55 protein-coding genes, 1 pseudogene, 1 riboswitch and 1 other annotated feature (2 of these 58 running past the window's edge) are annotated in these 57671 nt (G+C 48.9%); of the genes and pseudogenes, 6 read left to right on the forward strand and 50 right to left on the reverse strand.

Features of this window, described 5'->3' with window-relative positions; translation table 11 throughout:
• From rpsP to smc, 5 genes are all read right to left on the reverse strand, one after another.
• Positions 1-171, reverse strand: the 5' portion of a protein-coding gene (gene rpsP, locus Q7C19_RS06770) for a 30S ribosomal protein S16 (RefSeq protein ID WP_023468741.1). It extends 105 nt beyond the left edge of the window; the window shows 171 of its 276 coding nt (coding positions 1-171); it begins with the start codon at positions 169-171; its stop codon lies beyond the left edge, outside the window.
• Positions 172-264: 93 nt separating this feature from the next.
• Positions 265-1614, reverse strand: a complete 1350-nt coding sequence (ffh, locus tag Q7C19_RS06775; protein WP_023468742.1) for a signal recognition particle protein — start codon at positions 1612-1614, stop codon at positions 265-267.
• 12 nt (positions 1615-1626) lie between these two features.
• Positions 1627-1947 carry a putative DNA-binding protein gene (locus tag Q7C19_RS06780; protein WP_023468743.1) on the reverse strand — a complete coding sequence of 107 codons (321 nt, stop codon included), beginning with the start codon at positions 1945-1947 and terminating at the stop codon, positions 1627-1629.
• 99 nt (positions 1948-2046) lie between these two features.
• Complete coding sequence (gene ftsY, locus Q7C19_RS06785; RefSeq protein WP_035406938.1) at positions 2047-3051, reverse strand: signal recognition particle-docking protein FtsY; 1005 nt, start codon at positions 3049-3051, stop codon at positions 2047-2049.
• Positions 3048-6611 carry a chromosome segregation protein SMC gene (gene smc, locus Q7C19_RS06790; protein WP_375092149.1) on the reverse strand — a complete coding sequence of 1188 codons (3564 nt, stop codon included), beginning with the start codon at positions 6609-6611 and terminating at the stop codon, positions 3048-3050. The genes ftsY and smc overlap by 4 nt, the downstream gene beginning before the upstream one ends.
• A gap of 126 nt (positions 6612-6737) precedes the next feature.
• Between smc and Q7C19_RS06795 the strand changes: the two genes are divergently transcribed.
• Complete coding sequence (locus Q7C19_RS06795; protein ID WP_023468746.1) at positions 6738-6938, forward strand: DUF1128 family protein; 201 nt, start codon at positions 6738-6740, stop codon at positions 6936-6938.
• A 70-nt stretch (positions 6939-7008) separates the two neighbouring features.
• Here the strand turns inward: Q7C19_RS06795 and rnc are convergent, their stop codons facing one another.
• The 11 genes from rnc to Q7C19_RS06850 form a co-directional block, all read right to left on the reverse strand.
• The gene (gene rnc, locus Q7C19_RS06800; protein ID WP_035406932.1) at positions 7009-7779 is read right to left on the reverse strand and encodes a ribonuclease III; all 771 of its coding nucleotides are present in this window, start codon (positions 7777-7779) and stop codon (positions 7009-7011) included.
• A gap of 56 nt (positions 7780-7835) precedes the next feature.
• A complete protein-coding gene (acpP, locus tag Q7C19_RS06805; RefSeq protein ID WP_029342095.1) occupies positions 7836-8075 on the reverse strand; it encodes an acyl carrier protein in 240 nt (79 codons plus the stop codon).
• Positions 8076-8145: 70 nt separating this feature from the next.
• On the reverse strand, positions 8146-8877 hold the full coding sequence (gene fabG / locus Q7C19_RS06810) for a 3-oxoacyl-[acyl-carrier-protein] reductase (protein ID WP_056062260.1): 732 nt from the start codon (positions 8875-8877) through the stop codon (positions 8146-8148).
• Positions 8874-9794, reverse strand: coding sequence for an ACP S-malonyltransferase (fabD, locus tag Q7C19_RS06815; RefSeq protein ID WP_214854551.1), 921 nt, complete (start codon positions 9792-9794; stop codon positions 8874-8876). The genes fabG and fabD overlap by 4 nt, the downstream gene beginning before the upstream one ends.
• A 16-nt stretch (positions 9795-9810) precedes the next feature.
• Positions 9811-10806 carry a phosphate acyltransferase PlsX gene (gene plsX, locus Q7C19_RS06820; protein WP_035406922.1) on the reverse strand — a complete coding sequence of 332 codons (996 nt, stop codon included), beginning with the start codon at positions 10804-10806 and terminating at the stop codon, positions 9811-9813.
• On the reverse strand, positions 10803-11372 hold the full coding sequence (fapR, locus tag Q7C19_RS06825) for a transcription factor FapR (RefSeq protein ID WP_035406919.1): 570 nt from the start codon (positions 11370-11372) through the stop codon (positions 10803-10805). The genes plsX and fapR overlap by 4 nt, the downstream gene beginning before the upstream one ends.
• 85 nt (positions 11373-11457) lie before the next feature.
• A complete protein-coding gene (gene recG / locus Q7C19_RS06830) occupies positions 11458-13488 on the reverse strand; it encodes an ATP-dependent DNA helicase RecG (protein ID WP_290775257.1) in 2031 nt (676 codons plus the stop codon).
• Positions 13472-14368: an L-serine ammonia-lyase, iron-sulfur-dependent, subunit alpha gene (gene sdaAA, locus Q7C19_RS06835; protein ID WP_035406913.1), complete on the reverse strand. Its 897-nt coding sequence runs from the start codon at positions 14366-14368 to the stop codon at positions 13472-13474. The genes recG and sdaAA overlap by 17 nt, the downstream gene beginning before the upstream one ends.
• Positions 14369-14372: 4 nt before the next feature.
• On the reverse strand, positions 14373-15035 hold the full coding sequence (sdaAB, locus tag Q7C19_RS06840; protein WP_023468755.1) for an L-serine ammonia-lyase, iron-sulfur-dependent subunit beta: 663 nt from the start codon (positions 15033-15035) through the stop codon (positions 14373-14375).
• 100 nt (positions 15036-15135) lie between these two features.
• Complete coding sequence (locus tag Q7C19_RS06845) at positions 15136-16809, reverse strand: DAK2 domain-containing protein (protein ID WP_375091899.1); 1674 nt, start codon at positions 16807-16809, stop codon at positions 15136-15138.
• A 25-nt stretch (positions 16810-16834) separates the two neighbouring features.
• Positions 16835-17197: an Asp23/Gls24 family envelope stress response protein gene (locus Q7C19_RS06850; RefSeq protein WP_023468757.1), complete on the reverse strand. Its 363-nt coding sequence runs from the start codon at positions 17195-17197 to the stop codon at positions 16835-16837.
• A 283-nt stretch (positions 17198-17480) separates the two neighbouring features.
• Between Q7C19_RS06850 and rpmB the strand changes: the two genes are divergently transcribed.
• Positions 17481-17669, forward strand: coding sequence for a 50S ribosomal protein L28 (rpmB, locus tag Q7C19_RS06855; protein WP_023468758.1), 189 nt, complete (start codon positions 17481-17483; stop codon positions 17667-17669).
• A gap of 140 nt (positions 17670-17809) precedes the next feature.
• The gene (locus tag Q7C19_RS06860; protein ID WP_223040565.1) at positions 17810-19213 is read left to right on the forward strand and encodes an amino acid permease; all 1404 of its coding nucleotides are present in this window, start codon (positions 17810-17812) and stop codon (positions 19211-19213) included.
• A 54-nt stretch (positions 19214-19267) separates the two neighbouring features.
• Here Q7C19_RS06860 and Q7C19_RS06865 read toward each other — a convergent pair whose 3' ends face one another.
• The 12 genes from Q7C19_RS06865 to gmk all read right to left on the reverse strand — a co-directional run bounded on the left by Q7C19_RS06865 (position 19268) and on the right by gmk (position 32015).
• Complete coding sequence (locus Q7C19_RS06865; RefSeq protein WP_290775259.1) at positions 19268-19870, reverse strand: thiamine diphosphokinase; 603 nt, start codon at positions 19868-19870, stop codon at positions 19268-19270.
• A 1-nt stretch (position 19871) separates the two neighbouring features.
• Complete coding sequence (thiT, locus tag Q7C19_RS06870) at positions 19872-20432, reverse strand: energy-coupled thiamine transporter ThiT (RefSeq protein WP_023468761.1); 561 nt, start codon at positions 20430-20432, stop codon at positions 19872-19874.
• A 60-nt stretch (positions 20433-20492) separates the two neighbouring features.
• A riboswitch (TPP riboswitch) is annotated at positions 20493-20602 on the reverse strand.
• 22 nt (positions 20603-20624) lie between these two features.
• Positions 20625-21281 (reverse strand): ribulose-phosphate 3-epimerase, encoded by a 657-nt coding sequence (gene rpe, locus Q7C19_RS06875; RefSeq protein WP_290751464.1) that lies wholly within the window; start codon positions 21279-21281, stop codon positions 20625-20627.
• A gap of 2 nt (positions 21282-21283) precedes the next feature.
• Positions 21284-22189 (reverse strand): ribosome small subunit-dependent GTPase A, encoded by a 906-nt coding sequence (rsgA, locus tag Q7C19_RS06880; RefSeq protein ID WP_290751467.1) that lies wholly within the window; start codon positions 22187-22189, stop codon positions 21284-21286.
• Between the two features lie 25 nt (positions 22190-22214).
• On the reverse strand, positions 22215-24149 hold the full coding sequence (gene pknB, locus Q7C19_RS06885) for a Stk1 family PASTA domain-containing Ser/Thr kinase (RefSeq protein ID WP_214854573.1): 1935 nt from the start codon (positions 24147-24149) through the stop codon (positions 22215-22217).
• A gap of 2 nt (positions 24150-24151) precedes the next feature.
• Positions 24152-24886, reverse strand: coding sequence for a Stp1/IreP family PP2C-type Ser/Thr phosphatase (locus Q7C19_RS06890; protein ID WP_290751472.1), 735 nt, complete (start codon positions 24884-24886; stop codon positions 24152-24154).
• Between the two features lie 18 nt (positions 24887-24904).
• On the reverse strand, positions 24905-26236 hold the full coding sequence (rsmB, locus tag Q7C19_RS06895) for a 16S rRNA (cytosine(967)-C(5))-methyltransferase RsmB (RefSeq protein WP_035406883.1): 1332 nt from the start codon (positions 26234-26236) through the stop codon (positions 24905-24907).
• Positions 26233-27615, reverse strand: coding sequence for a methionyl-tRNA formyltransferase (fmt, locus tag Q7C19_RS06900; protein WP_375091900.1), 1383 nt, complete (start codon positions 27613-27615; stop codon positions 26233-26235). The genes rsmB and fmt overlap by 4 nt, the downstream gene beginning before the upstream one ends.
• 9 nt (positions 27616-27624) lie before the next feature.
• The gene (gene priA / locus Q7C19_RS06905; protein ID WP_375091901.1) at positions 27625-29949 is read right to left on the reverse strand and encodes a primosomal protein N'; all 2325 of its coding nucleotides are present in this window, start codon (positions 29947-29949) and stop codon (positions 27625-27627) included.
• Positions 29946-31136, reverse strand: coding sequence for a bifunctional phosphopantothenoylcysteine decarboxylase/phosphopantothenate--cysteine ligase CoaBC (gene coaBC, locus Q7C19_RS06910; RefSeq protein ID WP_035406877.1), 1191 nt, complete (start codon positions 31134-31136; stop codon positions 29946-29948). The genes priA and coaBC overlap by 4 nt, the downstream gene beginning before the upstream one ends.
• A 56-nt stretch (positions 31137-31192) precedes the next feature.
• Positions 31193-31396, reverse strand: coding sequence for a DNA-directed RNA polymerase subunit omega (gene rpoZ, locus Q7C19_RS06915; RefSeq protein WP_029342114.1), 204 nt, complete (start codon positions 31394-31396; stop codon positions 31193-31195).
• A gap of 1 nt (position 31397) precedes the next feature.
• Positions 31398-32015 (reverse strand): guanylate kinase, encoded by a 618-nt coding sequence (gmk, locus tag Q7C19_RS06920; RefSeq protein WP_174316772.1) that lies wholly within the window; start codon positions 32013-32015, stop codon positions 31398-31400.
• A gap of 169 nt (positions 32016-32184) precedes the next feature.
• Here gmk and Q7C19_RS06925 point away from each other — a divergent pair, with 169 nt between their 5' ends.
• Positions 32185-33876 carry an Rqc2 family fibronectin-binding protein gene (locus Q7C19_RS06925; RefSeq protein WP_035406875.1) on the forward strand — a complete coding sequence of 564 codons (1692 nt, stop codon included), beginning with the start codon at positions 32185-32187 and terminating at the stop codon, positions 33874-33876.
• A 63-nt stretch (positions 33877-33939) separates the two neighbouring features.
• Here Q7C19_RS06925 and Q7C19_RS06930 read toward each other — a convergent pair whose 3' ends face one another.
• The 4 genes from Q7C19_RS06930 to Q7C19_RS06945 all read right to left on the reverse strand — a co-directional run bounded on the left by Q7C19_RS06930 (position 33940) and on the right by Q7C19_RS06945 (position 36834).
• Positions 33940-34851 carry an FUSC family protein gene (locus Q7C19_RS06930; RefSeq protein ID WP_375091902.1) on the reverse strand — a complete coding sequence of 304 codons (912 nt, stop codon included), beginning with the start codon at positions 34849-34851 and terminating at the stop codon, positions 33940-33942.
• Positions 34848-35750, reverse strand: a complete 903-nt coding sequence (locus tag Q7C19_RS06935) for a DUF4097 family beta strand repeat-containing protein (RefSeq protein ID WP_035406868.1) — start codon at positions 35748-35750, stop codon at positions 34848-34850. Before Q7C19_RS06935 ends, Q7C19_RS06930 begins: the two co-directional genes overlap by 4 nt.
• 204 nt (positions 35751-35954) lie before the next feature.
• Positions 35955-36644, reverse strand: a complete 690-nt coding sequence (locus tag Q7C19_RS06940) for a metal-dependent hydrolase (RefSeq protein WP_035406865.1) — start codon at positions 36642-36644, stop codon at positions 35955-35957.
• Positions 36645-36663: 19 nt separating this feature from the next.
• Positions 36664-36834: a winged helix-turn-helix transcriptional regulator gene (locus Q7C19_RS06945; protein WP_329468785.1), complete on the reverse strand. Its 171-nt coding sequence runs from the start codon at positions 36832-36834 to the stop codon at positions 36664-36666.
• A gap of 246 nt (positions 36835-37080) precedes the next feature.
• Here Q7C19_RS06945 and Q7C19_RS06950 point away from each other — a divergent pair.
• Both Q7C19_RS06950 and Q7C19_RS06955 read left to right on the forward strand, forming a co-directional pair.
• Positions 37081-37543, forward strand: a pseudogene (locus Q7C19_RS06950) (VOC family protein).
• Between the two features lie 29 nt (positions 37544-37572).
• On the forward strand, positions 37573-38544 hold the full coding sequence (locus Q7C19_RS06955; RefSeq protein WP_035406862.1) for a zinc-binding dehydrogenase: 972 nt from the start codon (positions 37573-37575) through the stop codon (positions 38542-38544).
• A 111-nt stretch (positions 38545-38655) separates the two neighbouring features.
• Here the strand turns inward: Q7C19_RS06955 and Q7C19_RS06960 are convergent, their stop codons facing one another.
• From Q7C19_RS06960 to Q7C19_RS07045, 18 genes are all read right to left on the reverse strand, one after another.
• Positions 38656-39465, reverse strand: coding sequence for a GNAT family N-acetyltransferase (locus Q7C19_RS06960; protein ID WP_035406859.1), 810 nt, complete (start codon positions 39463-39465; stop codon positions 38656-38658).
• A gap of 81 nt (positions 39466-39546) precedes the next feature.
• Complete coding sequence (gene pyrE, locus Q7C19_RS06965) at positions 39547-40188, reverse strand: orotate phosphoribosyltransferase (RefSeq protein ID WP_369792029.1); 642 nt, start codon at positions 40186-40188, stop codon at positions 39547-39549.
• Positions 40176-40877 (reverse strand): orotidine-5'-phosphate decarboxylase, encoded by a 702-nt coding sequence (gene pyrF, locus Q7C19_RS06970; protein ID WP_375091903.1) that lies wholly within the window; start codon positions 40875-40877, stop codon positions 40176-40178. The genes pyrE and pyrF overlap by 13 nt, the downstream gene beginning before the upstream one ends.
• On the reverse strand, positions 40852-41781 hold the full coding sequence (locus tag Q7C19_RS06975; protein ID WP_056062795.1) for a dihydroorotate dehydrogenase: 930 nt from the start codon (positions 41779-41781) through the stop codon (positions 40852-40854). Before Q7C19_RS06975 ends, pyrF begins: the two co-directional genes overlap by 26 nt.
• A complete protein-coding gene (locus Q7C19_RS06980; protein WP_290775278.1) occupies positions 41781-42512 on the reverse strand; it encodes an iron-sulfur cluster-binding protein in 732 nt (243 codons plus the stop codon). Before Q7C19_RS06980 ends, Q7C19_RS06975 begins: the two co-directional genes overlap by 1 nt.
• The gene (carB, locus tag Q7C19_RS06985) at positions 42509-45718 is read right to left on the reverse strand and encodes a carbamoyl-phosphate synthase large subunit (RefSeq protein WP_375091904.1); all 3210 of its coding nucleotides are present in this window, start codon (positions 45716-45718) and stop codon (positions 42509-42511) included. The genes Q7C19_RS06980 and carB overlap by 4 nt, the downstream gene beginning before the upstream one ends.
• On the reverse strand, positions 45711-46799 hold the full coding sequence (locus Q7C19_RS06990) for a carbamoyl phosphate synthase small subunit (protein ID WP_056062324.1): 1089 nt from the start codon (positions 46797-46799) through the stop codon (positions 45711-45713). Before Q7C19_RS06990 ends, carB begins: the two co-directional genes overlap by 8 nt.
• Positions 46792-48063: a dihydroorotase gene (locus Q7C19_RS06995; RefSeq protein ID WP_375091905.1), complete on the reverse strand. Its 1272-nt coding sequence runs from the start codon at positions 48061-48063 to the stop codon at positions 46792-46794. Before Q7C19_RS06995 ends, Q7C19_RS06990 begins: the two co-directional genes overlap by 8 nt.
• Entirely contained in the window at positions 48047-48982 is a 936-nt protein-coding gene (locus Q7C19_RS07000) for an aspartate carbamoyltransferase catalytic subunit (RefSeq protein ID WP_290775280.1), read from the reverse strand. The genes Q7C19_RS06995 and Q7C19_RS07000 overlap by 17 nt, the downstream gene beginning before the upstream one ends.
• A gap of 120 nt (positions 48983-49102) precedes the next feature.
• The gene (locus Q7C19_RS07005; RefSeq protein WP_290785182.1) at positions 49103-50425 is read right to left on the reverse strand and encodes a uracil-xanthine permease family protein; all 1323 of its coding nucleotides are present in this window, start codon (positions 50423-50425) and stop codon (positions 49103-49105) included.
• 51 nt (positions 50426-50476) lie between these two features.
• Complete coding sequence (gene pyrR, locus Q7C19_RS07010; RefSeq protein WP_375092150.1) at positions 50477-51007, reverse strand: bifunctional pyr operon transcriptional regulator/uracil phosphoribosyltransferase PyrR; 531 nt, start codon at positions 51005-51007, stop codon at positions 50477-50479.
• A 248-nt stretch (positions 51008-51255) separates the two neighbouring features.
• Positions 51256-52179 (reverse strand): RluA family pseudouridine synthase, encoded by a 924-nt coding sequence (locus tag Q7C19_RS07015; protein ID WP_053453841.1) that lies wholly within the window; start codon positions 52177-52179, stop codon positions 51256-51258.
• On the reverse strand, positions 52176-52652 hold the full coding sequence (gene lspA, locus Q7C19_RS07020) for a signal peptidase II (protein ID WP_056062334.1): 477 nt from the start codon (positions 52650-52652) through the stop codon (positions 52176-52178). The genes Q7C19_RS07015 and lspA overlap by 4 nt, the downstream gene beginning before the upstream one ends.
• A 72-nt stretch (positions 52653-52724) precedes the next feature.
• Entirely contained in the window at positions 52725-55460 is a 2736-nt protein-coding gene (gene ileS / locus Q7C19_RS07025) for an isoleucine--tRNA ligase (protein WP_035406825.1), read from the reverse strand.
• Between the two features lie 57 nt (positions 55461-55517).
• Positions 55518-55758: a binding site (T-box leader), on the reverse strand.
• Positions 55759-56280, reverse strand: a complete 522-nt coding sequence (locus tag Q7C19_RS07030; RefSeq protein WP_023468794.1) for a DivIVA domain-containing protein — start codon at positions 56278-56280, stop codon at positions 55759-55761.
• 24 nt (positions 56281-56304) lie between these two features.
• Positions 56305-57075: a YlmH family RNA-binding protein gene (locus Q7C19_RS07035; protein WP_035406822.1), complete on the reverse strand. Its 771-nt coding sequence runs from the start codon at positions 57073-57075 to the stop codon at positions 56305-56307.
• Entirely contained in the window at positions 57072-57347 is a 276-nt protein-coding gene (locus tag Q7C19_RS07040) for a YggT family protein (RefSeq protein ID WP_035406819.1), read from the reverse strand. Before Q7C19_RS07040 ends, Q7C19_RS07035 begins: the two co-directional genes overlap by 4 nt.
• Before the next feature lie 2 nt (positions 57348-57349).
• A protein-coding gene (locus Q7C19_RS07045; protein ID WP_230088523.1) for a cell division protein SepF crosses the window boundary here: on the reverse strand, positions 57350-57671 show its 3' portion. It continues 158 nt past the right edge of the window; the window shows 322 of its 480 coding nt (coding positions 159-480); its start codon lies off the right edge, out of view; its stop codon occupies positions 57350-57352.

Here is a 57671-nt window from a genome sequence, read left to right on the forward strand (position 1 = left end):
AGCTAGCTCTTCGTTGATTTTAACTTCTGCTTCTGGTTTAGCAACTGGATTGTAGTATCCGATTTGCTCGATGAAACGACCATCACGTGGTGCACGTGAGTCTGCTACTACCACACGGTAGAAAGGTGATTTTTTTGCGCCCATGCGCTTAAGACGAATTTTAACTGCCATTCGTAAGTCCCTCCAAATAATAGATGATTTTTTCGTTTAGTCAAATTGACAACTTCATTAGTATACAACGTTACAGCAAAAGAGAAAAGACTTTTAAAAGAATGGAAGGCCAAAGCCTTTCTTTTTCCCTTTGCCCATCTGTCCGGAAAATTGTTTCATCATTTTCCGCATGTCTTCGAACTGTTTAATGAGACGGTTGACTTCTTGGATACTGCGTCCGCTACCACGGGCAATCCGCTTCCGACGACTCGCATTCAAGATTTCAGGTTCAGTCCGCTCTCGTTTCGTCATCGATTGGATAATCGCTTCGACATACACGAGTTGCTTCTCATCGATTTGGGCGTTTTTCAACCCCTTCATCTTCCCTTTACCTGCCCCAGGGATCATTCCCAACAGTTCGTCGAGTGGACCCATCTGTTTCACTTGCTGCAACTGCTCGATGAAATCATCGAATGTAAACGATGCATCGCGCATTTTGCTTTCTAACTCTTTGGCACGCGTAGCGTCCATTTGTGACTCTGCTTTTTCAATCAGTGTCAGCATGTCTCCCATGCCTAGAATCCGAGACGCCATCCGCTCGGGATAGAATGGTTCGATGGCATCGAGCTTCTCTCCAAGACCGACGAATTTAATCGGTGCTCCGGTGACTGCCTTGATGGAGAGTGCTGCACCACCTCGCGTATCTCCGTCGAGCTTCGTCAGAACAACCCCCGTCACGCCAAGCTTCTCGTTGAAGCTTTCTGCGACGTTGACGGCGTCCTGACCCGTCATCGAATCGACGACAAGGAAGATTTCATGCGGTTTGGCGATCTCTTTAACATCAACGAGTTCCTGCATTAGTTCCTCATCGACGTGCAGACGACCTGCCGTATCGATCAACACGATATCGTGATGATGCTCTTTTGCATAATCGAGTGCACCGGTAACGATTTCTTGCGGACTGACCTGATCTCCCATTGAGAAGACCGGCAACTCCAATTGTTTCCCGAGTGTCTCTAATTGTTTGATTGCTGCCGGACGATAAATATCCGCCGCAACAAGCAAAGGACTACGATTATGTTTTTTACGTAAATGATTGGCAAGCTTACCCGTTGTCGTTGTTTTACCTGCCCCTTGCAGACCTGTCATCATGATGACGGTCGGAGGACGGTTCGCAAGCGTCAATGGTGACACTTCCGCACCCATCAGATTCGTCAATTCATCATGGACGATCTTGACGACTTGTTGCCCTGGCGTCAAAGATGTCATGACGTCCTGTCCGACGGCACGTTCCTTTACATCATTTACGAATTGTTTGACGACCTTGAAGTTGACGTCGGCTTCAAGTAGCGCTAAGCGAACTTCGCGCATCATCTCTTTGACGTCTGCTTCAGAAATCTTACCTTTACCTCGCATTTTAGCGAGACTGGCTTGAAGCCGTTCCGATAATCCTTCGAATGCCATTAAGAATGCCTCCTACTCTAATTGCTCCAATGTCTCAATGATCACTAGGGCTTCACCCGGAAGGTCGCATTGCTTCAGCTGATCGAGTAACTGCTTTCGCCGTTCGTGTTTCTTGAACAGGGATAGTCGTTCTTCATACTGCTCGAGCATGGCTTCCGTGCGTTTTATGTTGTCGTAGACTGCTTGTCGGCTGACTTCAAACTCATCGGCGATCTCACCTAAGGAAAAGTCATCTAAGTAATAGAGTGACATGTAATTCCGTTGTTTTGGTGTCAAAAGCTCCTGATAAAAGTCAATCAGATAGTTCATCCGGTTCGTTTTATCAAGTGTCATCCGAGCACCTCCGCAATGTTAAGTGAAATTCCTTTACAGATAGTATAGTACAGCCCTCACAGTGTGTTGTCAAGTTTTTTTCTTTACATGAAACGTCGCTTATTCTGCGCTTTCTTCCGTGTCAACGTTTTCTTTTTCTTCAAAGACATCACCGAACAATCCATAAACGAATTGTTCTGCATCAAACGGTTGTAAATCATCGATTTTTTCACCAAGACCAACGAACTTGACCGGGAGGTTCAATTCGTTCTTGATCGCAAGGACGATTCCACCTTTTGCCGTTCCATCAAGCTTCGTCAAGACGATCCCGCTGACGTTCGTCGCTTGTTTGAAGGCTTTCGCCTGCACCATCGCGTTTTGTCCTGTCGTCGCGTCAAGCGCCAGCAATACTTCGTGGGGAGCACCTGGAATTTCACGTTCGATGACACGTTTGACCTTTTCAAGTTCGTTCATCAGGTTGACCTTGTTTTGAAGGCGTCCTGCCGTATCGCAAATCAGGACATCGACCTTACGTGCTTTAGCTGCTTGGACAGCGTCGTAAACAACAGCGGCCGGATCCGATCCTTCTCCTTGACGGATGACCGGTACACCGGAGCGTTCGCCCCAGACTTGCAGTTGATCGATTGCACCCGCACGGAACGTATCACCCGCTGCTAACATGACGCTCTTGCCTTCTTGTTTCAAGCGGTTCGCAAGTTTCCCGATCGTCGTCGTCTTCCCGACCCCATTAACACCGACGAAGAGAATGACGTTCAGCTCATGATCGAGATCAAGTGCTGTCTCTTCCTCTTCAACTAACATCTTCGCGACGACTTCAACGAGGACATCACGTACTTCTTTTGGATCCTTGACGTTACGTCGTTTAACTTCTGTCTTTAACTCCTCGACCAAATCCATTGTCGTCGTCACGCCGACGTCGGCTTGAATCAATACTTCCTCTAGTTCTTCGAAGAAATCCTCATCGACTTCGCGGAAACGATAGACGAGATCATTGACGGCACTTGCTAGCCCATCGCGTGTCTTCGTCAGTCCTTGTGTGAATTTCGTCGTGACTTCTTGCGTCGAAGTCGTCAAGCGGTCTTTCAGTTTTTTAAAGAAACTCATTGTTTAATCTCCTTTGGTTCTTCACTTAATGTACGTCGTGCCTCTTCTAGTTTAACGGATAACACTTCAGATATCCCGTTTTGCTGCATCGTGACGCCGTACAAGACGTCTGCCGCCTCCATCGTTCCTTTCCGATGGGTGATGATGACGAACTGTGTCTCGCGCGCTAGCTGATGGACGAATTCGCCGAATCGCGCGACGTTCGCTTCATCAAGTGCCGCCTCGACTTCATCGAGGACACAGAATGGGACAGGACGGGTCTTTAGAATCGCGAACAAGAGAGCGATCGCCGTCAAGGCACGCTCTCCACCTGACAAGAGCGACAAATTTTGTAGCTTTTTGCCTGGCGGTTTCGCGACGATATCGATTCCGCTCGTCAGTAGATCAGTCGGATCGACGAGTACAAGGTCGGCTTCTCCACCCCCGAACAACTCCCGGAACGTTTCTCGGAAATGCTCACGGACGGCATCATACGTTTGTCGGAACAATCGAATGACTTCCCGGTCCATCTCTTCAATGACACCATAGAGATCCGTTTTAGCGGCGACGAGATCATCTCGTTGCGCCGATAGGAACGTAAACCGCTCATCGACTTCCGCGAATTCTTCGATTGCACCGATATTGACGATGCCGATTTCTTCGAGTTGACGCTTGAGCAGATGAATTTCCTCTTTCGCCTCATCATACGATTGATCGAGCGGAGCGATCAACTCGAGCAGTAATCCCATCTCTTCGAGCATTTCTTGTCTTGTCTCAAGGCGTGTGCTCGTTTTCCCTTGCGAGAGTCGTAGCTGCTCGAGTGCCTGTTTCGTCGTTTGTTGATCGTCCTTCGTCTTCGCTTCGCGAATTCGAATTAAGCGCAAGGATTCTGCCTGCACTTGAATCCGTTGCCCGATCGCGACAATTTCGGTCTCGACCCGCTTCTGCTCCTGTTCCTGTTCACGCTGCTCGCCGTGCAAGGCATCGATTTTCGCTTCATCGAAGCCTTCAAGGACATGACGCAAGTCACGGCGTTTATGACCACGTTCAAGCTTCGCGTGACTGACCTGTTCCGTCAGACGCTCGATCTCTTGCGTGAGTTGCGCTTGTTTCATTTGAATCGTCCGCTCTTCAAGAACTGCTTCTGCTTGTTCCTTCTTCAGTTCGTCCATCGTGACGGCACCACGGGCTTGAGCATCCTTAAGACGATCAAGTGCTTGTCTGAGCTCTGTTTGACGTTCCGTCCATTTCGCGATCTCGACTTCTGACATTTCGATGATACGGCGTGCTTCCTGTTCTTGTTCGAGCACACGTGCCATCTGCCGATCTTCAACCGATAATTCGGACGTCATGACGGCGAGGTGACGCTTCGCATCTGCCAACGTATCCCGCGATTGCTCGAGTTGTCCTTGTAATTCTTGAATCGTTTCTGTCCGCGTCCGAGCAGTAGCATCAAGCGTCTGAATCGCCGCTCTTAGATCTTCCAAGCGGCGCATCTGCTCCCGAATGACCGCTTGCCCTCGCGTCAGTCCCTCTTTTAACTCGTCGAGCTCGCGCGATTGACTGAACAATGGTGTGCCTTTTTTCCGACTTCCGCCGGTCATCGTTCCACCGACGTTGACGACATCTCCTTCGAGCGTGACGAGACGATAGCGATGTCCTGTCGAACGGGCAATTTGGTTCGCTTGTTCAAGTGATTCGACGACGAGTGTCGTACCGAGTAAGTTCATCTTTAATTTCGTCAGCGTCTCGTCTGTCGTCACAAGATCACTTGCGATCCCGACGAATCCAGACATCTCCCCGACTTGTTCTCGCACCGAACGGTTGACTTCACGTGTTTGGAGTGAGGCGAGCGGCATGAACGTCGCTCGACCGGCATTTAAGCGTCGCAGTTCCTGGATTAGACGACGTCCTGTCGCATCGGTATCAACGACGATGTTTTGCATTGCCCCACCAAGCGCCGTCTCGATTGCCGCTTCAAATCGCGCAGGGACCGAAATCAACTCCGCGACCGCTCCGTGAATACCTGGGTAATGATCTCGTTGTTTTAATATCGTCTTAACGGCACCGAAATAACCGCTATAGTCGGCTTTGACGGATTCAAGAAATTCAATCCGATCTTCCGTCTTATGACGACGTCGCTCTAAATCCGCAACGGACTGTTCAACTTGGCGTAACGCATGTTGTTGTTCGTCTCGTGCTGCGAGTGCCGTTGCCTCTTCCTCAGTCGCTTGATCTAATTCTGTCCGGATCGAAGCAACGTTCGCTTCTAATCGAGCGACGTCTTCCTCAAGTTGACGACGGGTCGACTGCTTCGTACCGCTATCCACCGTAAAGGAACGTTGTTGTTCTTCTGCCTGCATGAGATCTTGCTTCGCCCGATTATAGGCATTATTCGTCGCAGCCAATCGACTCGCCACTTCAAAGGCTTCCGAACGTAATGCTTCGGCTTCCTTATCAAAATCACGATCAGTTTGTGTCAACGCTTGATCAGCTCGTTCTCGCTCAGCCGTAATCCGTTTTGCTTCCTGATCGACTTCTGCTTGGCGTTCCTGTAAAGCGGTTAGTTCGAGTTCTAGTTCCTTGACGCGTTCTTCGACGATCGCGACCTCTTGTTCGAGTCGCTCTTTCGTCTCGGTACCGTGTTTTTCACGTTCTTTTGCTAGGTTAAGGGCACCTTGGATCTCAACAAGTCGCGTCGAGACATGTCGAAGTTGCTCCTGCAAAGCGTTTTCTTGTTGTCGTTCTTCTTCAAGCGTCGCTTCTTGTTTCTCCCGGGACACGACGGTCTCTTCGTGAGTTGTCTTTTGAGATGCAAGACGTTCTTCACATTGTGCGATATCACGCGCCAGTGTTTCGAGCTCCGTCTGATACGTCGTGATTTCATGCGCCAAGATGCCACGTTCCAGTACATCATGCCGTTCTCGAGCGACGAGATACTCTTTCGCGAGCGCTGCTTGTTCACGTAACGGCTCGATTCGTCCACCAAGTTCATATAAAATATCATCGACACGCGATAGATTCGCTTCCGTATCACTTAATTTCCGCTCGGCTTGCTTTTTGCGATGACGATACTTCAAGACGCCTGCTGCTTCTTCAATGACAGCACGACGTTCTTCCGGTTTTCCGGAAATGACTTGTTCGACCCGACCCTGTCCGATAATCGCAAAGGCGTCACGCGACAAGCCTGTGTCCATGAACAAATCAAGGACATCCTTCAGGCGACATGGTTTTTTATTTAAAAAATAATCGCTATCGCCATTACGGCTGACACGACGTGTAACACTGATCTCCTGATAAGGTAACGCGACCGTTCCCGACTCGTTATCTAAGACGAGCGTCACTTCTGCAAATTGTTTTCGGTGTTCAGACAAACTGCCGGCAAAAATGACGTCTTCCATCTTCGCCCCACGTAGTGACTTCGCAGATTGTTCTCCGAGCACCCAACGGACAGCGTCCGATATATTTGATTTTCCACTTCCGTTCGGTCCGACGACTGCCGTGACACCCGGAAGGAATTCTAGTTCAGTTCGACTCGCAAATGATTTGAAGCCATTGATTTCAATTCGTTTTAAGTACATCTTGATCACCCGTATGTTTAAATTTCTTTTGAATTTCTTTCAGTTTACCATAGCCGAAACGCTAGCAACATGATAGGTTTTAAGGTAGTATCATGCGAAACAAGAAGAAGAGGAGCGAATAACACGATGACGATTGAACAAATGATTGAAGCAATCTTAGATAAATTGAATATCATCAACAAAGGGGTCATTAAAGCAGAACAGTTCGATGGCTCAAAAAATGAGGACTTAAAAGAAATTTATGAGTTCGTCATGATGCGAGACTCGCTATCACTTGCAGAGGTCGACGCGATCGTCGACGAACTGAAATCCCTTAAGACTGTTTAATCGAGTAAGCACCACACGATAAAAGCCGATCATCTCTTGTTCGTTCGAGAGATGGTCGGCCTTTTGTTGCTTAAAACTGTTTTTTTAATTCAAGTAAGGCTTGTTTTGCCGCTTGTTGTTCTGCCTCTTTTTTCGAACGCCCCGTTCCAATCCCTTCGAGCTCATCCGCGACTTGAACACGAGAGATGAACTCCCGACTATGCGCCGGACCGCGTTCCTCGATAATTTCATACTCGATGACACCTAAACCGACACGTTGAATCGCTTCCTGTAATTGACTCTTGAAATCTGTCTGTTCTTCGAAAAAGCCTGTCGCCACTTTCGGAAAAACCGCTTCGGCGAGGAATCGTTCGGCTGCTTCGATGCCTTGGTCAAGATACAAGGCGCCAATGAAGGATTCGAAGACATCCGCAAGTAAGGCTGGACGATTCCGACCACCGGTCAGTTCTTCCCCCTTACCTAACAGAATCATATCGGAAAACTGATAGTGATTCGCAAATTGGACGAGTGACGGTTCACAGACGATCGCCGCTCGCAATTTCGTTAATTCCCCCTCGGAACGTTCCGGGTAGTGTTCGAATAGATAGCGTGACACCGTCAACTCTAAGACAGCGTCCCCTAAAAATTCTAGGCGTTCGTTATCCCCTTCCGACTCACGTTGTTCATTGACGAACGAAGAGTGCGTGAAGGCTTGTTTCAATAGCTCAACATTAGAAAACCTGATATTCAGACGCTCTTGTAACGCTTCGAATTTTTGCTCGATCTGAGCAAGCGTCCGAGCATCCTTGCGTCGTTTTACATAGGGTCCTTTTCGGACACGACGTCCTTTTTGATTCGTCATAGTTCCTCCTAAACAGCTAAAGCCCACCGCAAATTGCGGTGGGTCAGCTTCAATGATCAGACTTGTGTTTCGATGTAGTTGACGACATCGCCGACAGTCTTCAAGTTTTCTGCTTGCTCATCTTCGATCGTGATTTCGAACTTGTCTTCTAAGTCCATGACGAGTTCCATGACTTCAAGAGAGTCAGCTCCGAGGTCGTCTTTGAACGACTTATCAAGTGTGATTTCACTTTGTTCTTTACCTAATTTTTCTGCGATTGCTTCTTGTACGTCTACTAAGATTTGTTCTTTTGTCATTTTAAAATCCCTCCATGAGTTGAGTATATAAGATGATTGCCGATTTGGCAAAGTACTACCGTTAGTTGTGTTACATTGTCATGCCGCCATCGACGGCTAGAGTTTGACCTGTGATGTATCGTGCTTCATCTGAAGCAATAAAGCTGACGAGTGAAGCGATATCGTCGGTTTGACCGAAGCGTTTCAACGGAATTTGCCCGAGTGACAGGTTCCGCTGTTCTTCTGTCAATTCATCCGTCATGTCCGTCTCGATGAAGCCTGGACAGATGGCATTGACTGTGACGCCCTTACTAGCGAGTTCACGTGCGACGGATTTCGTCAGCCCGATCAGACCCGCTTTCGCTGCGACATAGTTCGCTTGCCCTGGATTTCCAGAAATACCGACGACTGATGCGATATTGATGATACGACCGCTTGTTTTTAACAATGGACGTGTCGCGGCCTGTGTGACAAGAAACGCCCCTTTCAGGTTCGTATCGACGACGGCATCAAAGTCTGCTTCCTTCATACGCATCAGTAAACCATCGCGCGTGATGCCGGCATTATTGACGACACAATCCAGTTGACCGAACGCATCAATCGTTTGTTTGATCATCTGTTTGACAGCATCCGCTTCAGCGACATTCGCTTGAATCGCGAGTGCTTCACCGCCTGCTTCCTTGATTTCACGGACGACAGCTTCCGCCTTGTCCGTGCTTCCTGCATAGTTGACGACGACACGGAAACCATCTGTTGCCAATCGCTTTGCGATGGCCGCTCCGATACCGCGTGACGCGCCAGTGACGAGTGCTACTTTACTCAACGAATTCCCTCCGCTTCCAATTGCTCAAGTGTCGTGATGCTGATGATTTTCGCATCTTTTTTGATTCGTTTCACGAGACCGCTAAGTGGAGATGACGGACCGAACTCGATGAACGTATCCGCACCCTCTTCGATGAGACGCTCGACGCATGATTCGAACCGGACCGGCGAATAGAGTTGCTGAACGAGCAAACGAATCAATTCGTCTGGTTGATCGTGAAATGCACAATCAACGTTCGAGATGAATTTCGTCTTCGCCGCTTTAAACGGTGATGATACGAGAATATCTTCGAATCGTGGTGCGAAAGGTGTCATGAGCGACGAATGGAACGCACCCGAGACATCAAGTGGTAAGACTCGTTTTGCTCCGAGCTCTTTCAACTTCGCTGTGGCAGATTCGACCGCCGCGATTTGTCCAGAGATGACGAATTGTCCAGGGCAGTTGTAGTTGGCGATTTGAACGATTTCTCCCGTTGCCGCAATTGATTCAACCGCGTGATGGGCTGCCTCGACATCATTCATGCCAATGACTGCTGCCATCGTTCCACCCGTGACTTGATTCATGAGTTTTCCGCGTTCGCGGACGAGATAGACGGCTTCAGACGGTGTGATGACAGAAGCTGCGACGAGCGCGCTATATTCTCCAACACTGTGTCCGAGTACGAAATCAGGTGTATGTCCTTGTGCTGCGTACTGCTGTGCGAGTAATGCACTGTGTGCGACGATGGCTGGTTGAGCGATATCCGTCGCTTTCAATTCATCCTTCGTCCCTGTCGTCATCAGCGTCGTCAGATCCAGACCAATTCGCGTTCCGAGGTCAGCGAGTGCTTGGCGTGTCTCGTCTTGCGTGATGAGCGTCTGTCCCATTCCAGGCGTCTGTGACCCTTGTCCCGGAAACATCCAAACTGTTTTCCCCATCTCGTCTCACTCCTTCTTAACGTGCTTCAGTTGCTTTCGCCTGAACGATTTTGGCAACGACTTCTTGTTCGACCATCTTTTCAGCTTGAACGAGCGCTCTGCTGAATGCATAGGCATTACTTGATCCATGCGCCTTGATGACCGGAGCCGCAATACCGAATAGTCCGGCACCACCATATTCTTCATAGGCGAGCAACTGCTTCATTTTTTTCAACTTCGGTTTCAGTACGAGAGCGGCGAGCTTTGATGTCCACGAGCTCATGAATTGTTCTTTCATGACACCCATGATCATACTGGCTGCCCCTTCAGTACTCTTAAGTAACGTGTTGCCGGCAAAACCTTCCGTAACGATGACATCGACGTCACCGCTCATCGCTTCTCTCGCCTCGACGTTCCCAACGAAATGAATCGGTGCTGTCTCAAGTAGCGGATACGTTTCCTTCGTCAATGCATTCCCTTTACCGGCTTCTGATCCGATATTCAGGAGCCCGACTTTAGGACGTGTGATACCGCGAACTTGTTCTGCGTAGACAGACCCCATGATGGCATAATCGAGCAAATGCTCTGCCTTCGCATCCGGGTTGGCGCCGACATCTAAGATGACGACACCCTTCCCATTACGTGTCGGGAAAGTCGGGGCCAGTGCAGGACGGTCAACTCCTTCGATCCGACCGATGACGAACAATCCGGCAGTCATGAGCGCTCCCGTGTTGCCTGCTGAAATCAAGGCATCTGCTTCTCCTGATTTCACCAGGTTTGCAGCCACAACGAGTGAGCTATCTTTCTTGCGGCGAATGGCACGTACCGGTTCATCTTCTCCGGTGATGACGGATGCTGCGTGGACGATCGTCACGCGCGGATCCTCGATTGTGTATGAGCGTAACTTCAACTCATCTCCGACTAGTCGGATATCGATGTTGTCGTTTGGACGTTCTGCCAGATAGGCAACGACCCCTTCTACGATGGCACGGGGTGCATGGTCGCCCCCCATGGCGTCAACTGCTAAAATCATTTCGATTCCTCCTTACTACTTCGATACACTGTGAATTCGCCGATAAAGACACATTCTTCACCGACATAACTCTCTACCGTGATGTCAGAACGCCCATCTTGGCGATGGGAACTGACGAATGCCTTCGCGACAACGCGTTCTCCGACGTGGACGGAGCGTGTGAACTGAACGTTCGCACGGGTCGTTAACGCGAGTTCATCATCGATGAGCGCAATCGCAAGCGAGTTCGCCTGTGCGAACAAGATATGTCCACGGGCGATTGCATTTCGACTAAACGCATGTTCCGGCAAAACCTCAAGGATCGAGATGGCAGATGTATCAAGTTTCAGGTCAATCATATCACCAATGACTTCATTTTCAGTCAACGTACGCACATCATCCAGGCGTTCAGTCGCGACATGTTTAATTCGCTCCCGTAATTCCGGAATTTTTAATTCCATCCGGTCCAGACGAATCGTCTGGATACTGACACGAAATCGTGTCGCCAGCGCTTCATCCGTGATGAACGGATTTTGCTCGATCGTCTGTAATAATTCTTGTTGTCTCTGTTTTTTAGGTACCCGCATGTACGTTCCTCCCACAAGAAGGATGACTACTATTATTACCTGGTACTAACAGTAGTATATATCCCTTGTTGTTCACTTTCAAGTATTATTCGATTCTTTCTCCTTCAAGAAGCCCTTGCCGTTCGATATATTCACGTAAGACATCGTATTCCGGCGCTTGCCAAAAAGCATCCGATCGCAGTAATCGGACTGCATCTTGTCGGGCCGTTTCCATGACTTGAATATCAAGTGCTGGATCGGTTAAGACGAATCTCGGTAATCCACTTTGTTCGGTACCAAAGAAATTTCCGGCTCCACGCAGTTTTAAATCCTTTTCCGCTAGCTTAAAGCCATCATTCGTTTCCGTCATCGTTTTAATACGTTCCTTCCCTGTGTCAGAAGATGGATCAGCGATCAAAATACAGTATGACTGAGCATCGCCTCGTCCGACGCGTCCTCTTAATTGATGTAATTGAGCTAGCCCAAAGCGTTCTGCATCATGAATGACGATAATCGATGCATTCGGAACGTTCACGCCGACCTCGACGACCGTCGTCGAAACAAGAATTTGAACGGTGTTGTCCTTGAACGCCTGCATGACCTCGTCTTTTTCTGAAGAAGTCAAGCGCCCATGCATCAAACCGACATGATAGGGCTTGAACCGCTCGGTCAATGTCGCATGTAATTCGATCGCATTTTGAACTTCGAGTGATTCGGATTCCTCGATCAATGGCGTGATGACGTAGGCTTGTCGACCTTGCGACAATTCTTTCTCGACGAACCCGAAAACGCGTTCCATCTGTTGCGGTTTCGCCCAGTAGGTCTCGATTTCCTTTCGTCCCGCCGGCATCTCATCGATGATCGAAACATCCATATCTCCAAAGACCGATATCGCAAGCGTACGCGGAATCGGTGTCGCTGTCATATATAATACATCTGCCTGTTCGGCTTTCGCGCGCAATCGTTTCCGTTGTTCGACACCGAAGCGATGTTGTTCATCGGTGATGACGAGGTGTAATGCCTTGAACTGAACGGTGTCTTGAATCAGCGCATGTGTTCCGACCAAGACGTCGATCTCTCCTGTCACGAGGGCTTCTAGCAAGTGCGCACGCGCTTTCCCTTTAACGGAACTCGTCAGTAGACCGACTCGGATTCCAAGTGGTTCAAGCAATGGGGCGAGCGACGCTGCATGCTGTTCCGCTAAAATTTCGGTCGGCACCATCAAAGCGCCTTGTCTTCCCGCACGAACCGTCGCGAACAAGGCGATGGCAGCGATAACGGTCTTCCCGCTTCCGACATCCCCTTGCAGCAACCGATTCATTCGTTCGCCGCGACCGATGTCGTCTAGGATCTCTTTTGTCACACGTTGCTGGGCACCTGTCAGCGGAAACGGCAGGCTCTTGATGAAATTCGCGATATCCGTTTCATGTAAAGGCAAGGCCATCCCTCGACCTTTCCGTCGTCCAAGACGTAACGCCTGTAATTTCAGCTGGAAATAGAGGCACTCCTCGTAGACATAACTGCGACGAGCAGCCGTCAACTCTTGTCGATTCGTTGGGAAATGAAGCGACTTCAACATCGTCATCCGGTCTTGCAACCGATACGTCTTCCGGATGCTATCCGGGATTCGTTCAGCTAATGCCTCAGTCTCCTTGAACGCCAAGTCGACGACGCGTCGGAATGTCTTCATCCGCATGTCACCCCGGAGCGAGTAAACGGGTGTCAATTCGCCTTCGATTGCCCCGAATTGCAATTCCGTCGCAGAGATCGTCATCCGGTGTAAATCCCACTTGCCACTGACCGTCACTTCTGCTCCGAGTTGCAATTGGTCTTTGTAGAATGCCCGGTTGAACATCGTTACGGTCACACTATACCGTTCTTCAACGAGCAGACGGAACGTTAAACGATTCTTTCCTTTGCCATAATAGCGCACAAGTGGTTCAGACTGGACTTGACCCGTGAACTTGACTTTATCCTCATGGATTGCTTCCGTTAGACTTCCCGTCACGAAGTCGTCATAACGAAACGGGACGTGCTCGAGCACGTCCGCAACGGTGAGAATATTCATCTCTTCTAGTTTTTTCGCCAAATCCCGTCCGACACCTTTTAATGTCTTGACGTCACGTGATGGATTCATTCGATAACTCTCCGAAGATTTTCGCTTCGAGCCAGCGACCCGTCGGCGTATTCGCGAGTCCACCTTTTGCTGTCTCGCGAAGCGCAGACGGCATCATCTGACCAATCTCATGCATGGCTGAGATGACTTCATCACACGGAATCCGTGACGTGATTCCTGCGAGTGCCATGTCGGCAGCGACAACAGCATTCGCCCCGCCCATCGCATTGCGTTTCACGCATGGCACTTCGACAAGTCCTGCGACAGGATCACAGACGAGTCCGAGCATGTTCTTCAGTGCGATCGCAAAGGCATGTGCTGACTGATCCGGTGTTCCGCCCGCCATCTCAACGATGGCAGCAGCTGCCATCGCTGTTGCTGAACCAACTTCTGCCTGACAGCCACCAGCCGCTCCGGAGATCGACGCATTGTTCGCGACGACGAAGCCGAACGCACCGGATGTGAATAAGAAGCGTAGCATTTGCTCACGCGTTGGGTTTAAGCGATCTTTGACCGCAAATAACGTACCTGGCACGACGCCGGCACTCCCTGCCGTTGGTGTCGCACAAATTTTTCCCATTGCAGCATTGACTTCATTCGTTCCGATCGCCTTACTGACAGCATCGAGTAGCAGATCTCCTGATAATCCTTTGCCTGAAGCACGGTACCGCTGGAGTAAGACAGCATCTCCACCAGTTAAACCTGTCACCGATTGGACACCGTCGCCATCAAGTGAACGAGCGACCGCATCTTCCATCACTTGTAGGTTTCGTTCCATCATCGCATAGACTTCATCTCGCTCCAAATGACGAACCGTCATCTCTTGTTCGATCATGACTTCCGAAATTGGAATATTTCGTTCCGTCGCGATGGCGACGAGTTCTTTAACGGATTTAAACATTTCTTCACTCTCCCATCATGACGGCACGCTCGACTTGAGGTAACCGATCGATTTCTTCCAACACTTCTGCCGTTATCCGGTCATCAATCTCAATTGCCATAAGTGCTTGTTTTCCTTTTTCGTGCCGTGATACTTCCATATGCCCGATGTTGATTTCGTAATCAGCCAAAATGCTCGTCACGGCTGCAATTGCACCAAAGCGGTCATGGTGCAAGACGACGAGTGCCGGTCCCCCACCGGACAAACGAAGCGGTACGCCATTTAATTCCGTGATTTCAATCGTTCCCCCACCAATTGAAATACCGACCAATTCAAACTCTTCTACTCCATTCGTCAAATGGACACGAGCCGTATTCGGATGATCCGTCAACGCTTCACTCGTCTCGAAATGAATCTCAATCCCTTTCGACTTCGCGATATCGATCGATTGCGGAATCCGGTCGTCAAACGTATCGTATCCGAGAACACCGCCGATGATGGCGACATCCGTTCCATGTCCACGATACGTATCAGCGAATGAACCGTAAAACGTGATGTGGATGACAGTAGGCGTTTCCCCGAATAATTTACCCGCCATCAATCCAATCCGTGCAGCCCCTGCTGTATGCGAGCTCGATGGACCAACCATGACTGGTCCGATGATGTCAAAGACGCTACGATATTTCATTTCTTTTCCCCTCTCTATGAAACAAACGAAATCCCACCTCTATTATCGCAGATGGTGGGATTCGTGAAAAGGCTAGTCGCCCTTTTTCAGTATGATGGTTTTATTCGACGCTTAAAATGTACGAATAAAGTGGTTGTTTGCCGTCGTGGACTTCCACTTCAGCATCCGGATTAACCGATTCGATGTACGCGACGAGGTCGTCGACTTCTTCTGTCGAAACGCCTTCACCGTAAAGAACTGTGATGATTTCGTCGTCCTCTGTGACGAGTGTATCGACCAGTTTCTTGACAGCACCAAGACTCGAAGTGTCCGTAGCGACGATTTGTTTTTCAGCAATCGCCATGTGATCGTCTTTCTTGATTTCAACACCATCAATATTCGTATCACGAACGGCATATGTGACTTGACCCGACTTCACAGCTGCGATCGCATCCTCCATGTGTGCTTCGTTCTCTTCAACAGTCGCTTCCGGATTATAGACGATCGTCGCCGCCAAACCTTGTGGGACTGTCTTTGATTTCACGACAGTTACGCCACAATTCGCAACAGAAGCTGCTTGTTCAGCGGCCATGATGATGTTCGAGTTGTTCGGATAAACATAGACATGTTCAGCGTGTGCATCCTCGATCGCCTTGACGATGTCTTCCGTTGACGGGTTCATCGTTTGTCCGCCTTCGATGACGACACTGACACCGAGTGATTTAAAGAGTTCACTGATACCTTCACCCATTGCGACTGTCACGAGGGCTGCTTTCGCTTTTGTCTTCGGTGCAGCGACTGGAGTGACTTGGTTCGCGCCCTCTTCTTCGAGGATCGTCGAGTGTTGTTGACGCATATTTTCAATCTTAACAGCAACGAGCTCACCGAAACGTTGTCCTTTTGTGATGACTTCTCCTGGCGTTTCGACGTGGACGTGAACTTTAAGGAGCTCTTCGTCCGCGACGACGAGCAACGAATCACCGAATTCCGCTAATTCGTTCCGGAATGCTTCTTCACTGAACGGCGCATTTGCTAACTTGTCATCTTGGAAGCGAACCATGATTTCCGTACAGTAGCCGTAATGGATCTCTTCTGTCGACATGAAGCTTTGAGCCGATTTATGATGCTCTGCTTCGACGAGTGCTTCCATGACTGGCGCATGTGGCTTATCAAGTTCTTTTCCTTCGAGTGTCGCGAGGAATCCTTCATAGATACAGACGAGACCTTGACCACCTGAATCAACGACACCAACTTCTTTTAATACAGGAAGAAGGTCAGGAGTTCCGTCAAGCGATACTTTCGATGCTTCGACGAGTTGACGCATCAACTCTAAGAAATCCGTCGTCGTTTCAGATTGTGCGATAGCAGCGACAGCTGTCTCACGGGCAACTGTCAAGATCGTTCCTTCGACCGGTTTCATGACTGCTTTGTATGCTGTATCGACACCTTTTTGTAACGCATCAGCGAACTCTTTCGTATCAATCGTTGCTTTTCCTTCGATTGATTTCGAGAATCCACGGAACAATTGACTTAAGATGACGCCAGAGTTTCCGCGCGCCCCCATCAATAATCCACGTGCGAAGACGTTTGCGACTTCCGATACAGAATCCGAAGTGGATTTACCTGCTTCTTTCGCACCTGAAGTCATCGTCAAATTCATGTTCGTTCCCGTATCACCATCTGGCACAGGGAAGACGTTCAATGAATCGACGAAATCTGCGTTTTGATAGAGATTCGCCGCGCCATTTTGAATCATCTTGACTAACTGCGCTCCTGTTAAACGATCTACACTCACTAAAGTTTCCTCCTCTATTCCCGCCTTAGACATTCGTCAAGCGGACTCCTTGGACAAAGATGTTCACAGATGTCACGTCAAGACCTAGTGCCTGACTGAGCGTGTATTTCACGCGACTCTGTACGTTGTTCGCCACCTCTGAGATTTTCGTTCCATAGCTTACGATGATATGCATATCGATATGGACCTGCTCTGAAGCCTGTCGAACGATGACACCGCGTGCAAAGTTCTCACGTTTTAAGAGTTCAGCAAGACCATCCTTGATTTGAGACTGGGATGCCATACCAACGACACCAAAACATTCCATTGCTGCGCCGCCCGCAAGTTGCGCGACGACATCATTATCTACATCAATCTTTCCATAGGTCGTTTTCATCTCGATCGCCACCTGAGTAGCCCCCTTTGAATATTGTATTCTTCTCATAATTCTACTATAAGGACCTACTATTGAAAAGTCGCCGTACTGACTATACAATGAATAAGTGAAAAATAGTAGCGGTCAAATGAACTTTTACCATCATCCTCATCCATTATTTTAAATTTCGAGGTTGTCTGTCAAGTTTTTTTCTTGTCAGCTACTTTTTTTATGTTGCAACCGCCCTGACACCATGCTAAGATAGCAAAGTGTCTATTAGGACGAACGCAAAACAACATAAAAGGAGGCGGAACGCATGGCACGTAAATGCTACGTTACTGGGAAATCGCCAAAGTCGGGTAACAACCGTTCACACGCATTGAACAAAACAAAACGTACTTGGGGAGTCAACGTACAAAAAGTACGTATCCTCGTCGACGGTAAGCCGAAAAAGGTTTGGGTTTCAGCTCGAGCTCTTAAATCAGGTAAAGTCGAACGCGTATAAGGCGCAACCACCGGATGGGAATCTTCCCTTCCGGTTTTTTTATGCCCTCATTTATTTTTCTCATAAACTAATTGTCGCTTTTATTGAAAACGCTTACAATAGGAACGTACTTTATTTTGTCAGAATTGGGGGAAGTCATCATGCAACTCAAACGAGAGATGACGAGTCGACACCTGTTCATGATTTCACTCGGCGGAATCATCGGAACAGGCTTATTTTTAGGGTCAGGGTTAACGATTTCACAAGCAGGACCTCTCGGGGCGGTCCTCAGTTACATCGTGGGTGGGACCATCATGTATCTGACGATGTTATGTCTAGGAGAATTAGCGGTCTATCTGCCGGTCTCGGGGTCATTTCAGACCTATACGACCCGCTTCATCGGACCAGGAATCGGCTTTGCCGTCGGTTGGATTTATTGGCTCGGCTGGGCCGTGACGGTGGCACTCGAAATTACAGCTGCCGGCAGTTTGATGGACCGCTGGTTTCCGAACGTACCCGTTGTCGTCTGGTGTACCGTCTTTACGGTCTTACTGTTCGGTCTGAACGCCGTCTCCGCCAAAGCATTCGGTGAAGCTGAATTCTGGTTCTCGAGTTTGAAGGTCCTCGCGATCCTGTTCTTCATCATTCTAGGTGGCGCTGCTTGGTTCGGCTGGTTACCGATGGAAGCAGATCGCCCAACATCGTTATTTGCGAACTTTACGGCAAGCGGTTGGTTTCCGAACGGGATTCTCGGTGTCTTGACGACGATGATTGCCGTCAACTTCGCCTTCCAAGGAACGGAATTGATTGGTGTTGCGGCTGGGGAGTCCGACACGCCCGAAAAATCGATTCCAAAAGCGATCCGCAATACAGTCTGGCGGACGTTCATCTTCTTCGTCTTATCGATTACGATCGTTGGTGCATTAATTCCGTATGAAACAGCTGGCGGAGTCAGCAGTCCGTTCATCATGGTCTTTGATGCGATCGGTATTCCGTACGCTGCTGATTTGATGAACATCGTCGTCTTGACGGCACTGTTGTCCGTCGGAAACTCCGGATTATATGCGGCGACTCGGATGTTATGGGCAATGGCGCAAGAAGGGATGATTTCAAAGAAATTATCTTACGTCAATGCACGTGGTGTGCCGATGCGGGCGTTGCTCTTTACGATGATGTTCGCGATGTTATCGCTTCTGACCGCATTTTTCGCAGAAGATACCGTCTTCATTTGGCTCTTGTCCTTAGCCGGACTCGGGGCTCAAGTCGGCTGGATTTCAATCTCTGCTTCGCAGCTTGCATTTCGTCGTCAGTTCGTCCGAAACGGACACGATGTATCCGAACTGAAATTCAAGACACCACTCTATCCGGTGTTACCACTGATTTCGTTGACACTTAACGTCGTCGTCCTCGTCAGTCTTGCGTTTCAAGCGGATCAACGAATCGCTCTATACATCGGTGTTCCTTTCTTCCTTGTCATGTGGGGAAGTTATCATCTCTTCGTCAAAGGAAAACATCTATCCGCTCAAAGCGACATCCGTGTCGCCCCTTCTCAACTCGAAGAATAATTTCATCTAAAAAGAGGCCGCGGAGTCATCCACGGCCTCTTTCCTATGATTGTGCTATTCCTTAAGCGTCCGCATCATCAATAGTTCTCCTTGATGGAGCTCTACCTTCGCTTCTGACGCACACCATTCATTACTGACGGTCAAGGAACCTCCGACCGGTACTGGATGTGCATCAAGTGGATATTTGACTCCGGATAAGCTTAAAGTCGATGGTACGAGTGGAATGAACGAAAGATAATGATAGCTCCCTGCTTCGACTGCATACGTTCCCTCAGCCAAGTATCGTACCTCTTCTCGTTTCGTCACGAGTCGTGCCTCTGGGTATCGCTTCAATAGATATACATTTTGGACGGTCATGTCGAGCCGCCCACCTGTCGCCCCGATAATGAAGGTATCCTCAAACTGTTTCTCCTCTGAGACTGTACGAAGTGCCAGTTCGAGATCCGTTTCATCTTTCTCGGCCGGATGAACGATTGCCCCTTCTGGTACATAACCAAGCGAATCAAAATCACCAATCGTCAGGTCGCATGTCAGCCCAAACGATTCAATCGTCTGAACACCACCGTCGACACCGACGATAAAATCACCTGGCTGACAAAACGTCCGTAAATCCGGCGCTTCTTCTCGCGGACCGGCACAGACGAGAATCGCCCGCATCTCAGACGCCTCGTGCCGAATAACGGAGTAAGCGTGGCGCAGTCGTAAATAAAAGACCCGCAACGACACCACAAAGAACGTAAGACGGTACCATGTATGTCGCGTTATAAATCAATGAATACGGTACGACTGGACCTTCGGCATACTCGGCAAAAAAGACGATTCCACTGATGACATGACAGATATAACGGAGTCCTGCGCCTAATAACGTCGCCAGGAGAACGAACGCCATCAAGCTTTTCTTTTGTCCATTGCGTGCGGCTAGTCTGACTTGACGCGCGAACAGACCACTTAATCCGACGACACCATACGCAATCGTATAGTCAAGCATCGGTTGAACGATCGTCAAGACTTGTGGAGCGAACATCAATTGAATCGTACCGACAAGCGCTCCCGTGACGACCCCTCCGACGACCCCGTGGCGAAATGCCATGACGAAGATCGGTAACATCGCTAAGCTGATCGAGCCACCTTGTGGCATTTTGAATGGAATCAGTAAATCAAAGACGACTCCGAGACTGGCGAAGATGGCAATTTCCATCATCATTTGTAACCGTTTCATGCTATTTTCCTCCTTCATTGTACGAGAGGACGCAAAAAGGCAGTACGACGAACGCCGTACTGCCTGCGTGCGCCACATCCCTACGTCCGTTTGAACGGAACAGGTTCGAAGGGTTAAAGTCTAAAAGACTCCTCTCAGCCGCTTTTCAAGCGACACCCCTTGCGGTCATCATATTTCGTTTTCTCGTTCTTATTATACGGCAGCCCCTTGACGAATGCTAGTAATCGCTTCCGCATAATCTGGTGCATTGTAGATTGCTGATCCTGCGACGAGAACGTTCGCACCGTTATCGATGCAAAGCTTTGCCGTTTCCGGATTGACGCCACCGTCAATCTCGATTTCAAATGTCAGACCGCGATCTGCTTTCATTTGCGCAAGTGATGCGAGTTTTGGCATGACACGCTCGATGAAGGCTTGTCCACCGAAGCCCGGATTGACCGTCATCAATAAGACCATATCGACATCCTCAAGGACGTGTTCAATCGTTGATAATGGCGTATGGGGATTCAAGACGACTCCTGCCTTTGCGCCCGCTGCTTTGATTTGTTGCAAGACACGATGGACATGATTCGTCGCTTCGACGTGGAACGTCACGATGTCCGCCCCTGCTTTGACGAAATCCTCGACGAAACGTTCTGGCTGGTCGATCATCAAATGGACATCGAGAATCATATCCGTCTTTTGACGTAAGCTGCTAAGCACAGGTAGTCCAAACGAGATATTCGGTACGAACTGACCGTCCATGACATCAAAATGGATATAGTCCGCGCCTGCTGCTTCGACTGCTTTAACATCGCGTTCGAGATTCGCAAAATCTGCTGATAAGATAGATGGTGCAATTTTAATCATCTTCAATACCTCCGGGCTCGATTCTTGATTTCGTCTATAAACATACCATAGTTCTCATAACGAGAGGACATGATTTCTTGGGCTTCGACGGCTTCCTTGACGGCACAACCGGGTTCATTCAAATGCAAGCAACCTCGGTATTTGCAATCATCTTGTACAGCCACGAATTCAGGGAAACTCCACCGTACATCCTCGATTTCCATATCATACGGAAAATCGAGGTTCGAGAAACCTGGCGTATCGGCAATCAATCCTTCGGCAAGCGGCATTAATGTGACGTGGCGCGTCGTATGACGTCCGCGTCCGAGTGATTTCGAGATGGCACTTGTTTCTAAATCAAGAGAGGGCTCCAGTGCATTGAGCAATGAACTTTTCCCAACACCGGATTGTCCGGCAAGAACGCTCGTTTTCCCGGCCAGTAACGGACGGACTTGTTCAACACCTGTCAATGTCTCACTTGATGTCTCGATGACCGTATAACCAATCTTCCGGTAAGCGGCAATTGCCTCTCTAACTGCAGGACCTTTGACATCATCAAGCAAGTCCATCTTCGTTAACAGGATGACGGGTTGGATTTCCTTCGCTTCGATCAAGACGAGGAAACGATCGAGCAAGTGCGCTGAAAAATCAGGTTCTGCAGCCGAGACGACAAGCAACGCTTGATCGATATTCGCGACAGGCGGGCGTACTAAAAAGTTGTCCCGCTCCTTCACTTCGAGAATATACCCGGTCTCACTTTCGATATGAAGCACGACTTCGTCTCCAACGACTGGACTGATGCCGCGTTTTCGGAAATTCCCTCTTGCCCGTGAACGGACCTCTCCTTCTGGTGTCATGACATCATAAAAGCCACCCTGCAGGCGTATGATCGTTCCTTCTCGATTCTCTTCGATGCGTTGTTCCGTCATCCTATGCACTCCTTTTTCATCACATTCACTGTGCGTCTTTTGCTTGATTGTACGTGATGGTTTTTGAACGATACACCGTATCGTCTTTATAAATCGTAATCTTGCCTTCTTCTCCCGGATCAATCGTCACCGGCACGTCGAATGTCTCATCTTGGTCAATTGATTCCTCGATGACGGTCCGCTTCCCTTTCGCATCTTCCGTCTCAATCCGGATGACTTGTTTCGGTGGTTCCTCGTCCTCGTTCTCGCTGACCGCGTCATAGACGACCTTTTCAGGGAACGTCGCTGTCAACGTTTTTTCTTCCTCACCTTTTGAGATGAAGACCGTCACGGAGTCGTTCGGTTCGACTTGAGTCCCTGCTTGTGGGAATTGACGGATAACTTGATCGAGTTTCACGTCGCTAGAAAATTCTTGCTCGAACGTTCCATCGAGCCCTTTTTCGTCCAGGTAGGCTTTTGCTTCGTCACTCGATAAGTTCGTCAAATCCTTCAACTCGAAAGAAGATGTTCCTTCCGAGACGGTGATCGTAATCGTTTGTTCTTTCGCGATGACCTCCGTACCAGCCGAGATCGATTGCCGGATCACATTACCTCGCTCGATTTCATCCGACTTTTCACGTTCGACCTCGACTTTAGCGAATCCAGCCTCTTTTAGCGTCTCAATCGCCTCTTTTTCAGCGTCATCTGTCACATCCGGTACTTCGACCGGAGCACTTCCGGTAGAGACGACCAAGTTGACTGTCGAGCCCTTTTTCACCTGCGCGTTTTCACGCGGTGTCTGACTGATCACGTCTCCCTCATCGACCGTATCACTGTTTCGTTCTGTCGTCTCAACGACGAATCCAAGTTTCTCAAGCTTCGTTTCCGCTTCATCTCCATCCGTTTTGACGACGGACGGTACCGTAACGGTAGGATCCGGCCACATCGCAAACGTCGTAGCCGCTCCACCGAGTAATACAAGTAATAATAGGATGACCCACCAGCGTTTTTTCTTTTTCTTTTCTGACGGTTTCGGTTGAACGGTCGTGACGACAGGTGTGTCCGGTTCCGCTTTTGATTCTTCTGGCACTTGTACAGGTGATAAGACCATCGTCTTTTCCATCTCATCCTCTTCTGCACCTCGGATGCCTTCACTTGCTCGTTCGTCAGACAACGCCGTCACCATATCTGCCTTAAAGGCTGCGACGGACTGCTGACGGTCATGCGGTGCTTTTGCGAGCGCCTGCATGATACAGTTCTCAAGCGCTTGTGGCACTTTCGGATTCAAGACGGATGGACGACGCGGTGTATCTTGCAGATGCTTCAGCGCGATAGCGACCGGTGAATCACCCTCGAACGGGACTTGTCCTGTCACAAGTTCGTATAAGACAGCACCAAGCGAATAGATATCCGACTTCTCATCGGCAAATTTACCTTTTGCTTGTTCTGGCGAGAAGTAATGGACAGACCCAAGGACCGACATCGTATGCGTCAGAGTCGCATTCGACATCGCCACAGCGATTCCGAAATCCGTTACTTTGACGGTACCATCCTCTCGAATCAACATGTTTTGCGGTTTGATATCGCGATGGATGATTCGGTGTGCATGGGCATGATCGATCGCATCACAAATTTGAGCGATGATATCGACGGCCTGCGGCACAGGTAATGCTTGATTTTCACAAAATGTCTTTAATGTCATACCATCGATATACTCCATGACGATGTAATAGATGGCATCTTCTTCGCCTACATCATAGACGGCAACGATGTTTGGATGATTCAAGCTGGTAGCAGCATGCGCTTCACGTTCGAATCGACGAATGAACTGTTCGTCATGCGAAAATTCAGTCCGTAAAATCTTAATGGCAACATGACGCTTTAAAATCTCATCATAGGCTTGATAGACATTCGCCATCCCGCCACTTCCAACTAGCCGTTCTATGCGGTAGCGGTCATTTAATCGATCTCCGTATCGCATATTCAGACCCTCTTTCTTTCTTTGAACCGGATGGCGGCAATCGTAATATTATCCGCGCCTCCTCGAGCATTCGCTTCTTTCACCAATTGTCCGACGATCTCATCAAGCGGATCATCCCGTAAGATGATTTGTTCAATGACATCATCTGGCACTTCATCGGTCAACCCGTCGCTACACACAAGGACGAGGTCATAGTCTGGAGCATCTCTTACTTGAATGTCGACTTCGACCGTTTCGTTCGAGCCGACCGATCGTGTGATGACATTTTTACGTGGATGATTTTCGACTTCCTCGTCCGAAAGCTCTCCCATTTGTCGTAACATGTTGACGTAAGAATGATCATCCGTCAATTGTTTTAACGCCGTACCTTCAAGAGCATAGACCCTACTGTCTCCAACATGACCGATGACGAGCAAATCCTCGACCCAGCACACACAGGCAATGGTCGTTCCGACGATCGCAAGTTGTTCTTCTTTTGAAAACTGAAGAATCCGGGCATTCGCTTCGGCTACACGTTGTTCTATCCATTCGGACAATTCCATCGGGCGATTTGGCATGAGGGAAAAGGATGCTTCAAATACCTCGCGAACGATCGCACTTGCGATATCGCCAGCAGCGTGACCTCCCATACCATCCGCAACGACAGCAAGACCACGTTCAGCGTTCCCGATGAGTAATACCGTATCCTCATTTTTAGTCCTGACTTTCCCAGTGGTCGAAAGGTGAGCTAACTCCATGACAGTCCTCCGTTCGTATCAATCTTCTCGTTTCTTAAACGCGGCAATGTAGAAGCCATCCGTTCCGACTGTCGTCGGTAACAACTTGAGTTCTGCTCGATTCCCAATCAGATGTCGCACGGATTCTGGCATGCGTTCCGCGAAAGATGCATCAAAGTCAAAACCCTGATCGAGAATGAACGCTGTCTGCTCCTCGTTTTCGGTCGGATCAATCGTACAAGTCGAATAGACGAAGATTCCACCTTTTTTAACGAGTGGTAAGACAGATGTCAAGATGTCTCGTTGAATTTTTGGGAGTTGCTCGAGTTGTTCTGGACGTTTCGTCCATTTGATATCCGGTTTTCTCCGAATGACACCAAGTCCTGAACAAGGTGCATCGACAAGAATCCGGTCAAAGGATTCGCTTTCGAAGCGTTCCCCTGCTTTACGGGCATCTAACGCTTCTGCTCGAACAGTCGTAAGACCTAATCGTGTCGCTTGCTGTTCAATCAATTTAATCTTATGTGGATGAAGATCAAGTGCCTGTAGTGTACCCGTCGTCAAACCTTCAGCAATATGCATCGCTTTCCCACCAGGTGCGGCACAGCTGTCGAGTACATGATCGGATGCTTCTGCACCAAGCGCACGGGCGACGAGCATTGAGCTCTCATCCTGAAGAGAAAGATACCCACGGTCAATCAGATCAGTTTTTTGGACGCTTCCTCGTTCGATTTCGAGACCGTCCGGCGCGACCGTAGATGGTTTTGCCGTCACACCTTGATCGAGTAGAAGCTCGATTGCTTCCTCCCGCGTCGTTTTCGTGCGATTGATGCGGACCGTGACCGGTGCCGGTGTGTTATTTAATTGACAGATCTGAAGCGTTTCTTCCGGACCAAACAGTTCGATCCAACGTTCGACGAGCCACTGCGGGTGACTCGTTTCAATGCTGATTCGTTTTGCAGCAGGCTCAATCTCAGCGAAATGAGGCATTCCCGCCCGTAATACATTCCGTAGCACTCCGTTGACGACTTTCGAGACATGGACTTTCCCACGTTTTTTAGCAATTTCAACGGCTTCATGAATGACGGCATGATCCGGTACACGATCGAGATAAAACAACTGATAGACACTCATTCTTAACAATGGGCGCATGAATGGATCAAGTTTTTTCTGTTTCGCTAAATATGGTTCTAAAATATAATCAAGCGTCAATTCACGACTGAGCGTCCCGTAGACGAGTTCCGTGAACAAGCCGACATCTGACGCCGAGATGGCGCGTTTTTCAAGCATTTGGTGGACCGTAATTGTTGAGAAGGCGCCACCTTGTCCGATTTTCATCAGTGTCGTTACTGCTGCGTCGCGTACATTCATGCGTTCTCACCTACTTGTTGTCCGAGTTCAAGCGATTGACCAATCCCGCGCATGAACGTGGCACCATCCATCCGTTTTTTGCCGGACGGCTGTAAGTCGATCAGCTTCAACGCTGTTTCGGAACCTGTCGCGATGACGGGACCATCCGCTTCTAATGCGATGATTTCACCCGGTCGTCCCGTTCCTGAGACTTTCGTTGCGAAAAAGACTTTTAAGCGATCGTTCCCAAGCATCGTATACGTACTCGGGAATGGATTCATCCCACGAATTTGATCGTAGAGTGTCTCACCCGGTAGCGTAAAATCAAGTCGTTCCCGCTCACGTGAAATGTTCGGCGCAAATGTCGCTTTTTCCTCGACTTGTGCTTCCGGTGTCAATTCACCTGCTAACAGACGTGGTAACGTTTCAAGTAACAGGCGCGCTCCTGCGTCCGCTAACTTCTCAAACATCGAACCGGCTGTATCGTTCTCTTCGATTGGAACGATGATTTTTGACAACATATCACCTGCGTCTAGCCGATCGACCATATACATGATCGTCACACCTGTCTCTTTTTCTCCATCGATGATCGCTTGATGAATCGGTGCACCGCCACGATATTTCGGTAAGAGTGACGCATGGACGTTGATCGCCCCAAAACGTGGTGCTTCGAGAATAGCGGTCGGGACGATCTGACCGTAAGCTGCCGTGATAATGAGATCTGGTTTTAAATCGAGAACATCTTGATAATCCTCTCGAATTCGTTTCGGTTGCAACACAGGAATGTCGTGTTCCATCGCGACGAGTTTTACAGGCGTCGGTTTGACTTCCCGTTTTCGTCCGACTGGTTTATCTGGTTGTGAGACGACACCGACGACGTCATACCCAGCATCGATGACTTCACGCAGCGTTCCTGCTGCAAACTCAGGCGTACCCATGAAAACGACGCGCGGTTTTTCTTGCTCGACGAGTTTATCCGTGAACAGGACACCATCTAAATGATCCATCTCGTGTTGGATGGCACGTGCAAAAAAACCGTTTGCTTTGATTTTAACCGTCCGCCCGAGACGATCTTGAGACTTGACGACGATTCGGTCGAACCGTTCAACCGGTCCGAAGATGCCCGGCATACTGAGACATCCTTCATCATCGATTTGCGAACCGTCCGCTTCGATGATTTCCGGGTTGATCAGCTCGATTGGTCCCGTCTCATCATCGGTATGAACGACGGCTACACGAATCGGCTGGTTGATTTGCGGGGCGGCTAAACCAACCCCGTCATATTCGTACATCGTATCGAACATCCGGTCGATCATTTTACCGAGTTTTTTATCAAACTTCGTGACAGGTTCACACACCTGTCGTAATACATCATTTGGTACTTCTACTACTTTATACATACAGACACCTCACATGAATACAAATGGATTCAAGTCAATCGCGACTTGTGTTTTTGATTTTTGACGACGGGATAAGATATCACGGAGATGTGTCCGGACATCCTCCTGTCCTTTATGTTTAATTAAGACCTGTTGCCGGTACATATTTTTGAGTCGAGCGAGTGGTGCATCAAACGGTCCATTGACGACTAAATCCTCAGATTCAAAGGCACGAAGCTCGGAAGCGATTTGCTGCGCTTCTGCTTGTGCTTCGAGCGGATGCGCTGCTGAAACTGTAATCAGACCAAGGAACCAAAATGGTGGATGCCCACCGAGCTTTCGCAATTGCATCTCTCGCTTATAAAACGTTTCGAAATCATGCTGTTTGGCCGTTTGAATGACGTAATGCTCCGGGTTGTAGGTCTGGATAATTGACTGACCAGCGAGTTGACCCCGTCCGGCACGACCCGACACTTGGGTGATCAACTGAAACGTGCGCTCACTTGCTCGAAAATCCGGAATACCAAGCGTCGCATCGGCAGCAATCACTCCGACGAGTGTAACGTTCGGAAAGTCGAGACCTTTTGCGATCATCTGTGTTCCGAGCAGAATGTTTCCTTCCTTGCGTTCAAAGGCATCGAGTAATTTCTCATGCGCACCTTTACGCGACGTCGTATCCTGATCCATCCGGATGATTCGCGCCTCCGGAATCAAGTGTGCCAATTCTTCCTCAATCTTTTGCGTACCCGTTCCGAACTGACGAATTTTCGTCGATTCACAGGACGGACAAGTTTTCGGCATTGCGGCTTCAAACCCACAGTAGTGGCATTTCAAGCGATCTTCATGTTGGTGATAGGTTAAATTCACGGCACAATGCGGACATTGTAGCGTCTCCCCGCAATCCCGACATAAGACGAAGGTCGTATATCCGCGACGGTTCAGGAGTAAGACGGTTTGTTCCCCACGTTCGATGCGTTCTTTGATGCCTTCGACTAGCGCGAGGCTGAACGGCGTACGATTGCCCCGTTCGAGTTCCTTACGCATATCAACGATGTCGACTGGAGGCAGTTCCCCACCGAATCGTTCACGAAGCGGTAAGTAACGATAAACCCCTTTTTGTGCCCGTGCATACGTCTCGAGTAACGGTGTTGCACTTCCGAGCACGACGGGACAACGATGATAGGCTGCCCGCCATTTTGCGACATCACGCGTATGATAGCGCGGATTCTCTTCTTGTTTATAGGTTGTTTCATGTTCTTCATCGAGAATGATGATTCCGATATTCGTCAGCGGCGCAAACACGGCGGACCGTGCACCGACGACGACATCGACCTCGCCTTGAGCGATTTTGCGCCACTCATCATACTTTTCTCCGAGCGATAGACCGCTATGCAGGACAGCGACCCGTTCTCCGAAACGACGTTTGAACCGTTTGACCATCATCGGTGTCAGACTGATTTCAGGGACGAGCAAGATCGCTTGTCTACCGCGTTCGAGTTGTGCATGAATCGATTCAAGATAAACTTCCGTCTTACCGCTTCCTGTTACGCCATGTAACAAAAACGTTCCGGTCTCAGCTTCAGCCGTAATCGCCAAGACTGCTTCCTGTTGCTTTTCCGTCAAAGAGGACGGCACAAAGATGTCTTGGACGAGATGTTCGTAAGGATTTCGCCGTACATCGATCGTCTCGACTTGAATGATGCTCTTTTTCTCGAGAGCGTTCAACGTCGCGCTCGTTGCGCCCGTTGCCTGCTTGACTTCACTCCAAAGCGCATCCGGAAATTCTTGAATATACGAGTAAAGTGCCGCTTGTTGGCTCGCTTGTTTCGTAAAAGTTGCCTGTTCCTCTAGGAGACGAATACGTTTATCCGTCTTTGACGTCTTTTTCTCGCGAATGACCGGTTGAAGCGTCACGTCAGCTTGTTTCGCCGCTGTTAAGACGATTTGTTGGACTTCCGTTGGCAATTGACTCATTTTCTTGCCATGATATGCCCGAAGTGGGCCCGACTCGACTATGACCAGTTTATCATAACTCACCTTTAAGGCAGCCGGCAGCATCGCAAGCAATGCCGTCGCTTGAAAACACAAAGTCGTTTCCGATAGATACGCCGATAACTCGAGTAATTCCTGTGTATAGGTCGGGGTCTCATCTAAGACACGGACGATCGATTTGACGTTCGTCAAATCAGAGGTTTCTTTCGTTCCGACGACGATCCCAAGCAACGCCCGTGGACCGAACGGAACCTCTACGCGCATTCCGGGAACAATCAGCTCCTGCCAGAGTTCCGGCACGGCATAATCAAAAGGACGATCGACCGTTGCTGCTGCGACGTCAACGATGACTTCGGCTATCATGCCAATGCCTCCGCGAATTGGCGCATGAGCGATTTGGCGAGCGTCGATTTCAATTGTTGATCGTATCGCGTGACGGAATCGTTCTTTCCAAAAACGACGACTTCATTTTCATCACTGACGAATCCGATATCAGATCGTGACACATCGTTCGCGACAATGAAATCGGCTTTCTTTCGGACGAGTTTTTGTTTAGCGAACGTCTCGACATCCGTCGTCTCAGCCGCAAATCCGACTAATAGCTGATGTTGTTTCTGCTCACCAAGCGTCTTCAGAATATCGGTCGTCTCTTCGAGTTCAATTCGAAGTGGTCCGTGGATTTTTTTCTGCTTCTGATCGTACTGGATAGACGGTCGATAGTCAGCTACGGCAGCTGACATGATGACGATGTCTTGCGTTTCATAATCACGTAACATGGCTTCAAGCATCTCTTCTCCTGATTCAACAGCAATCGTCGCTATCCCGGTCGGTAATCCGATCCGAAGTGGTCCATGGACGAGCGTGACATCGGCACCTGCGTCTCTTGCCGCTTCTGCTAGCGCAATTCCTGTCTTTCCGGAAGAATCATTCGTCAAGTAACGAACCGGATCAATCCGTTCCACGGTCGGTCCCGCACTGATCAAGACTTTTCGTCCGGCTAGATACTTCTCTTCAAAGAACGTTGAGAGTGTTGCGACTAAGTCTTCCGGTTCAGGTAAACGACCTTTCCCGACCCAACCACATGCGAGATTTCCGACTCCCGGTGCAATCACCTGGACACCGTCCTGCTTCAGTTGTTCGATGTTGCGGACTGTCGCCGGATGTTCGAGCATGTTGACATTCATCGCTGGTGCGACGATGACGGGACATGTCGCTGCAAGGATCGTCGTCGTGATGAAATCATCCGCGATCCCGTGCGCGAGTTTTGCAATTAAATTCGCGGTCGCTGGTGCGACGACGATCAGGTCCGCTTCGTCCGCTAAATCGATATGGGCGATCTTTGACGGATCATGCTCGATGAAGACGTCATCATAGACCGCTTTTCGCGTCAGTGCTTCAAACGTCGTCTTACCGACGAATTGTTGCGCATTACGCGTCATCGCGACTTGAACGTGTGCGCCTGCTTGAACAAGCTTTGAAGCGAGTGCTGCTGATTTGTAGGAAGCGATTCCACCGCCGACACACAGTAGAATGTTTCGGTTGGTTAACATGTAGGTGTCCTCCTTATTGAAAAAAACAGCCACGATGACAAGTGGCTGCTTCAAAATTAGTCTTGCGGTTGGTTCGTGACGGATACTTCTTCGAAATAAAGCTCTTCTAAAGCTTTCCCGACCGGTTTATGCGATTTTGGGTTCGTGACTTTCACGCGTTTCCCGTCTTGGATTTGACGCGCACGCTTAGCGGCAACTGTAACGATTGTATATTTCGACGGTACTTTCTTTTGAAGCTTATCAACTGATGGATATAACATATCACTTAACCTCCATGGCTTTTTTATATAGGGACGCGACACGTTCCCGACTGCAATGTTCCGCTGTGACGATCGCTTGGATCCGGTCACAGGCTTTATGAATTTCGTCGTTCGTCACGACATAGTCATAGGCATCCATCATCTCGATCTCTTCCTTAGCGACGAGAAGACGTTGCTTAATGACTTCCTCCGATTCCGTTCCACGCCCTACGAGGCGGTTCCGTAATTCTTGGAGGCTTGGAGGTGCAAGGAATAAGAAGACAGCTTCCGGAAAATGTTCTTTGACCTGCATGGCCCCTTGAACTTCGATTTCGAGAATGACGTCTTTTCCTTCATCTAGGATCTGGTTCACCCATTCGACAGGTGTTCCATAGTAGTTCCCTACGAATTCAGCATATTCCAAGAGTTGATTGTTCGCAATCATCTCTTCGAATTCTTCACGCGATTTAAAGAAATAGTGGACACCATCTACTTCTCCTTCACGCGGTTGGCGCGTCGTACAGGATACCGAGTAATGCAGATCGTTATCCTGATCTTCGCGCAAGGCACGACAGACCGTTCCCTTTCCGACACCACTTGGACCAGATAATACGAGTAATAAGCCACGCTCTTTGAAAATCACTTCAAAAACCCCTCCATCTCACAAACTTCACATTGTTTCATATTAGCAGTAGAGATAGGAAGTTCGCAAGTCATCTTTTTTAGCTCGACTGCTTTATCATACCATAACGATGCCATTTCTGTTACCTTTAGAAAGTGAGAACGAAATCAAGAAAGAAGGTAATCGTATGGCTTTTGACGGATTGATGACGACACGCGTCGTCAAAGAACTCCAACCGCTCGTCGGAGGACGGATCAATAAGGTATACCAACCATATACATTGGATTTAGTATTCCAGGTCCGGGCCGAGCGAAAAAACGTATTGTTGCTCGCCTCTGCGAATGCCATGTATGCACGGATGCACATTACGTCGGAAGCGGTCAGCAACCCGAGTGAACCCCCACTCTTCTGTATGATGCTTCGCAAGCATGTCGAAGGCGGATTCATCGAATCGATCGAACAACTCGAACGCGACCGGATCATTGTCTTACGTGTCCGTTCCCGCAACGAACTTGGCGATGAGGAAGCGAAAAAAATCTATGTCGAGTTGATGGGACGACACTCGAACATCATTTTGACCGATGGACAAGATAAGATCCTCGATGCGATCAAACACTTACCACTCAGTCAAAATACATTCCGGACGATCATGCCAGGGATGACCTATCAACTTCCACCAGCACAGGATAAAGTGGATCCACTCACAGGAGATATCGAAAAGGCACTCCACCGAATCGACTGGAACGCTGGGAAACTGGATCGCCAGTTACTTGGTCTCTTCAGTGGTCTGTCTCCACAAATTGCTAAGGAAGTCGTCACGCGGGCAGGTCTTGCGAACCGGACGAATCTTGCTACCGCTTTCCAGGACGTCTTAAAAGAACTAAACGGTCCTTATGTATTGCAACGGATGGAAGGCGGCAAGGAACGCTTTGCACCGGTCCGCTTAACGGAAGGTTCAATCATTGACGAAAAGACGTTCGCGACGAGTGGTCAAGTCCTCGACGCATTCTTCCATCAAAAAGCAAACCGCGATCGTGTCAAACAACAAGCGGCCGATCTCGAACGGTTCATCAAGAGTGAGTACGATAAGAATATCTTAAAGCGCTCAAAACTCGAAAAAGATTTAGAAGCGACGTTACGAATGGATGAATGGAAGCATAAAGGAGAACTGCTGACGACTTATCTCTATCAGCTCGAACGCGGGATGAAGGAAGCAACCGTCGTCGATTACTATGATCCAGACGGTGCTGAAATCACGATCTCGCTTGATCCCCGCTTCTCGCCAAACGAGAACGCACAGCGTTATTACAAACGGTATAACAAATTAAAAACCGCCAAAGTCGAAGTAGCGCGCCAGCTTGAGAAGAACCAAGCCGAGATTGCGTACTTCGAAGGTTTGCTTGCCCAACTCGATGTCGCATCCCCGGAAGATATCCGGGAAATGCGCGAGGAACTCGTCGAAGAAGGTTATCTGCGCGAACGACAAAAGAAGAAAAAGAAACCACAACTCCCACAACTCGAAGAATATCGTTCTTCGACCGGCCTTCCATTCTTCGTCGGAAAGAACAATAAACAAAATGATTACGCGACGTTCAAGTTTGGACGTCGGTCCGATACGTGGTTACACACGAAGGATATCCCAGGATCGCACGTCATCATACAAAGTGATGCACCGGATGAGACAACGTTAAAAGAAGCAGCGATTGTTGCCGCCTACTACTCGAAAGCACGTGAATCGAGCCAAGTCCCGGTCGATTTTACGGAGTTACGATATGTCAAAAAACCGAGTGGTGCAAAACCCGGCTTCGTCATCTATACGGATCAAACGACACTTTACGTCACACCTGATCCAGATGTCGTCCAATCCTTACGTCAATGACGCTACACAAAAAAGCGCTGTTTTTCCTAAATATCACTTAGGAGATACAGCGCTTTTTCATCTTCACTTCATTTTTTCTAACTGTTCCCGGTAATCGAGCAAATGCCCATGGATGATATCCTTCGCCTCGCTTAATTCTTGATCGAATGAGAACATCGCTTGTTTTCGTTCGTGGGAGAAGATGACATCGTAATGATGGCTGAGTAAGAAATCAATTTCCTGGCCGAGCGTCTTTTCCTGTTCTTCTGTCATCGGGATATCCTGATGACTGGCAATGCTTTCAAGCAAGACGAGCAACTTGTCTTCAAGATCGACAAGCTCCTTCAGTCGGATGAACGCTTCACTTTGACCGCTTGCCATCAATGGATATTTTTGATCTTCTTGAAGCATCAACATCATTTCTTCATGTTTGAGAATTTGTTTCCGAACGGCAAGCAGCCTCGTATCATCTTGCACAAGACTCCGCCAATCTTCCATCAACTGTTGCGTCGTTTTTTTGACAAGCAAGAGTAAACGATCCTCATAATGTGGCGGGAAGACGATGTAATTGATGAGGACAGCAGATAACACACCGACGACAGTCAACAACGAACGTGATAATGCATAGTGGACGTAGTCGGCGGTCGGACTCTCGAACATCAACACGATGGCAAAGGCCGCGAACGTCGACATATCCGTTCTTCCAATCATCGAATTAAGGACGAGCGAGACAATTACGGCGAGTCCAATCGTCAGCGGATTCGCCCCAAGTGTCGCAACAATCGCAAGACCACACATTAATCCAAGTACTGTTCCGAAAATCCGGTTGAAGACGATTTTAAACGACCGATGAATCGTCGGTTGCATGGCAACAATTGCTGCGACAGCCCCCATTCCCGAATAAATATCGAACACATACCAGGAGATACTAAGCGCAAGAGCTACCGCGATACCGGTCTTGACCGTTCGTAGTCCAATCCGAAACTTTAATTTCACTCGAGCGTCACCTGCCCGACTTCACTATTGACTGTCACTTCCGGTTTTTCTTGTTTCGACAGTTCATAAATTGTCTCATCCTTATTCTTTTGTTTCGTATATCGGTCAGAGGCTTTAATATCGCCTCCTGTGTCAATCGTAATCGTACCGGCTGATTTATTTGGTTTTAGCTTCGTCGCGCCGTCAATCGTTGTGACGTCGAGACTCAACTTCGCCACATATTCCGCAAGAGAAACACTTTCACCTGTCACTTGCGCATGGACGGCATCCATCTCTTTAATGGAAATCGCACGTGTTGCATTCAGTGTAATCTCATCACCTTTTACTTTATCGAGACTCATCGCTTCTCCGTCCATCTCGATCGTTTTTGCGTAGATGCCCATTCCTTTAAGTGTTCCAGCATCGACATCGACACGGTTCATATAACTCGGTAGTCCCACTTGAATCGTATAGTCTGCTGTTTTTTCGCTCGGACGATTGCCGAGTCGAGACAGCCAACCATCTCGTCCTGTCACCGTTACCGTATTCGTCGATGTACTGATTTTCAGTCGTTTTCCACTCGATGCACTATCGACGAGTTTGATTTGGACGTTTCCGTCTGTGCTTCGAACGAATTGTACCGTTGCGTGCGGCGCCTCGATGGCGAGAGACTTATAGCGATTCGTCGTCTTGAATGTTTCGCCGCGCGATAACAATTCCGTTGAGACGAGCAATGTAATCGAATAGATGACGACAAGTCCGAGAACGACACCACCGTATAAATAAAGCGGTCGCTTCACTGGTCCTTTTTCTCCAATGCGGTTCAACCGTGCATCCATCTTTTGTTTTTGTTTATTTTTTAAGCGTGTGAACGACGATTGTTTTCGTTTCCGCACACTCCTACTGTTATGCTCTTCCATGTCAGTCCCTCCATCTCATGTCTACCATTATTCCGAATATCTGAATCGGCTGTCAACAGCCCCTTCTTATCATAGAAGAAGTTCACCGTTTCGCCATCGGGCGGAAGAAGGAAGCGTAATCGGATGAACTACAGATATTCCAGAAGAATAATCGACAAAAAGGAGAGGAACCTTGACGTTTCCTCTCCTTTGCTTAAGAACGGATTATAATTCGAGTGACTCGCCGATCGCGAGTAAATGACCAGTTTGACCTTGCGCTTCAATTTGTTCACAGAATGCATTCGCATCTTGTTTGATTAAATCAAATGTATCGTAGTGGATCGGTACGACTGCTTTCGCTTGCAACATATCTGCAGCGATCAACGCATCATCCGGACCCATCGTGAAGTTATCACCAATTGGTAAGAAGGCCAAATCGATTTCGTGATGGGCGCCATAAAGGGCTAAATCCCCGAACAGTGCCGTATCGCCTGCGTGATAGATTTCTTTGCCTTCGATTGTCAGCAAGAATCCAGCCGGCATCCCCATATACGTAATGGTTTGTTTCTCTTCATCGATGATGCTTGATGAATGGAATGCCTGTGTCATCTTTACTTTACCAAACGAGAATTCAAACTGTCCGCCAAGGTTCATCGGGTGGACATTCAATCCTTTGAAGCTTAAATACGTTGCCAACTCATGCGTAGCGATGATCGTCGCCCCCGTTGCTTTTGCGATCCGCTCTGCATCAAGCATATGATCGGCATGCGCATGCGTCAAAAGAATGAAGTCCGCCTTGACGTCATCGGGATTCGTCGTCGCTTTATCGTTACCACTAAAGAAGGGATCGATGACGAGATGGTGACCATTCGTTTCAATCGTTACTGTTGACTGTCCATGATAAGTTAGCTTCATCTAGTTCACTGCCTCTCGATTAGGATTCGGATAATTGATTCCCTTCCCCCCATGCACATAAACCTTTCATGACCGGTTGTAGTGTAAATGACGCCTCTGTCAATTTGTATTCGACGTGCAGAACGGCTTCATCATACTCAATCTGCTCAATTATTTTGAGTCGTTCAAGTTCCTTCAACTGATCAGTCAAGACTTTCCGAGAAATCCCGGGAATGGCACGTTGTAACTTAAAAATTTTTCGTATCTTTCTCTAACGTGCAATATAATTGTGAACGCCATTTTCCGCCGATGATGGCGAGCTCCCGATTGACCGGAAATTGTCCAGTCGACATGTTGTTCTCTCCCCCAGAGTCGTTACTTCAAAGTGCGTACTATGCAATGGAGTGTAGCGCAGGTTAAAGTATGCTTAAATCATTTTGCAAAAAGAGTGTTAGACATGACGTATCCATATAATTTTTCGCACATCGGTCTTTCCGTGCCGAATCTCGACGAAGCTGTTCGTTTTTATCAAGAGATGAAGGACTGGTATATTATCATGGAACCATTTGATGTCCTCGAAGATGATTCTACCATCGGTGTCATGTACACAGACGTCTTTGGTACATGATGGGACAAGTTCCGGATCGCCCACATGGCGTCAGACGATCGCATCGACATCGAGTTGTTTGAATTCCCGAACGATGAACAATCCGAGAGTAATTGCGAATTCCTGAAACAGGTATCTTGCATTATACGGTTCAAGGCCCAGATGTCGAAGGGTTCGTCGAAAAAATCGTCCTCACGGCGGTAAACAACGGATGTCGATCTGCGAATACTATCCAGGAGACAAACCTTACCGGATAGTCTACTGTGAGGATCCATTTGGTAATCTCGTCGAAATTTACTCTCACTCATATTAACTCACGTATTCGAAAGGAGCTTATTAAACATGAAAGCATGGTTAAACCACTCAGGTACAGCCATTGATCAATGGACATTCGAAGAGGTCAAGACACCGACGCCAGGAGAAGGACAAGCCTTGATTCGCGTCAAGACGGTCGCACTGAATCCCGTCGACTATAAGGCAACCAAAAATCCAGCTTGGACGTTCCCGCATATTCCGGGCGTTGACCTAGCGGGTGTCGTCGAACAAATCGGACCCGGCGCAGAAGTGAAAATCGGCGATCGTGTAGCGATTCATACGAACCTGCAACGCGATGGTGCTTTTGCTGAATACGTACTTGTTGATACACGTGCTCTTGCCCCGATTCCAGAAGACGTCTCATTCGCTGAAGCCGCTGCGATTCTTTGCGCAGGCATGACAGCTTATGAAGCGATCGTCCAAAAGATGAATACGACAGGTAAAGAGACGATTCTCATCCATGCTGGTGCAGGTGGTGTGGGTGGCATCGGCATTCAACTCGCAAAACGCCTGGGTCTTAAGGTCGCGACGACTGCTTCGACGGAAAACCATGAGTGGGTCAAGCGACTCGGTGCCGATCTTGCCATCGACTACAAAAAAGAAAATGTAACCGAGGTCATTCGCGATTGGACGAATGATCGCGGCGCTGACTTGATTTTCAATACGGTCGGTCGAAATGAAGCAACAGCAGATCTCGGACGTCTTGCCTTCTCGGGTCAACTCGCCTTCATCGCCGGCGGTCCTGATCAATCGGTCGTCAAGCCGTTCACGCTCTCCCCTTCGATCCATGAAGTAGCACTTGCGGCTGCTTATGCAAGCGAAGATGACCGCGCGATCCGAAACCTTGGTCATATGGCAAGTGAATTATTACAACTGGTCGCAACGAAAGAACTCGATCCACTCGTCACAGAGGAGATTCCAGCAGCGGACATCGTCAAAGGATTACAACGTCTATCTGAACGTCACGTCCGTGGTAAAATCATCGCTAAATTTAACTAATACTTGCCGCGGCACAAAACAGCCGACTGTCCTTAGATAATAGGACGGTCGGCTGCTGTCGTACTCTATTTTTTAATTCCTGAACGTTGACTGAAAAAGCATCAGCCATGTTCACCGGTAGCGTTCTTGTTTTTTGATATGTAAGGATCGTCCGACTAACTCGAAACCGACATGCTGATAGATTTTATTCGCTGTCTGGTTCGACCAATCGGTATAGAGCGTCACGACCGGATAAGACTGTAGGAGGTGTTCAGATAGTTTTGCGACAAGATAAGAAGCATATCCATTCCCACGTAGTTTTTTCGGCGTATAGACGTAAGAAATCGTAATCCCAGTTTGCGTGGGACGTGTCGCTGCCGCCATCGCGACGAGCGTATTTCCGCTAAACAATCCGAACAAGCTTCCTTGCTGAATGTGTCGCGTCATTGACTGATGGAGTTGCGTAAGCTGTCGATCAGATGGACGCGTTTCGACCTCATATAAAAATCCGGACGCAAATTCTAAGGCTTGTTGTCCTTCATCGTTCGAAACCGGTCGGAAGACGACGTTCTCCGGAACATGTGGCATCTCGACCTTCGTCAATGCATACATCCCTTGTTCCATATGTACCTCATACATGGAATGTGGGAGTAAAAGCGGCGCTAAGATGGCCTGTTCTCCGACGAATCCTGGACTATCCAGAATTCGCGCAAGCTTTCGAATCCCTTCTTGCGAGAACATATCCCCTGCGACGATGACTTGCTCCGGTATCGTTTGCAATATGACGAGACGATGATCGCCTTCTTGTGCCGTTGCCATCAAGAGCGGTTCATCCCCACGTTCTAATATACCTAGAATCAACTGATGCGTATCTGGACGTTCAAGCAGAAACGGGAGGACGACCATTTTGAATTGTTCATAATCACGATAATGCGTCACCATAGTCGACGACCTCCTTTATTTCTATAGTGTACCAAATCATGCACTAGAAATCGTAGGTCGTCCGACGGAATCTATCTGTTTTTACACGTTTGCGGTAAAACGTTCGCTCCAAGCAACTGGGTCCTTCGACCAATCTGCCAATTGTTCCTGTTCTTCTACCGTGATATCCCCTTGTTGTTGTGCCGTTTCGAGTAACGCTTCGAACGTCAGTAATGCATCCGCGTCAATCTTCGCGTCTCGGAGATTGTTCTTCAAGCGTTCCATCCCGTAAGAGAAAATCGCTTGAATCCGAATGACGTTCGCTCCCTTTGCTTGGAGTGCTTCCGCTGCCTCGATCGCAGACATCCCCGTTGATAATAAGTCTTCGATGACGACGACGCGTTGGCCTGGTTGAATAACACCTTCGATTTGATTACCTTTCCCGTGTTTCTTACTGCCACTACGCACGTAGACCATCGGTAACCCTAATCGTTCCGCGACGAATGCCGCGTGAGGAATACCTGCTGTCGCTGTTCCGGCAACGACTTCGATTCCTAAATCCTTCACTTTCTCAGCGAGGGCATCGGCAATCAAAGAGCGGACTTTTGGGTACGAAAGTGTCAACCGATTATCGCAATAGATCGGAGAACGGAGCCCACTCGCCCACGTATACGGATCGTTTGGAGATAACGTGACGGCTTTGATACGGAGTAATGCATTTGCAATTGGATTTACCATGATAATTGCCCCTTCCATTCTTCGAGTAACGCCTGATAGACCTGTTCTGGTTGTTTGGCACGTGTAATCGGGCGACCAATTACTAAATCCGTCGCTCCATTTCGACGCGCATCAAGAACGGTCGCGACTCGCTTTTGATCATCTGCTTCATTACTAGAAGGACGAATACCTGGTGTGACAAAACGGAAGCCCGTTCGGCAAACTTCGATTAGTTCAGGAAGATCGAGCGCCGAACAGACGATACCATCTAGTCCGGCTGCTTCTGCCAGTTGCGCATACTCACGAACGACTGCTGGCATCGCTCCTTCAACCTTTAAGTCGCGTAACATCGCTTCATCCGTCGATGTCAACTGCGTCACGCCGATTAGTTGTGTCTTAGCATTCGTTTCACGAAGTCCTTCTCGCGCTGCGATCATCATCTCTTTCCCACCGGCAACATGGACGTTCGTCAATTCAACACCTAATTGCCCGATGATGCGCATCGTCCGGCGCGCCGTCTCTGGAATGTCATGGACTTTGACATCGAGGAATACAGCGTGCCCACGCTCGACGAGTTTTTGGACGAACGATCCCCCTGCAGCATAAAATAATTCCATCCCAACTTTTACGGCTGGTCGTGTCTCTTCGAACTGTTCGAGGAACGAAAACGCTTCTGCTTCGGTCGGAAAATCAAGCGCGATGTAAAGTTGATTCATATGCTTTCCCCCTGATGTCTAAAATATGGTCGATGCCGAGTTCATCCATGCGATCCGGTAACTGCTGGATTAATTCTTGACAGATGTATGGATTGACGAAGTTTGCGGTACCGACGGCAACAGCGGAAGCCCCAGCGTATATCATTTCTAAGACGTCATCGACTTCCATCACGCCACCCATCCCGATAATAGGAATCGAGACAGCTTGTGCGACATCATGAATCATCCGAATCGCGACTGGCTTGATGGATGGACCGGATAATCCACCAATCCGGTTGGCAAGGATTGGCTGTCCCGTTCGGACATCGATTCGCATCCCAACGAGTGTGTTGATCATCGTCAGCCCGTCTGCACCTGCTGCTTCGACGGCACGTGCCATCTCGACGATTGAAGTGACATTCGGTGAAAGCTTAACGTAAACCGGTTTGGTCGAGACCTGTTTGACTCGACGCGTTAATTCAGCGGCAAGCAACGGATCCGTTCCGAACTGGATTCCACCTGATTTGACGTTCGGACAGGAGATATTTAATTCCAATGCATGAATGCCAGGGTGACGGCTCATTTTTTCTGCGACAAGCTCATACTCTTCTGGTGTCGATCCGGCGACATTCGCAATGATTGCTGTATCAAACGTCTCAAGGAACGGTAGTTTTTTCGTTAAGATACCATCGACACCCGGATTTTGGAGACCGATTGCATTCAACATCCCCATTCCACTCTCCGCGACACGCGGCGTCGGATTTCCGTAACGTTCTTCGCCCGTCGCTGCTTTAATCATGATTGCCCCAAGCTCTGATAGATCATATAACTTCGCGTATTCCTCACCGAATCCAAAACATCCAGATGCCGGCATGATCGGGTTTTTCAAGGAAAGTCCCGGCAACTCGACACGTAATCGTTCCATCATAATACGACCTCCTCTGCCCGAAAGACTGGACCATCGGAACAAGTCTTGACGTACCCGCCTGTTGGTGTTTTACAGACACAGGCAAAACAAGCACCGATGCCACACCCCATTCGATTTTCGATGGAGAGATACTTATGCTCAATCGGTTGTTGCTGGAGTGACCGCAACATCGGCTCTGGTCCGCAAGCGAGTAACACATCATAGCTTTCCGGATGTAAGGCAACCGTAACGAACCCTTTCATTCCATGCGTTCCATCAACCGTCGTGACCGTCGTCTTACCAAGCGCTTGGAATTCCGCTTCGTAAAAGACACTCGTTGCCGTATCAAATCCTAGAATCGCTTCACACGTCACACCACGCGCGACAAGTTGGCGCATCGTCTCATACAGTGGTGGTACCCCAATCCCTCCACCAACGAGAACGACCCGTTGATCTCGGTTGATGGCGTCGATCGGAAAACCGTTTCCGAGTGGTCCGAGGGCATCGATTTTGTCGTCGGGACGCAAGGAAGCTAGTTCTGCTGTCCCTTGCCCGATTTCTTTAAAGAGAAACGTAATCAGATCACGATCGACCCGAGCAATCGAGATCGGTCGGCGTAAGAGTGGACCGACGCGTAGATGCATGAATCGCCCCGGTGCAATGTCCTGCGGTTGCTCGAGGCGACAGACGAGTTCTGTCGCGCCTTGAGCTACCGTTCGTCGAGAGACGACCGTCAAGAGTTGCTTCATTGGATCACCACTTTCTTTTCGTGTGTGAAGGCTTGAATCGCACTCGCTTCGAACGAGCGACTCTCGATGACGCGTAGAATCGCTTCCGCCGTATCGAGTGATGTTAGACAAACGACTTGATTCTCCGCTGCTGCCCGTCGAATGATGAAGCCGTCTTTCGTGACTTGTGAGTCACGACTCATCGTATTGATGACGTATTCGATCTCCCCTTTTTCAATCACGTCGAGCATCGATTCGGAAGACGAGTCGATTTTGCCGACCGTCTGGACCGGTAATCCTTGCTCCGTCAAGTACGCTGCCGTTCCTTCCGTCGCAAGCAACGTGAATCCAAGTGAGGCAAAGCGTCGTGCGAGATCCGTCATTTCTGCTTTGTCCGGGTCTGCGACCGTCAAGAGAACACGACCGTGTTCTGGAATCGCCATCCCAGAAGCAAGCAATCCTTTGTAGAGTGCTTTTTCAAGTGTTCGGTCTGTTCCGATGACTTCTCCGGTCGATTTCATTTCCGGTCCGAGCGTCGGGTCGACTTCTTTAAGCTTCGCAAACGAGAAGACCGGTACTTTGACCGAGACGAGCGATTCTTCCGGTAGGACACCACTTGTTAACCCGTAAGAAGCGAGCGTTTCACCGAGAATGATGTCCGTCGCGAGCCGCGCGACCGGAAGTCCCGTCACTTTCGAGATGAATGGCACCGTCCGGCTGGCACGCGGATTGACTTCAAGAACATAGAGTGCGCCGTCCGCATAGACGAACTGGATGTTGAGCAATCCTTTGATTCCGAATGCTTTGGCGATTCGTGTCGTGTAGTCGACGATCCGGTCCTTGATGTCTTGGGAGACACGTTGTGGCGGATAAACTCCAATCGAGTCACCTGAGTGAACACCGGCACGTTCGATATGCTCCATGATGCCTGGAATGACGACATCTGTTCCATCACAGATCGCGTCGACTTCGAGTTCGATTCCTGTCAGGTAACGGTCGACGAGGACCGGTCGTTCCGGTGAGGCGATGACCGCGTGTTTCATGTAATGTTCCAGTTCTTCTTGTGCATAGACGATTTCCATTGCCCGACCGCCGAGGACATACGATGGACGAACGAGGACCGGGTAACCGAGTGACGCTGCTGCCGTGACCGCTTCTTCGACCGTGACGGCCGTTTTACCTGGTGGCTGTGGAATGTCGAGCGCCGTTAACGCTGCTTCGAACTGTTTTCGGTCCTCTGCCCGGTCTAAATCCTCAAGCGATGTCCCGAGGATTTTTACACCTTCTGCTGCTAATGACTCAGCTAAGTTGATTGCTGTCTGGCCACCGAACTGGACGATGACACCGAGCGGACGTTCATTTCGGATGACTTCGAGGACATCCTCCGTCGTTAATGGTTCAAAGTAGAGTCGATCGGAAATCGAGAAGTCGGTCGACACGGTTTCCGGATTGTTGTTGACGATAATTGCTTCATAGCCAGCTTGACGAATCGCTTGAATCGAATGGACTGTCGCATAGTCGAACTCGACTCCTTGACCAATCCGGATCGGACCCGATCCTAAGACGAGGATCGAAGAACGATTCGTCGCGATTGCCTCATTTTCGCGTTCGTATGTTCCATAGTAGTACGGTGTATCAGAAGCGAACTCTGCCGCACACGTATCGACCATTTTATACACTGGATGAATCGCTTGCGCTTCACGCATCCGGCGAATCTCTGTTTCCGTTTGTCCTGTGATCCGGGCGAGCATTGGGTCACTGAATCCATACCGCTTCACATGAAGTAGCAGTTCAGGTGTCAAACCGGTAGCGACCGATTGCTCAAGTTGCCAAATGTGCTGTAGCTTTTCGAGGAATAAGCGATCAATTGCCGTCCAAACATGAATCTGTTCGACACTATAGCCGCGGACAAAACCAGCGTATAAGGCGAAAAGTCGATCATCTGTCGCCTGGCGAATCGCTTGTTGCAAAGCATCATCTGCCATTTCGATGAAGCGTGGCATGTACAAATCCGCTGTACCGATTTCAAGCGAACGAACGGCTTTCAGTAATGCCTCTTCCATCGTCCGCCCCATTGCCATAACCTCACCGGTCGCCTTCATCTGTGTCCCGAGCGTCCGATCTGCCGTTTCGAATTTATCGAACGGCCAGCGCGGAATTTTGGCGACAACATAATCGAGTGCCGGTTCGAACGAAGCAAAGCTCGTCTCGGTGATCGGGTTCTTTAATTCAGATAAGGCATACCCGACGGCAATCTTTGCAGCAAGTTTTGCGATCGGATAACCGGTCGCTTTTGAAGCAAGTGCGGACGAGCGGGAAACACGTGGATTGACTTCGATGACATAGTAGTCAAAGCTCGTCGGATCCAGCGCGAACTGGATGTTACATCCACCTTCGATACCGAGTGCGCGAATGATATCGAGCGAGACGTTACGTAGCAGTTGATAATCGCGATCCGATAACGTTTGCGTCGGAGCAAAGACGATCGAGTCTCCGGTATGAACACCGACCGGATCGAAGTTTTCCATCGCACAGACGATGATGGCTTGGTTCGTTGCATCACGCATGACTTCAAATTCGACCTCTTTCATCCCAGCAATTGATTTTTCAAGGAGTACTTGTGTTGCCGGACTTGCCTTGAGTCCCCCTTCGACGATTCGCGTGAACTCTTCCGGTGTATGGGCGATTCCACCACCCGTTCCTCCGAGTGTATATGCTGGACGGATGATGATTGGTAGACCAATCTGTTGTCGGAATTGTTGTGCTTCTTCGAGCGAATGCACGATTTCACTATCCGGTACGCCATGTCCGCGTCTAAACATCAGTTGACGGAACAAATCACGATCTTCTGCCTCTTCGATTGCTGATAATTTCGTTCCGAGCAACTCGACATTGTATTCAGCTAGGACACCAAGACGATCTAGTTCAACAGCCAAGTTCAGACCCGTCTGACCGCCAAGTGTCGCAAGTAAGGCGTCTGGTCGTTCCTTCCGGATGATCCGCGAAACGAACTCTGCTTGAAGAGGCTCGATGTAGACACGATCAGCAACTGTTGGATCTGTCATGATTGTCGCTGGATTCGAGTTGACGAGGATGACTTCATATCCTTCTTCCTTTAAGGCTTGACACGCTTGTGTTCCTGCGTAGTCGAATTCAGCGGCTTGTCCGATTACGATTGGACCGGACCCGATAACGAGAATCTTCTGGATATCTTGACGTTTAGGCATGAGAGACCTCCTGTTGTTTCGTGATTTCTTCTAAAAACTGTTGGAATAGACCGTTCGCATCCATTGGACCGGGTGATGCTTCCGGATGATACTGGACGGAGAAGACGGATGCTGACGTATGACGGATGCCTTCGACCGTTCCATCGTTGATTGCGAGATGCGTTACTTCAAGCACTGTATGTTGCAATGATTGTTCATCGACGGCATATCCATGGTTTTGCGACGTGATGTCGACGCGACCTGTCCGGATATCTTGGACGGGATGATTCGCACCCCGGTGACCGAATGGCAGTTTGAACGTATCTGCGCCATGTGCTAGTGCGATCAACTGGTGCCCAAGACAAATTCCGAAGATGACGACTTTCCCTGTCAATTCTTGAATCAGCGGAATCGCTGTCGGGACATCCTTTGGGTTCCCTGGTCCGTTCGACAGCATCACACCGTCTGGACGATAGCGTAAGACTTCCGTTGCGCTCACGTCGTATGGTACGACGACAACTTCACAGCCGCGTTTGACAAGTTCGCGGACGATTCCGAGCTTCGCTCCGAAGTCGACGAGAACGATTCGTGGTCCAGCTCCTGGGATGATATACGCCCGTTCCGTTGAAGCACGTTTGACTTGATCCGTCTCGATTGGTGCATCTTGCAGGTGGCTTAATTCCTCTTCTAGGTCGAACTCTCCATCAACGAGTCGGCCGCGCATGACGCCTTTCGAGCGGATATGTCGTGTTAACTGTCGCGTATCGATTCCACTTAATCCTGGAATATCAAGATCTCGAAGAGCTGCATCGAGCGACATCTCACTGCGGAAGTTCGACGGTGTTTGGCAATGTTCGCGGACAATCAATGCTTTAGCGAGTGGACGCGTCGTTTCATAGTCTTCTCGATTGACTCCGTAATTGCCGATCAACGGATTCGTCAGCACGATCATCTGATCACAGTAAGATGGATCCGATAGCATCTCTTGATAACCAGTCATTCCGGTTTGGAAGACGACCTCTCCTGTTGTTGTCGTGTCCGATCCAAACGCCGTTCCTTCAAACGTCATACCATCCTCTAACACCAGTGTCCGTTTACGCATGTGCTATGTCCTCCTTGAATACGATTTCTCCCTTGACGAGCGTCATGACCGGGAATCCTTTTAACCGTTCTCCTGCGAACGGTGTGTTCTTACCTTTTGAACGGAACCGTTCCGGTGAAACCGTCCGCTCCGTCTCTAGATCAAGCAGGACTAAGTCTGCTTCCGCCCCCACTTCGAGTTTGCCGTAAGGTAGTTCAAAAATCGCTGCTGCCTTGTCCGTCAAATTCCGAATCAGTGTCTCAAGTGTCATCTTGCCTTCAGCGACAAGCTTCGTATAGAGGAGCGGGAATGCTGTCTCGAATCCTGTGATGCCAAACGGGGCGCGTTCGATACCGAGTGCCTTCTCTTCTGTTGCATGAGGAGCGTGATCCGTTGCGATGCAATCAATCGTTCCGTCTGCTAATCCTTCGAGCAATGCTTGGCGATCTGCCTCACTCCGCAGTGGTGGATTCATTTTAAAGTTCGGATCCTGATTCGATATGTCTTCATCGATCAATACAAGATGGTGCGGTGTGACTTCTGCTGTCACTCGGATCCCTGCTCGTTTGGCGTCACGAATGACGCGAACGGATTCTTTCGTCGAGACATGACAGACGTGATAATGACAGCCGGTTTCTTCTGCAATCAGGACATCACGTGCGATGTGGATACTCTCAGCAAGCGATGGAATACCTTGCAAACCTTCCAGTCGACTGTAGTTTCCTTCGTGCACACATCCTGCTTTTAACGAATCATCTTCGCAGTGGGCAACAATCGTCTTCCCGAGCCGTGCTGCTTGTTGCATTGCCATTCGCATGACGGCTGCCGTCTGGACCCCGACACCATCATCCGTGAATGCCACGGCATCCGTTAATTGATCGAACGCGACGAGTTCTTGTCCGAGTTGATTTTTTGAAATCGCCGCGTAAGGCAAAACCCGGACAGATGCCGTCTCTTCAATCTTTTGGAACAATGCATCAAGTGTTTGACGATCGTCCGGTACGGGACGCGTATTCGGCATCGGACAAATCGTCGTAAATCCACCAGCTGCCGCAGCTGCCGTACCTGTCGCAATTGTCTCCTTATGTTCGCCGCCCGGTTCCCGCAGGTGGACATGGATGTCGACGAATCCTGGTGCAACGAATAATCCGGAAGCATCAATGACCGTTTCCCCAACTTGCGGTATTGCTGCTAAGTCCGTGATTTTTCCAGCTTCGATTCGAATATCCCCTGTTCGAACTTGTCCAGCCTCGTACCATCTCGCATTTTCAATTCGTGTTGTCATCTGCATCGTCTCCTTTGATTGTTTTCATCGAAAAGCACCATTCCAGAATCGCCATTCGCGCAAAGACACCATTTTTCATCTGTTCAAAAATCCGCGATTGCGGGTGTTCGACGAGTTCGTCGGCAATCTCGACTCCGCGATTGACCGGTGCCGGATGTAGGACGATCGCTGAAGGTTTCAGTCGATTCATCCGCTCATGCGTCAATCCATGTGTGACGTGATAGACATCTGGATCAAACCGTGTCGTTCCGTCATGCCGTTCGTGCTGGACTCGAAGCAACATCAAGATGTCACACTGTTCAACTGCTTCGTCCATTGAAAGATACGGTATTCCCATCGCTTCGTCATACCATTCGCGTGGCCCTGATCCATAGACGATGGCGCCAAGTCGTTTTAAGATATCGGCATTCGACCGAGCGACACGACTATGTTGTAAATCCCCACAGATGACGACTACTTTTCCTACAATCGTTCCAAACGTCTCGACCATTGTCATCAAATCAAGCAAGGACTGCGATGGATGCTGTCCGCTCCCGTCTCCTGCATTGATGATCGGAATATCGAGTGTCTGCATCAATTCTTCATAATAACCGGTGTCACCGTGACGAATGACCAATCCATCGGCGCCAATCGCTTCGAGTGTTTTGCACGTATCGTGTAACGTCTCCCCTTTTTGCACGGATGACGTCGCTGTTTCAAACGGCAGTAGATGCATGTTCAAACGATGCTCTGCCATTTCAAAGGAAGAGCGTGTCCGCGTCGAGTTTTCAAAAAACAGATTGACGAGTGTCTTGTCGGAAAAGTCTGGTGCCGGTTCGCCTTGTTTAAAAGCGAGACTACGTTCAATCAACGAATTGATCTCCGTTATGGATAAGCTTTCTAAATTGACGAAATGTCGGGTTTGCAAGATCGTTTTCATGTATTTCACTCCTTCAGGTCATGAAAAAGGCGCACCTTCTAAGTGAAGGTGCGCCGAAAGAAGACAGAGGAGTCCCTGCATCTTTTCATGGCCTTCACTTTATCGTTCTCTCGGAACGTCTTAAAAGTTGTTCGCTACAGATTGAGTTGTAGAGTTTTCCGTTGTTTCAACTGTTTCTTCGACCTGTTCCGTCGTTTTCGGAAGGATCAGATTCAGGATGATCCCAAGAATCGTCGCCAATGCCATACCTTCGAGGGAGAAGTTCCCGATTTTCAAGGCGGCCCCTCCGATTCCCGTGACAAGAATGACAGCTGTGATCGTCAAGTTCCGTTTATCAGCAAGGTCGATCTTACTTTCCGTCAGTGTCCGGAGACCGTTTGACGCGATGACTCCGAATAAGAGAATACTGATGCCACCCATGACTGGTGTAGGAATCGTCTTGATGAATCCTTCGACATATCCGAGGAATCCGAAGCTGATAGCAAGAACCGCTGCCCCACCTAGAACGAAGACACTGTAGACCCGTGTGATTGACATGACGCCGTTGTTCTCACCGTACGTCGTAACCGGTGGTCCACCAAGCATCGAAGCGACTGTCTTCGCGATTCCGTCGCCAAGTACTGTCCGGTGCATCCCTGGATCAAGGAGCGTCTCGCGCCCGATGATCCGTGATGTCACTTTTTGTTCGCCGATGTGCTCCGTCAGTGTGACGAGCGTCACGGGAACAATCAGAAGCAAGGCAGCTGTATTCCATGATGGTGTGTAATTCAAGAACGGAATCGTGAAGTCCGGCACGTGGAAGAACGTTGCCTGTTGAAGTGGTTTGAAGTCAATGATTCCGACCGATGCCGCAACGAGATAACCGACCGTTATTCCGAACAGGATCGGAATCGTGCTCCACATTCCTTTTAAATACGTCATTGCGAGAAGTGTGACACCGAGCGTGACCATCGCGACGAGGAAGTAAAGTCCGTTGTACTTACCGTCCGCTCCGTTCATCGCCATGTTGACAGCGGTCGGAGCAAGCGATAACCCGATAACCATGATGACCGGACCGATGACAACAGGCGGGAGCAAGCGAAGCAACCAAGCAGCCCCCGTGTAACGGATGAGAAGTGAGACAAGTCCGTAGACGAGTCCAGCGACCATTCCGCCGATTAAGGCGTCCTCGACACCCCACCGTTCACTGACGGCGATGATCGGGGCGATGTAGGCAAAACTAGAACCAAGATATGTGGGTACTTTGAAGCGAGTGACGGCGAGGAAAATCAGTGTGCCGACTCCGCTTGCGACGAGTGCAACCGATGTGTTGAGTCCCGTTAAGAGTGGGACGAGCACGGTCGCACCAAACATCGCGAAGACGTGTTGTAGGCTGAGCATCAGCCAATTTAGAGGGTGAGTAGGTACTTCTTGTACATCAAGTACTGCGGCATGTTTTGCCATATGGATGACTCCCTTTCTGGTCTCTCTGGACCACCTTAAAGGTTTTGATTTTTAGCGTTTAATGAATACTTGATCGGCTTCGTCGACTTCAGCGAGCGCGACGACGACTTGCTCGTCACGTGACGTCGGAACGTTCTTGCCGATGAAATCTGGACGGATCGGTAACTCTCGATGCCCACGATCGACGAGGACAGCGAGTTGAATCATACTCGGTCTTCCGTGGTAGACGAGTGCGTCCATCGCGGCACGGACGGTGCGTCCTGTGTAGAGGACATCGTCAACGAGGACGACGATTTTTCCGGTAATGTCTTCCGGTAGATCAGATCCTTTTATTTCTGGCTCTAAACTTCGCTTTGACAAGTCATCTCGGTACATTGAGATGTCGACGACACCGAGTAAGACCGGCTTTCCTTCGATCTGTTCGATCCGCTTCGCAAGGCGGCGCGCGAGTGTCTCACCACGCGTCTTGATTCCGACGATCATTAAATCAGCAATGCCTTTGTTACGTTCGATGATTTCATGGGCGATCCGTGTCAGTGCGCGTCCAATCGCGGCTTCATCTAAGATGACGGCTGGTTTCATAGTTTCTCCTTTCATACAAAAGACCTTCTGCGGAAATCCGCAGAAGGTCTTCGAAGACAGAATCATGGCATACGTCTTGTATGCATGCCTACGCACGTTTGTGGTAGGTTCTCCCTTTCGCAGCCTCTCCGGACTCGATTAAAGGTGATACTAGTTTAGTAGGATCGTCGCTCGGACGACCGAAGTGTCAGTAGAGGATGTCTCGCATCGCTCTCTAGGTGATACTCTACCGTTTTATTAGAAAAACGTCAAGACTCTAATTCAAGTTTTTTCAGTTGACCAATCTCGAATGTCATCTCTTCTGGGAGTGGTGCTTCAAAACGCATCCATTCGCCTGTCCGTGGATGTTCGAAGCCGAGAACCGCAGCATGCAAGGCTTGACCATTCATTTTCATCGTCTTACGTGGACCATATTTCGGGTCACCGGCAAGCGGGAAACCGATATAACGCATGTGGACACGGATTTGGTGTGTCCGCCCTGTTTCGAGTTTACATTCAACGACTGTAAACCCTTCGTACCGATCGAGAACACGGAAATGGGTTACGGCAGATTTTGAATTCTTATCCGTTACCGTCATCCGTTGACGATCGTTCTTATCGCGTCCGATCGGTGCTTCAATCGTTCCGAGCTCGTGCGGAATCTCACCGTGTACGAGCGCAATGTAGAGACGTTCCGTCGTTTTTTCTTTCAACTGATGCGCGAGTGATTCATGCGCTAAGTCGTTCTTAGCAACCATCAACAGACCAGACGTGTCCTTATCGATTCTGTGAACGATTCCTGGACGTTTGACACCATTAATGCCCGAGAGATCTTGACAATGATGTAATAAGGCATTGACGAGGGTCCCTGAGACATGACCTGCCGCTGGGTGGACGACCATTCCTTTTGGTTTGTTGACGACAATGACATCTGAGTCCTCGTAGACGACCTCAAGCGGGATATCTTCTGGTAAAATCTCAAGTTCTACCGCTTCCGGGATATGAACGGCAATCGATTCTGTTCCCGATAATTTATAGTTTGGTTTAACGACACGACCATCGACTTCGACGCGTCCCGCTTTTAACCATTCCTGTACTTGCGAACGCGACCATTCATTTTGTTCTGCGAGCCACTTATCAATGCGCCCTGTCGCTCCATCCGCTTGTACGGACCATGTTTCTACTTCATTCATTTATCCATCGTTCCTTTCTTAGTCAACCGTTCTTCGAACATGACGCTAATCAGCATCGTGATGACACCAAACGTCAAACAGACGTCTGCGACATTAAAGATCGGGAAATTATAGCCGAACGGGAAGAAGTGGAAGAAATCAACGACTTCTCCTCGAACCATTCGATCAATGAAATTTCCGATCGCACCACTAAGTAGTAGCGAGATACTCCAAGCAAATACCTTATTTTTCGTGCCTTCCTTGTAGAGGAAGTAAATCAATCCAATGACGACGATAATCGTGACGAAGAAGAAGAAACCGAATTTACCTTCGAGCATTCCCCATGCGGCGCCACGGTTCCGATACGAGTTGAGATAAAAGAAATCCGGAATGACTGTGATCGCTTGACCGATCGTCATATTTTGAACGACGATCCATTTCGTCAACTGGTCGATTCCAACGAGTAAAGCAGCAATCCCTAAGTAAAGCCACATCCTATTGTCCTCCGCATCCAAAAATAATGAGGGACATCCTGCGAAGTCGCAGTCGCCCCTCCCTTTGTATCATTATAAAGAATTGACGACTTCAGTACAACGTGGGCAAAGCGTCGGATGAGCCGGATCTTGTCCGAGTTCTGTCGAATATGTCCAACAACGTTCACATTTTTCACCGTCAGCTTTTTGAACTGTAATACCAGTCGTCTCATACATCTTATCCGTTGTATCCACGAATTCGAGTTGTGAGACTTGGAGCAACTGCTCAAGATGATCAATCGTTTTAAGCAATGCTTTTGTTTCTTCCTTCGGTGCAAGCAAGAGTTTTGCTTCGAGTGTCTTACCGACGAGTTTCTCGACGCGTGCTTCCTCGAGTGCTTTTAAGACATCATCACGGAATGTCAGGAACGCGTTCCATTTCTCGATGAGAGCAAGTCCTTCTTCTGAGACTTCGACCGTTTCTGGAAGGTCCGTCAAGAAGATACTCTTCGTCTCAACAGCTGGTACGAATTCCCATGCTTCGTCTGCCGTGTGTGGCAAGACAGGTGCCATCAATTGCAACAAGGCGACGACTGTATCATACATGACCGTCTGAACCGCACGACGCGATGTCGCGTCTGCTTTTTCGATATACAGGATATCTTTCGTGTAATCGAGGTAGAACGACGACAAATCAAGGACACAGAAGTTGTGGAGCAATTGATAGACCGACATGAAGTCGTACGCATCATAAGCCGCTTTTACTTTTCCAACAAGTTGGTCCAGTTTCGTACGCATGAAACGGTCTGACTCTGGTAAGTCTTCAAATGCGACTCGGTGCGTCGCAGGATCGAATTGATCCAAGTTTCCGAGAAGGAAACGAACCGTGTTCCGGATTTTACGATATGATTCTGAGACTTGTTTGAAGTTATCCATCGATGCCCGAACATCAGCTTGATAATCGACAGATGCCACCCACAAACGAAGGATCTCTGCTCCGAATTGTTGCATGACTTGGATTGGTGCAATCGTGTTACCAATCGATTTCGACATCTTGCGACCTTGACCATCCAGAACGAATCCGTGACTGACGACCGCTTTGTATGGTGCTTTCCCAGTCGTTGCGACGGCTGTCGATAGCGACGAGTTAAACCAACCGCGGTATTGGTCAGAACCTTCAAGATAGAGATCCGCTGGACGCGTCAATTCAGGACGTGTCGCAAGGACACCGGCATGTGATGAACCAGAATCGAACCAGACATCCATGATGTCCGTTTCTTTTTTGAAGATACCGTTCGGACTTGCTGGATGTGTGAATCCTTCAGGAAGCAAGTCGACTGCTTCGCGCTCATACCAGACATTTGATCCGTGAGTTGCAAATAGATTCGCGATATGATCAATCGTTTCTGGTGTGACGATTTCCGTTCCATCTTCAGCATAGAAGATTGGAAGTGGAACGCCCCAAGCACGTTGACGGGAGATGACCCAGTCGCCGCGGTCTTTGAACATGTTGTGGAGACGTGTTTCACCCCACTCTGGTACCCACTGGACGCCTTTGATCTCATCAAGGATTTCTGCACGGAAGTCTTTGATTGAAGCGAACCACTGTGGCGTTGCCCGGAAGATGACCGGTTTTTTCGTCCGCCAGTCGTGTGGATACGAGTGTTTGATGAATGACAGTTTTAAGAGAGCGCCTGCTTCTTCGAGTGCGAGACCGATTTCTTTGTTCGCATCTTCATAGAACATGCCTTCGAATCCAGGAGCTTCTGCCGTCATGACACCTTTATCGTCAACTGGGCAGAGAACGTCAAGCCCGTATGCTTGACCAATACGGAAGTCATCTTCCCCGTGTCCTGGAGCTGTATGAACGACACCCGTCGCTTCAGCTGTAACGTGGTCGCCAAGCATGACGAGTGATTCACGGTCATAAAGCGGATGTTTCGCTTTCACGTACTCGAAGTCCGCACCGTTGAAGACACGTCCAATTGTCGCATCTTCCCATCCGAGCGCTTCGATGACTTCTGGAACAAGTGTTTCCGCTACGATATATCCTTTTCCTTGATACTCGATCCGCGCATACGTCAATTCCGCACTGACAGAGATTCCAAGGTTCGCTGGGATCGTCCATGGAGTGGTCGTCCAGATGACGAAATGATCCGTCGGCTCAAGGATGTTTTTTCCATCCATGACTTGGAATGCGACATAGATCGCAGCTGACCGTTTGTCTTGATATTCGATTTCTGCTTCAGCTAGTGCTGATTCAGAAGACGGTGACCAATAGACCGGCTTTTTCCCTTTATAGATATAGCCTTTGTTCGCCATGTCCCCGAACAAACGAATTTGAGCTGCTTCAAATTCTGGTTGAAGCGTGATATATGGATTGTCATAGTCACCGAGAACACCGAGACGTTTGAATTGATCACGTTGGTGATCGACTTGTTCGAGCGCATATTTCGCACATAACTCACGGAATTCCGCGACCGTCATCGATTTGCGGTCAACACCTGCTTTTTGAAGTGCTGTCTCGATAGGCAAGCCATGTGTGTCCCAACCTGGTACGTAAGGGGACTGGAAGCCATTCATCGATTTGTAACGGACGATGATGTCTTTTAAGACTTTGTTTAATCCGTGACCCATGTGGATGTCACCGTTCGCATAAGGAGGACCATCGTGAAGAATGAACGTCGGTTTTCCAGCATTCTTTTCTTGGACCGCAGCATAGAGATTCATCTCTTCCCATCGTGCTTGCATATCCGGCTCACGTTTTGGCAAGTTGCCTCGCATTAAAAACTCCGTTTTCATCATCAATAAGGTTTCTTTGTAATCCATCTGACCATCTCTCACCTTTCGCTTTAAAAGTACAAAAAAAGCCAAGCTCATCCCTGAGATAGGGACGAGCTTGGCTGAACTCGCGGTACCACCCTACTAATCCTGCTCGTCTGTTCGACGACGCAGGACCGCTTAAGAACTCGCTAACGGGAGTGAACCGGCATGACTTACTGTTCGGAGAACGTTCAGTCATACACTCTAAGGGGATATCCCATCTCTTTCGTTGCTCGGGCTTCCACCATTTCCCGATTCGCTGTCAACTGTCCAAGATGCGACGTGTCCTTATCATTGATTTTATTTATACGACATCGTCGTCATTATACGCAACTGCTGGAACATCGTCAAGCGCTCCACGAGAAGAGAAATCAAATGCATCCCAGTCGTGGCTCGTCAATAATTCCATTTGAGCATCGATCAACACTTTGAAGCGATTGCGATAGAGCTCGATTTTCTTACGCATCTGTTCCACTTCGAAGTCCGTCCGTTGTGCCCGGCGTTGTGCCGCATCTTGCAATTGCTCTGCTTCGCGTTCTGCCTGTTTCAAGATCAAGCTTGCTTCTTTTGAAGCATTCGCTTTCACTTCTTCTGCCGCTTCCTGTGCGACAATAATCGATTTATTCAATGTTTCTTCCATCGAACTAAAGTAATCGACACGCGCTTGCATGTTTTGGATGACTTCCTGTTGTTGACGGTTCTCACGTAACAACAACTCAAAATCCTTGATGACCTGATCTAGGAATTCGTTCACTTCATCCTCGTCATAGCCGCGAAACTTTCGTGTGAACTCCTTATTATGAATATCGAGTGGCGTTAATGGCATGATGAATTCCTCCTCCGCATTTTTTTATCCTTTTAAAATACCGTATTGTAGTTTGATTCGATCCCGTTTCGTTGATCCGAGAATCGCAATCAGTTTAACGCGTCCCGTTCCACGTAAGGAAAGCAGATCCCCTTCTTCAAGCATGAAACTCACGTCATCGACTACCTTATAATTCACTTTACTTTCACCCTGTTTAATGAGCGTCTGTGCCTTTTGACGGGAGAAGCCGAGAATTTCACTGACGACCGTATCGAACCGAAGTGAGCTGACGAACCCGAGCGTCTCTTCCCACTCTTGTTCCTTCACTTTCAAGCGATCTTCTGCGTCTACGCGCGAAAGACGAATCTTCGTCTTACCTGCGCGTTCGACGTTTGCTTCGATATATGTCGCAACTTCGTCCGCGACAGCAAATTGCACTTGATCCTGGATGATGACGTCGCCGAACTTGGCACGCTTCAATCCGACGTTCAATAATGTACCGGTGACTTGACGATGAGATAGTTCAACGAATTTAGTAGGATAATGAATGCGATAAATGGAAATGTCAAAGTCATCCGCGTTGTATTCATAATAGTCTGGTGCGAGGATTGCTCGTTTACGTTCGGCGCCTTCGAAACCGCCCTCAAAAAAGAGGGCGCATTTCGAACCGACGAGTTCTTGTGTGATTTGCTGTTCACGAGGGTCTAGAAAATCCGTTAATTTAAACGTATACGTCGCTTCCACGTGATCAATCCAGTTCAAGACCGAATCGACGAATTCCCGCTCGCTTCCACGATAATGATCATATACACTCATACGAAGAAGATAGCTCGGATACCGGATTGTGCCAAGTTCAAGACGAGAAAGGCAACAATCGGCGAGATATCTAGCATGCCTCCGATAGGCGGGATAATACGACGGAAGGGTGCTAGGAATGGCTCGACCAACATCGCGAGCACTTGTCCGAATTTCGAATCACGGGCATTCGGGAACCAAGATAGCAGAATGTACACAATCATGACATAACTATAATATTGTAATAACGTACTTAATGTACGACCAATCGCGTACATCACTTGTGAATCCATACTTACCACCCCTTATGATTAATATCATCTTCTCCTAGAAGATTCGAGATGCTACCAGCCAACTCGACATTGTTTGGAACACAGAGGAGGGTATTCTGACTGATCGTCGTGATCGTTCCATCGAGAGCGAAAACGACACCAGATAAGAAGTTGATCATCTGTCGTGATTGATCTTTTGACATACGTTGCATATTGACGATGACAGCACGGTTCTGACGAAGATGTTCCCCAATCTCTTGGGCTTCGTTAAAGACACGTGGTTCACTCAAGATGACCTGCGATTTCGTTTTTTTCGTCGCATGTAGCGGCACGATATTCGATTGT

Source organism: Exiguobacterium sp. PHA03, assembly GCF_041945985.1.
In the GTDB taxonomy this organism is placed as follows: domain Bacteria; phylum Bacillota; class Bacilli; order Exiguobacteriales; family Exiguobacteriaceae; genus Exiguobacterium_A.

Bases quoted from the DNA above. Each gene is read 5' to 3' on its own strand.
- ffh (WP_023468742.1), bottom strand. From the start codon at position 1,614: ATGGCATTCGAAGGATTATCGGAACGGCTTCAAGCCAGTCTCGCTAAA.
- Q7C19_RS06780 (WP_023468743.1), bottom strand. From the start codon at position 1,947: ATGACACTTGATAAAACGAACCGGATGAACTATCTGATTGACTTTTAT.
- ftsY (WP_035406938.1), bottom strand. From the start codon at position 3,051: ATGAGTTTCTTTAAAAAACTGAAAGACCGCTTGACGACTTCGACGCAA.
- smc (WP_375092149.1), bottom strand. From the start codon at position 6,611: ATGTACTTAAAACGAATTGAAATCAATGGCTTCAAATCATTTGCGAGT.
- Q7C19_RS06795 (WP_023468746.1), top strand. From the start codon at position 6,738: ATGACGATTGAACAAATGATTGAAGCAATCTTAGATAAATTGAATATC.
- rnc (WP_035406932.1), bottom strand. From the start codon at position 7,779: ATGACGAATCAAAAAGGACGTCGTGTCCGAAAAGGACCCTATGTAAAA.
- acpP (WP_029342095.1), bottom strand. From the start codon at position 8,075: ATGACAAAAGAACAAATCTTAGTAGACGTACAAGAAGCAATCGCAGAA.
- fabD (WP_214854551.1), bottom strand. From the start codon at position 9,794: ATGGGGAAAACAGTTTGGATGTTTCCGGGACAAGGGTCACAGACGCCT.
- plsX (WP_035406922.1), bottom strand. From the start codon at position 10,806: ATGATTTTAGCAGTTGACGCCATGGGGGGCGACCATGCACCCCGTGCC.
- fapR (WP_035406919.1), bottom strand. From the start codon at position 11,372: ATGCGGGTACCTAAAAAACAGAGACAACAAGAATTATTACAGACGATC.
- recG (WP_290775257.1), bottom strand. From the start codon at position 13,488: ATGAATCCATCACGTGACGTCAAGACATTAAAAGGTGTCGGACGGGAT.
- sdaAA (WP_035406913.1), bottom strand. From the start codon at position 14,368: ATGTTTAAATCCGTTAAAGAACTCGTCGCCATCGCGACGGAACGAAAT.
- sdaAB (WP_023468755.1), bottom strand. From the start codon at position 15,035: ATGAAATATCGTAGCGTCTTTGACATCATCGGACCAGTCATGGTTGGT.
- rpmB (WP_023468758.1), top strand. From the start codon at position 17,481: ATGGCACGTAAATGCTACGTTACTGGGAAATCGCCAAAGTCGGGTAAC.
- Q7C19_RS06860 (WP_223040565.1), top strand. From the start codon at position 17,810: ATGCAACTCAAACGAGAGATGACGAGTCGACACCTGTTCATGATTTCA.
- Q7C19_RS06865 (WP_290775259.1), bottom strand. From the start codon at position 19,870: ATGCGGGCGATTCTCGTCTGTGCCGGTCCGCGAGAAGAAGCGCCGGAT.
- thiT (WP_023468761.1), bottom strand. From the start codon at position 20,432: ATGAAACGGTTACAAATGATGATGGAAATTGCCATCTTCGCCAGTCTC.
- rpe (WP_290751464.1), bottom strand. From the start codon at position 21,281: ATGATTAAAATTGCACCATCTATCTTATCAGCAGATTTTGCGAATCTC.
- rsgA (WP_290751467.1), bottom strand. From the start codon at position 22,189: ATGACGGAACAACGCATCGAAGAGAATCGAGAAGGAACGATCATACGC.
- pknB (WP_214854573.1), bottom strand. From the start codon at position 24,149: ATGCGATACGGAGATCGATTAAATGACCGCTACCGCATAGAACGGCTA.
- Q7C19_RS06890 (WP_290751472.1), bottom strand. From the start codon at position 24,886: ATGGAGTTAGCTCACCTTTCGACCACTGGGAAAGTCAGGACTAAAAAT.
- rsmB (WP_035406883.1), bottom strand. From the start codon at position 26,236: ATGAATGTACGCGACGCAGCAGTAACGACACTGATGAAAATCGGACAA.
- fmt (WP_375091900.1), bottom strand. From the start codon at position 27,615: ATGTATAAAGTAGTAGAAGTACCAAATGATGTATTACGACAGGTGTGT.
- priA (WP_375091901.1), bottom strand. From the start codon at position 29,949: ATGATAGCCGAAGTCATCGTTGACGTCGCAGCAGCAACGGTCGATCGT.
- coaBC (WP_035406877.1), bottom strand. From the start codon at position 31,136: ATGTTAACCAACCGAAACATTCTACTGTGTGTCGGCGGTGGAATCGCT.
- rpoZ (WP_029342114.1), bottom strand. From the start codon at position 31,396: ATGTTATATCCATCAGTTGATAAGCTTCAAAAGAAAGTACCGTCGAAA.
- Q7C19_RS06925 (WP_035406875.1), top strand. From the start codon at position 32,185: ATGGCTTTTGACGGATTGATGACGACACGCGTCGTCAAAGAACTCCAA.
- Q7C19_RS06935 (WP_035406868.1), bottom strand. From the start codon at position 35,750: ATGGAAGAGCATAACAGTAGGAGTGTGCGGAAACGAAAACAATCGTCG.
- Q7C19_RS06940 (WP_035406865.1), bottom strand. From the start codon at position 36,644: ATGAAGCTAACTTATCATGGACAGTCAACAGTAACGATTGAAACGAAT.
- Q7C19_RS06955 (WP_035406862.1), top strand. From the start codon at position 37,573: ATGAAAGCATGGTTAAACCACTCAGGTACAGCCATTGATCAATGGACA.
- Q7C19_RS06960 (WP_035406859.1), bottom strand. From the start codon at position 39,465: ATGGTGACGCATTATCGTGATTATGAACAATTCAAAATGGTCGTCCTC.
- pyrF (WP_375091903.1), bottom strand. From the start codon at position 40,877: ATGAATCAACTTTACATCGCGCTTGATTTTCCGACCGAAGCAGAAGCG.
- Q7C19_RS06975 (WP_056062795.1), bottom strand. From the start codon at position 41,781: ATGGAACGATTACGTGTCGAGTTGCCGGGACTTTCCTTGAAAAACCCG.
- Q7C19_RS06980 (WP_290775278.1), bottom strand. From the start codon at position 42,512: ATGAAGCAACTCTTGACGGTCGTCTCTCGACGAACGGTAGCTCAAGGC.
- carB (WP_375091904.1), bottom strand. From the start codon at position 45,718: ATGCCTAAACGTCAAGATATCCAGAAGATTCTCGTTATCGGGTCCGGT.
- Q7C19_RS06990 (WP_056062324.1), bottom strand. From the start codon at position 46,799: ATGCGTAAACGGACACTGGTGTTAGAGGATGGTATGACGTTTGAAGGA.
- Q7C19_RS06995 (WP_375091905.1), bottom strand. From the start codon at position 48,063: ATGACAACACGAATTGAAAATGCGAGATGGTACGAGGCTGGACAAGTT.
- Q7C19_RS07000 (WP_290775280.1), bottom strand. From the start codon at position 48,982: ATGAAAACGATCTTGCAAACCCGACATTTCGTCAATTTAGAAAGCTTA.
- Q7C19_RS07005 (WP_290785182.1), bottom strand. From the start codon at position 50,425: ATGGCAAAACATGCCGCAGTACTTGATGTACAAGAAGTACCTACTCAC.
- pyrR (WP_375092150.1), bottom strand. From the start codon at position 51,007: ATGAAACCAGCCGTCATCTTAGATGAAGCCGCGATTGGACGCGCACTG.
- Q7C19_RS07015 (WP_053453841.1), bottom strand. From the start codon at position 52,179: ATGAATGAAGTAGAAACATGGTCCGTACAAGCGGATGGAGCGACAGGG.
- lspA (WP_056062334.1), bottom strand. From the start codon at position 52,652: ATGTGGCTTTACTTAGGGATTGCTGCTTTACTCGTTGGAATCGACCAG.
- ileS (WP_035406825.1), bottom strand. From the start codon at position 55,460: ATGGATTACAAAGAAACCTTATTGATGATGAAAACGGAGTTTTTAATG.
- Q7C19_RS07030 (WP_023468794.1), bottom strand. From the start codon at position 56,280: ATGCCATTAACGCCACTCGATATTCATAATAAGGAGTTCACACGAAAG.
- Q7C19_RS07035 (WP_035406822.1), bottom strand. From the start codon at position 57,075: ATGAGTGTATATGATCATTATCGTGGAAGCGAGCGGGAATTCGTCGAT.
- Q7C19_RS07040 (WP_035406819.1), bottom strand. From the start codon at position 57,347: ATGGATTCACAAGTGATGTACGCGATTGGTCGTACATTAAGTACGTTA.